Origin of the sequence: Aeromonas sp. 600724, from assembly GCF_049175135.1 — a bacterium.
GTDB lineage: Bacteria > Pseudomonadota > Gammaproteobacteria > Enterobacterales > Aeromonadaceae > Aeromonas > Aeromonas veronii_A.
In genome coordinates, this window is sequence record NZ_JAAKUM010000014.1 from 1 (window position 1) to 57671 (window position 57671).

Here is a 57671-nt window from a genome sequence, read left to right on the forward strand (position 1 = left end):
CGTGTTGGTCAGCAGCACCTGTACCGTGCCATCCGTTTCGGTCGCACCCGCATTCAGCGCCTCGACGTTGAAGTCGAGGTCACCTTGTGGCGTCACTATCAGCGTCAAGGTCGAAGTAACAACATCAGAACTATCGGTGACCAGATAACTCACTGTAGGAACTGCACCAGAATAGTCAGGAGCGGGGGTAAAGGTGAAAGAGCCATCACTGTTGATGATCAGCGTACCAATGCCAGTAAGGGTCGATGTAACACCTGCGGGAACATCAATATTACTACCCCAGCTATAGCTGATGATGGATTGAGCCAAGGGACCATCCGGGTTGGAGCTGTTGGCCAAAAGATCACCACTGACAGGGTTATCTTCATCCATCGAAGATACTTCACTCTCATCCAACAAGAGATTAGTTAGTGGCTCCGGTTCTAACAGTGGTTCAGCCGCTTGCTCAGTGTTGATAATGGGTTCAGCCTGATAATTGGTATCAAAACCGGCCTCGGCAATGGTCGCATCACCGGTTCTATCAATGGTGACAAAGCCACCATTGCCGCTTGCTCCTGCTACCCCGCCAATACCACCGCCACCACCGGCAGCAGGTGCACCACCTGCTGCTGAAGCCTCAAAGTTTTGCGTCGGGTCAACGCCTTGCAAAATTGACTCTTGCAATGCAGCAATGTCAGAAGGAGCGCCCTCCGTGCTGGCACCACCTTGCGGTTGTCCCGGTTCTGCTAATTCGGAACCGGTGGGTACATTCTGCGCTGGTGTATCGTCATAGGGGGAAAGAACAAGCTTGGCATCCTCCGCTATGGTCAATTTGGCACCGGGCTGGAGTATTTCCCCCTTTTGCAGGGGGCGACTGCTGCCATCAGCCAGCACAATCTCCACATTCCCTTCGATAGCTGAGACAACCACGGACTTGTCGATGATTTGGGTGCGCATATCCATTGCTCCAACGTGACAGATCTTGATGTCTACACCGTAGAGGGAGATAACGTGCTTTTCCGTTGCAATAATCTATAGGTTTGACTGCCCTCAAACCGATATAGAGAATAAAATCGAAAGGTTATTTTTTCTTCATCAAAATCATAACGATACAAATGGAACCAAATAGCACCCATATTAATTTGATAATAAAAAAATCAAAAAATATATTGTATTGATATAAAAAATGACCCCATTCGGGGCCATTTCTACAGTGCACATATCAATCAAGACAAGGGGAAAGCAGGATGCACAAATCCCTGATAACCATCGATATGCAACTTGGAAAGCAGTTCCACTTGATGTTGATCTTCGACGCGGGTTGCAATGGTGGTCACACCGGCATTGTGCGCAGCTCGGCACACTGCAGCCAAGAATGAGGTGTCAGCACCCGGCTCCATGACCTGACTGGTATAACCGTGATCCACCTTGACATAGGCAGGCGCTAACTCCTCCAGATAGCCCAGTGACTGGAAGTGACGGCCGTAGTGGTCAACCCCCCACTGGAAACCATGGACCTGCAATGCGCCTACCAAAGCGGTCACATGATCTTTGTGCTTCATAATGGCTGCCTCGGGTATCTCGAATAACAGCCGTTCTTTCAATTCGCCATGTTCGACCAGATAGTGCGTCAGCCAGGTCAAAAACTCATCCGAACAAAGCGAACCTGCCGTTATATTAATTGCCAGCACTAGATCCGCTTGTTTGTGCAGTAAGGGAACACATGCATCAAGTATTGCCTGATCAAAATCGCCCCCCAATTTGAACTGTTCGATGGCAGGCAAAAACTGACCGGCAAAATAGTCCGTGCCATCGCGAGAGATAGATGCAAACAACTCGGCATGCAACCTGGCCCCGTTATCAAATCGGCAAGCTGGCTGAGCCTTGAATCGCCAGAGGTGATGCGAAATAGCATCCTGAACCAAATCACGCCATGCCAAGCGCCCCATCAACCCCTGCTCGGCTCCCCCTTCCATGACAACAGCACCACGGCGTTCATTACGCGCCTTGCCGAGTGCATTATCCGCTTTAGTCAACAGGACTGAGAGATCATCATTACCATCACGGCCTGCAATACCAATGACGGAGAGAGGATTACCCTCCGCCATTGGGTTCACGACCAGATCAGCAATACGAGAATTGATAATTTCTGCCAACTCCTTAAGCTGACCCAAATCATCTGTCGGGCAGAGCAGAGCATATTCGGTCGCTGATATCCGCGCCACAGCTGCACCATCCCATCCCTTAAGCTGTTCGCGTAAGATTTGTGCTATAGATTTGACCATATTATCACGGGCAGCAAAACCTTCATCACGGTAGATATCATCGAGCATATCTACCGCAACCAACATGATGCCCCCTTGGCCAGATTCTGCAATCCAGGCATTAACCTGACCAACAAAATAGGCTCGATTACCCAAGCCAGAAACGGCATCCACATAAACTCGTTCACGCAGTTTCTCCGCCTCGTCGGCCTGCTCTTTGAATTGCACCGCCAACTTTCCGGATAAGATGTTGATCGCTTGTACAACCTGCTTCAATTCATAGGTCTTGGGCTCTGGAATGGTATGCCCAAAATGATGCAATTCAATCTCGACGGCCTGCTCACAAATCTGCTTGAGCGGTTTTAACAGGAAATTAAGTGCACGCATAAGCAAGATCGTGGTTACCAAAAATCCAATCACAAACCAGGTCGCCAGTTCGCTCATCCCTGCCCACAGTTCGTGATAGGCTTGTCCTGGGTGGCCCACCACCTTGAGCTTGCCAAGTTGCAGCCAGCCAGACGTCAGAATTGACTCATTGGATACTTCCGGAAACAAGCCAAGTTCAATAAACCAGTCAGGTACACCTTGAATACGGCTGCTGTTTTCTTCTTCAATCACATCTTTCGACGCAAGCAGGTCAAGACGAACCATACGGTAATAACCACCATCAAATATGGCCTTAATCACCGACTCAGCTCCCACCTTGTCGCCATTTTCAAGATAAGGGGTTAATGCCAGTCCCAGTGACGTAGCGGTGTTGATTACCGTTGTCTCCTGCTGTTGTGCCAGATAAGTTCGTGTCGAATTGAATTGCACCCAATAAGTAGCTGCAAACAATAGTCCAAACAACAGCAACATGGTGGCCAATAACTGTCTATAAAGCGTCATAGGTTAATCATCCAAATTCACCACAGGCCTAGCCAATCGCCCCGATGTCATGCGATTGCGTAAATCATTCCATAATCCCAAGCGAGATGATTGGCCAGCCAGCTCCCCTTGGCCTCGCGCCTTCATCAACCACAAGTGACTACCGTTAAAACTATAGATAGGTACCAAATCTCGCCGTTGGGTAGCGGGTCGAATAGAGCCTATCAAATTATCCAAAATAACCGGAACCGAAGAGGGTGTCTCATAATATGCCACCACCATGTGGAACTGGTTGTAATCAAGGGCCTTGACATAAACCATCCGCATTTTTTCATCCGGGATCCCCAATTCCAGTAGTGTGGAATATTTGGCAATACTGAAATCTTCGCAATCTCCTCCGGCAGCTCCCAGAAACTCGAGCGGGGTTGCCCAGTAATCTTTCTTGCGCCACAACTTGATGTCATCAACAAAGCGCATTTGATTAAAAAAGTTGTTCACTCTTTCGAGCTTTTTCGTCTCGCTCAGTGCCTTTCCCTTCGTTTCCATCACCAGCATGCGCCAACTGGTTACACGCTTGCCAGCTCTGGCGCCATAGGTCTGCTCCGCCCGCTTGATCAAGTTGAGGTCTTCCTGTGGCAGAGGCTGGCTGGCACAGAGCAAAAGTGAGAAGGGTAACAGCAGGATCCATAAGGAGTGGCGCAGAGTACGTAGAGATCGGTATCTCCATTTATTGAGGAGATCATACCATCTGCCTCCGGTACCACGCTGGAGTGTCACGTCATATGCCTGCTGCATGATTGCTTCTGCACTCCTCAAAAACCGCGCAACCACCTGCTTTAGCCAAACATGGTGACTGCCAGCTGCAGTCACCATGTTGGCGTTCATCATTATCCCGGCGGGATCATTGGCAAACGGTTATTGCCTGGGCTGCCATTCAGCGGGTTGCTTGACGCTAAATGCGTTGAGCAGACTTCCAGTCGCATTGAGGATGCGATAGTCCGCCAGCAATGCATCATACTCAGCAGTGATATAACTGCGACGCGCTTCGAACAATTCGTTTTCGGTGTTCAATACGTCCAGCAAGGTTCGCTGACCCAAGCCAAACTGCTTCTTGTATGCCTGAACGGTATCGTAGCTTGCATCCACATGCTCTTTAAGGAAGGTTTTCTGTTTGGCCAGCGACTCTTTCGCATTCCATGCCAAACGGGTTCCCTCTTCTACCTGACGAAATGCATTCAGATGAATGTCTTTCGCCTGAGAGTACAGTGCCGAAGTTGCATTGCTCTCGGCTACGTCAGAACCACCTCGGAACAGGTTGTAACGCATCCGCACCATAGCTGTCAGATCGTCATTGCGACCTTTAACGGCATCAATATCCTCATTCCAGTTTTGGTCCACTTCAAAAGTGACGTTAGGGTAGAAACCGGATTTAGCACCTTCATGCTGATACTTGGCCGCTTCAATATCTTGCAGGGATGAGAGCAGGGTCGGGTGAACTTCTGTCGCCGTTTTCAGGGCAGTATCGAGACTAGCCGGGACCAACTCGGCATTAGGTACCGGTTGAACGAGATCTTTTGGTACCTCGTTAACCACCCGAATAAACTCGCTTTCCGCATCACGGTAGTTGTTTTCAGCGGCGGCTTGGTTGGCGTAGGCCCTGGCAACACGACCATCAATCTGGGTCTGATCAGCAGTAGAACCAAGCCCTGAATCAGTCCGTTTCTGAATGTCGCTACGGATCTGTTCGTGGGTTTCCAGGTTCTGTTTGGAGAGTTCCAGGATCTCCTGCTGGCGCAGCATATTGAGGTAGACCTCAGCCACTCGCAGCGCGGTATTTTCAGCTTCGGAGATCATCGCCAGACGCTGGGCATTAGCTTCAGCTTCGGTTCTGGAGACGTTGTTGCTGACATCAAAGCCATCAAACAACATCTGCCGCAAACTGAGCCCAGCCTCTTTGCGAGTCATGGAGTCATCAATATTGCTGTTTGAACCAGCAGCCCGGGTAGAAGGGCTGTCAGTCTTTTCATAGCCTACGCCGCCACGCAGATCGATCGTTGGATAATAGCCACCCTTGGCGCCATCATGCTGATAGAGGCGTGCCTGGTAGAGATCAAACGCTTCCTTGATCTTGGGATGCGTAGCGAGTGTCTGTGCCACCGACTCTTCCAGAGTCTGGGCCTGACCCAAACTAGGGATCAGGGTGATGCCACTGACCAGCATGGCAACAATCGTTTTTTTCATGTTATCTCCAGTCATGTTTTGTTTTTAGATTGTTGGCTTATCGTTCTCTCAGTGCCGACTGCTTAGCCCGTAAAATCGGCTTAAGTAAATAGTCTAGGACACTTTTTTTACCAGTAATGATATCAGCACTGGCTAACATACCGGGGATGATGGGAAGTGCGTTAAGCTCATCGCCCAAGTAACTCTTCTCGGTACGCACCCGAACCAGATAAAAGGAGTTCCCCTCCTCATCCTGGATCGAGTCCGCACTTATCTGTTCAACCTTGCCATGCAATCCTCCATAGATTGTAAAGTCGTAGGCAGTGATCTTGACGATGGCATCCAGCCCCGGTCGCAGGAAGGCGATATCTTTCGGCGACACCTTGGCTTCAACCAACAAGGTGTCCTCCAGCGGCACTATCTCCATCAAATCCATGCCGGGCTGCACCACGCCGCCCAGGGTGTTGATCTTGAGTTTCTTGATGGTGCCCTTGAGCGGAGCAATCACGCTGGTCCGATCAACCCTATCTCGCAAGCCAACCTGCCCTTCTGACAACTGGCCAAGTCGCCCCTGCTTCTCATTCAGTTCCGTCTGGGAGTCAGCACGGAATTTCAGCGCTATGTCATTGCGCTTGGAAATAGTCTCACGCAACACCGAATTGAGTTTTGGTATCAGCAGACGGTTGCTCTCCAGCTCCCCCTGCATCTCGTTGACCTGCCGCTCCAGCTTAATTAGCTCCACTTGAGGCACTATACCCTCTTTTGCCAGTGGACGGCTAATATTGAGCTCTTGTCTGGCCAGATCCACACTGCGATTTACTGTGCGGATCTTGGCATTCAGTTCAATCAGTTCCTGCTCTTTCTGCTCGATCTGTTGACCAAGAATATAGAGCTGGTTCTTCAGGTTATTAAGGCGATCCCGTTGTACCGAGCGTTCACGGTTGGCATATTCGGGAAAGACGGTTTCATAGCCATCCGGGAACTGAATTGGCGCTTCTCCCACCACTACCTGTTCACGCCACCCCAGTGCGGGATCATTTTTAACCTCAACACTGGCCATTTCGGCCCGTAACCGTGCAATATCTCCTTTCAGAGTGACCAGCTCCTGCTCACGCTCTCGAAAATCGGAGCGGAAACGGGTGTCATCGATGCGCAGCAGCGGCTGTCCCTTCTCGACGATATCCCCCTCTTTGACGAAGATCTCTTTGACTATCCCCCCTTCCAGATTCTGGATCACCTGTAGTTGGCGGGATGGGATCACCTTGCCCTGACCCACGGTGACTTCATCCAGCTCGGCCCAGGCAGCCCAGACGATGGCACTCATGAAAAAGAGGAAACAGCACCATAACAGGATGCGGGCACCGGTTGGGGTAGTAAGCAACACAGCTGCCGCGCCGTCATCGACAAACTCCAGATGCTCGGGTGCCGGCAATACATCACCGGAAGGCGCATTTTTGCTGCGTTTTAACCAGTTCATGAGCCCCTTAACCATGGGACACCTCCTGCACGCGCACCTTGCCTTCCTTCAACTGCTGCAACACCACCTCTTTGGGACCATCTGCCACAATCTGTCCCTGCTCGATGACGATAACTCGCGAGGCCACATCCAGCATCGAGGTCTTGTGGGTGATGAGGATCAAGGTGGTTTCCGGGCCCAGTCTGGCGAGCTCCTGTTTGACCTGCATCTCGGACTGGTTGTCCATGTTGGAGGTAGGCTCATCCATCACCAGAATGGGGGGATCATTGAGCAGGGCGCGTGCCAGCAGGATCGACTGACGCTGGCCACCGGAAAGCTGACGGCCACCCTCACCTATCTGCCGATCCAATCCGTTGGGATCACGGTTGGTAAAATTGGTGACGCCCGCCCGCTTGGCAGCACGCAAGACTCTCACGTCATCCACCAGCGGATTACCCAGCATGATGTTGTCTCGCACCGAACCAAAAAAGAGAATGACATCTTGGGGAACACAACCGATATTGCGACGAATCACCGAGGGAGGCAACTGGTCTATTTCGAAACCATCGATCCGGACCGAACCGTCAGTCGGCCGATACAGCCCCATCAACAACTTCTCGAGGGTCGTTTTACCCGCCCCAATCCGGCCGATAATTGCCACCTTTTCACCCGGCTGAATACGCAAATTGATATGGTGCAGGGTGCTGGTTTCCATTCCTGGATATTTGAACGAAACATTTTCGAATTCAATTCGACCGGCAATCACCGGATGATGGATATATTGCTTGCCTTCCTCCTGCTCACCCGGGGTTTGCATGATTTTTTCCAGAATATCCAGTGCAGACTTGGCCTGGTTATAACGGGTCGACAACACTGAGAGTTGCACCATGGGCGCAATGGCACGGCTGGAGAGCATCACGGCAGCAATCATCCCCCCCATGGTGACTAAGCCTTCGGAGATCTGGTAAACACCGACAATCACCAGACCGACCGTCACCACCTGCTGGATATAACTGGCCAGTGACGACATGGAGTTGGTAATTCGCCGTGTTTGTACACCCCAGGTGGAAATATGGGAAACAGCCTGCTCCCAACGGTGCTGGAACAGACTCTCGGCGCCAAAGATTTTGACCGTTTCCAGCCCGGAAATACTTTCGATCAGGTTGGCATTTTTCTGAGAGGCCAGCCGGGAACCCTCTTCGATGGACTTTTTGAGCGGCTCTTGAATATAGAAGCTGTAGGCGATCAGGATCAGCATGGCGACGATGGGGACCACCACCATCACACCGGCAAACATCCAGATAATAAAAAGGAAGAAGACGGCAAAAGGCAGATCGATAAGAGTAGAAACCGTCGCGGAAGTGAAAAACTCCCGCACCGATTCAAATTCCTGCAGATGTTTGGCGAAAGCGCCGGTGGAAGCGGGACGAGACTCCATCCGCATGCCCATCACCTTGGCGAAAATCTTGGCGGACAGCAGCACATCAGACTTTTTGCCAGCGATATCGATAAAGTAACTGCGCAACTGCCGCATCACAAAATCGAAGGTAAAGACCACCATGGCCCCGACCGCCAGCACCCAGAGCGAATCAAATGCCAGATTGGGCACAATCTTGTCATAGACGTTCATGGTAAAGAGGGGGCTGGCGATGGCAAACAGGTTGATCAGAATGGAGGCGATCAGCACATCGCGATAGATTCCGCGAGATTCAAACAAAGTGCTCCAGAACCAGTGGCCATCACGGGTCTCCAGCACCTTGGGAGAGCGCTCGTCAAATTTGAACTGCTTCTTAACGTAAAAGAGGCGCCCCAAATACTCATCACCCAGCTGGGCAGCAGTCAGCCATTGGGCGGCATCACCTGCCTGCGGGAAAATCACTTTCCCCTGGCTGCGATCTTCGTTCCACTCCAGCAAAATGCAGGCACCACCACTGCGCATCTGCAATACGCAGGGCAGCAGCAAGGGAGAGATCTGATCAAGCGGCTGGATCACTTCACGGGCAGATAGCCCGCCCCGCTCGGCAGCACGACAAAAGAGTGCTGTCGTCAGTCGTCCGGAGACCAGTGGCAACCCGGTCGTCAGGGCATCCTGGCTGTTGGGCACACCATAAAAGCGGGTCAAGAAGACCAGACACTCCAATAACTCATCGATACGACTTGTTTCTGCTTGCATAGCATCCCGTCACTGCATTGATAAGGTCGATACGAGAGGGGTATCACTCATATTTTCCTGCAATAGCGACTCTAAAAACGAGCCCCCTCCCACAGATGAGCCTGATCAGGGAATAAACCTATCCGGATACATCGTGACACTCACCACCAATTTTCCTTGCATGATGATTGGTAAAACCAGCCTGTGAGCATCATGCCGACGCCTCCCTCAGGTAAATGGAGGTGTTAATTGATAATGGCATTTATTGTGGCGCATCACTATATCAACCTGCAGGTACCAAAACTATAGTTTATGGTATGAACTTTTTATATAACCCTATGTTTTACGTGAAAATAATAATTACGAACTCAATTATAGGTCAGGAAGTATGAAGGGTCTTCCCAGTGCATGACCCTGAGGGCCACTCAAGGAGAGTGCTCGTGCAATGTCCGCCATCGCCGTCCAGCGATTCTCGCACCAGGCGGGAGCAAGCAGGGTTGGGCGGCGCGCCGATGCCGAAATCCGGTGATACACCACCTCGGGTGGTGTGTGCTGGATCATGGCGACGGCCGCTTCCACATACTGCTCCAGCGTCAATACCTCAAGGCGCCCCGCTTGCCACGCTTTGCCAAGAGTACTGCCCTCTACCACATGAAGCGGATGCAGCTTGATCCCCTCAACACCGGTCCCAACGATACGATGCAGGGTATCGAGGCTGTCCATCGGCACTTCGCCCGGCAGGCCGACGATCAGATGAGCACATACCTTGATGCCGCGCTGATGGGCACGTCTTACCGCATCCTCATAGGCGGCATAACCGTGGCCGCGGTTGATCCGTTGCAGGGTCTTGTCATTGGCACTTTGCAGCCCGAGCTCCAGCCATACCTCGTAACCCCGAGCCTGATAGCCCGCCAGCAGATCCAGCACCGCATCCGGCACGCAATCGGGGCGAGTGCCCACGCAGAGCCCCACCATATCGCTCACTGACAGTGCCTCTTCATACATCCGCTGCAGATACTCGACCTCGGCATAGGTACTGGTATAGGCCTGAAAGTAGGCAAGATAGCGCTTGGCACGGGTGACTTCGTCTCGGCGAGCCAGCAGTTGTTGCACCACTGAGAGTTGCTGAGCCGATTCGTCAGCAAAAGAGGATACATTGCAGAAGGTGCAGCCACCGCGGCCCAGGGTGCCGTCCCGGTTTGGGCAAGTGAAGGCCCCGTGGATGGAGAGTTTGTGGATCTTCTGACCGTGACGTTGCTTGAGATCCTGACCGAATGTATTGACGAGTTCGTGTAACTGCATGACACCTCCGCTAAAGGAGCGCCATTGTACGAGCTTGCGCAAAACAGGGGCTGAGCTGGATCAAGCTAGCAGAGAGGGTAAAACATATAAATACCCGACCAATTTTGAATAAATATAGAGAAATAGCGCAAAAAACGGATTTTTACAGTTCTTTGACGATTCAAACAGTAAACATCCATATGAAAATGAGACCTGATAACCCACTGTTGAACAATGAAAAATTCAAAGAGACCCGACAGCACACAATTGCAAGCATGGGATATTGAAAATGTGATCCCTTCCGCTGTCGGCCACATCAGGTTGGTAAAATTACTACATTCGCCCATCGTCGCCGAGCGCACCATTGAGCCCGTCAATGACGATATATTTAACCAACAAAATCAAATTATACAGAATAAACACTCCATAACTGCGAGCCAATCCCCCTAACCCGACATTTTGTTATGCGAATGTAACCATGAAGCCAAACCTGACCTGCGATTGACCTCGCCAGAAAATCCCATTAGTTTGGAGATTCGCCACGTCAGGCAGACGGAACCACAAGAGCCAATCGCAATTTATGCAGTCAGGTGATGACTGTGCGATACAAGGCCGAGCAAGGGAGAAATGCAATGTCACTATATGATCCAAAGCTGGAGAGGGATAACTGTGGCTTCGGCCTGTTGGCCCACATGGAAGGGGAAGCCAGCCACAAGCTTGTCCGTCTCGCGATGTCAGCATTGGCTCGCATGCAGCACCGCGGCGGGATCTCCGCCGATGGCAAGACCGGCGATGGTTGCGGCTTGTTGCTGCAAAAACCGGACAGCTTCTTCAGAGCTGTCGCCGAGGAGAAGGGATGGCACCTTGGCCGCAACTATGCGGTCGGCATGCTGTTTCTCAACCCTGACCCCGTATTGGCCCAGCAGACCCGCGACATCATCGACGAAGAGCTGGAAAAAGAGACCCTGAGTCTGGTCGGCTGGCGCAAGGTGCCCGTCGATACCAACGTACTGGGTACCATCGCAAAAGCCTCCCTGCCCAGCATTGAACAGGTCTTTGTCAACGCCCCGCCCGGCTGGGTCGACAAGGATCTCGAGCGCCGCCTCTATATCGTGCGTCGCCGCATCGAAAAGCGCGTCAACGATGACTACTTCTATGTGGTCAGCCTCTCCAACCTGGTCACCGTCTATAAAGGGCTGTGCATGCCGGTGGACTTGCCGCGCTTCTATCTGGATCTCGCAGACATCCGTATGCAGGCGGCCATCTGCGTCTTCCACCAACGTTTCTCCACCAACACCAGCCCGCGCTGGCCGCTGGCCCAGCCGTTCCGCTATCTGGCCCACAACGGCGAGATCAACACCATCGCCGGCAACCGCCAGTGGGCCAAAGCGCGCAGCTACAAATTTGCGACGCCGCTCATTCCCGATTTGCAGGAAGCGGCTCCCTTCGTCAACACCACCGGCTCTGACTCCTCCAGCCTCGACAACATGCTGGATCTCTTCCTCGCCGGTGGTATGGACCTGTTCCGCGCCATGCGCCTGTTGATCCCGCCTGCATGGCAAAAGCACCCGAACATGGATGACGACCTGCGCGCCTTCTACGACTTCAACTCCATGCACATGGAGCCGTGGGATGGCCCCGCTGGTATCGTCATGACCGACGGTCGCTACGCCACCTGCGCACTTGATCGCAACGGTCTGCGTCCGGCCCGCTACGTCATCACCAAGGACAAGTTCATCACCCTCGCCTCCGAGGTCGGCACCTGGGACTACACCCCGGACGAAGTGCTGGAGAAGGGCCGGGTCGGCCCGGGCGAGCTGTTCGTGGTGGATACCAGCAACGGCAAGGTGTGGACCAGCTTCGAGATCGATGACGATCTCAAGACCCGCCACACCTACAAACAATGGATGGATAAACATTGCCGCCGACTGGTCCCCTTCGAGCAGATGGACGATAGCCAGACCGGTAGCCGCGAGTTCTCCGACGACCAGCTGAAAACCTATCAGAAGCTGTTTGGCTACTCCTTCGAGGAGCTGGATCAGATCATCCGGGTACTGGGTGAGAACGGTCAGGAAGCGGTCGGCTCCATGGGGGATGACACCCCGATGGCGGTGCTCTCCTCCGGTCCGCGCACCCTTTATGACTACTTCCGCCAGATGTTTGCCCAGGTGACCAACCCGCCCATCGACCCGCTGCGGGAGAACCACGTGATGTCGCTGGCCACCTGTATCGGTCGCGAGCAGAACGTCTTCAACGAGACCTTCGGCCACGCCCACCGGGTGCTGTTCCAGTCGCCGATCCTGCTCTACTCCGACTTCCACCAGCTGCTGGCACTGGAAGGTGAGTACTACCGTCATCAGGTGATCAGCCTCAACTTCAAGCCAGAAGAGGGGCTGGAAGCGGCCATCGTGCGCATCTGCGATGAGGCCAAAGCCGCAGCCAAGAGTGGCACCGTACTACTGGTGCTGTCGGATCGCGACATCAGCGCCGACACCCTGCCGATCCCGGCCGCCATGGCGGTGGGTGCAGTACAGCGTACCCTGGTGGACAACAACCTGCGCTGCGACGCCAACATTCTGGTGGAAACTGCAAGCTGCCGTGACCCGCACCACTTCTCGGTGCTGCTGGGCTTTGGCGCGACCGCCATCTACCCCTATCTCGCCTACGAAACCCTGGCCAAACAGGTTGAAGAGGGCGTGCTCACCATGTCCCTGCGCCAGGCGATGGTCAACTATCGCAACGGCATCAACAAGGGGCTCTACAAGGTGATGTCCAAGATGGGCATCAGCACGGTCGCCAGCTACCGCTGCTCCCAGCTGTTTGAAGCGGTCGGTCTGGCCAAGTCGGTGGTCGATACCTGCTTCCGCGGCGTATCGAGCCGTATTCAGGGTGCCGATTTTGCCGATATCCAGCAGGATCAGCACAATCTGGCCCGTCAGGCCTGGCTGACCCGCAAGCCCCTCCCCCACGGTGGTCTGCTCAAGTTCGTCCACGGCGGCGAGTACCACACCTACAACCCGGATGTGGTGCAGACCCTGCAAACCGCGGTGCGCTCCGGCAACTATGCCGATTACAAGGAGTACGCCCGTCTGGTGAACGAGCGCCCGGTTGCCACCCTGCGCGATCTGCTGGCGCTGAAGAAGGTCGACAATCCGGTCGCGCTGGATCAGGTTGAGCCAGCCGACAAGCTGTTCCCCCGCTTCGACTCCGCCGCCATGTCCATCGGCGCCCTCGGCCCTGAAGCCCACGAGGCACTGGCTGTCGCCATGAACCGCCTCGGTGGTCAGAGCAACTCCGGCGAAGGTGGCGAAGATCCCAAGCGTTTCGGTACCGAGAAGAACTCCCGCATCAAGCAGGTGGCTTCCGGCCGATTCGGTGTCACCCCCCACTACCTGATGAACGCCGATGTAGTGCAGATCAAGGTGGCTCAAGGCGCCAAGCCCGGTGAAGGGGGCCAGCTGCCCGGTGATAAGGTCACCGCCCAGATCGCCCAGCTGCGTTATTCCGTGCCCGGCGTGACCCTGATTTCACCGCCGCCGCACCACGACATCTACTCCATCGAGGATCTGGCCCAGCTCATCTTCGACATCAAGCAGATCAACCCGAGCTGTCTGGTGTCGGTGAAACTGGTCTCCGAACCCGGCGTTGGCACCATCGCCTGCGGCGTGGCGAAGGCCTATGCCGACTTCATCACCATCTCCGGTTATGACGGCGGTACCGGTGCCAGCCCCCTCACCTCGGTCAAATATGCCGGCTCCCCGTGGGAGCTGGGTCTGGCTGAAACCCAGCAGGCGCTGGTCGCCAACGGCCTGCGCCACAAGGTGCGACTGCAGGTGGATGGCGGCCTCAAGACCGGTCTGGACATCATCAAAGCGGCCATCCTCGGCGCCGAGAGCTTCGGTTTTGGCACCGGTCCCATGGTGGCGCTCGGTTGCAAATACCTGCGGATCTGCCACCTGAACAACTGCGCCACCGGCGTTGCCACTCAGGATGAGAAGCTGCGTCGCGAGCACTTCACCGGTCTGCCGGAGATGGTGATGAACTACTTCAAGTTCATCGCCGAGGAGACCCGCGAGCTGATGGCCCAGCTCGGCGTCACCCAGCTGACCGACCTGATTGGCCGCACCGATCTGCTGGAAGCCCTACCCGGCCTCACCGCTCGTCAGGCCAAGCTGGATCTCTCTGGCATTCTGGCCCGTCCGGTAGCACCAGCAGGCTCCAGCCTGTTCAGCCAGCAGCACAACCCCACCTTCGACAAGGGGCCGCTCAACCTCAAGATGGTGGAAGATCTGCTGGAAGCGGTGGAAACCTCAAGCGGTGGCGAGTTCCGCTACGACATTCGCAACACCGACCGCTCGGTGGGTGCGCGCCTCTCGGGCGAGATCGTCAAACGGCACGGCAATCAGGGGATGGCGGCCGATCCGGTCAAGGTGCACTTCAACGGTACCGCAGGCCAGAGCTTCGGCGTCTGGAACGCAGGTGGCCTCGAGATGATCCTCACCGGTGACGCCAACGACTACGTGGGCAAGGGGATGACCGGCGGCAAGCTGGTGATCAAGCCCCATGTCGGCGTGGCGTTCAAATCCCACGAAGCGGCCATCATCGGCAACACCTGCCTCTACGGCGCCACCGGCGGCAAACTCTACGCCGCAGGCACTGCCGGCGAGCGTTTCGCGGTGCGCAACTCCGGCGCCCTGGCGGTAGTCGAGGGGATTGGCGACAACGGTTGTGAATACATGACCGGCGGTATCGTCACCGTACTCGGTCAGACCGGCGTCAACTTCGCGGCGGGCATGACCGGCGGCTTTGCCTACGTGCTCGACGAGTGCGGCAACTTCGCCAAGCGCACCAATCCCGAGCTGGTGGAACTGCTGGACGTGGCGGATCTCGCCATCCATCAGGAGCACCTGCGCGGCATCATCACGGCGCACCTCAATGAGACCGGCAGCTCGCGCGCCGAGGAGATCCTGGCCAACTTCGACTCCTATGTGCCCAAGTTCAGGCTGATAAAACCCAAGTCCAGCGACGTGAAATCGCTGCTGGGTCACACCAGCCGTTCCAGTGCAGAACTCAGAATCCAGGCGCAATAAGGAGGGAACCCTATGAGCCAAAACGTATTTCAGTTTATCGATGTCCAGCGGGTCGACCCGCCCAAGAAGCCGCTCAAGATCCGCAAAATCCAGTTTGTGGAGATCTACGAGTCCTTCAATCAGCCGCAGGTACAGATGCAGGCGGATCGCTGCCTCGAGTGCGGCAACCCCTACTGCGAGTGGAAGTGTCCGGTCCACAACTACATCCCCAACTGGCTGAAGCTGGCCAAAGAGGGGCGCATTCTGGAGGCGGTGGAGCTCTCCCACCAGACCAACAGCCTGCCGGAAGTGTGTGGCCGGGTCTGCCCGCAGGATCGCCTCTGTGAGGGCTCCTGCACCCTCAACGATCGCTTCGGCGCGGTGACCATCGGCAACATCGAAAAGTACATCACCGACAAGGCGTTCGAGATGGGCTGGAAGCCCGATCTCTCGAACGTGGTCAAGACCGGCAAGCGGGTCGCCGTCATCGGCGCCGGCCCAGCGGGTCTCGCCTGTGCCGATGTGCTGGCACGCAATGGCGTCACCCCGGTGGTGTTTGACAAGTATCCGGAGATCGGTGGCCTGCTCACTTTCGGTATCCCCTCCTTCAAGCTGGAAAAAGAGGTGATGCAGCGTCGCCGCGAGATCTTCCAGGGAATGGGCGTGGAGTTTCGACTCGAGACCGAAGTGGGCAAGGACATCACCTTCGCCGACCTGCTCGGCGAGTTCGATGCGGTCTTCCTCGGGGTCGGCACCTACAAGTACATGAAGGGCGGCTTTGCCAACGAAGAGGCGCCGGGCGTCTATGACGCCCTGCCCTACCTCATCGCCAACGCCAACCGCTTGCTGGGGTTCGAGAAGGCGCAAGCCGACTACATCGACTTCGCCGGCAAGCAGGTGGTGGTGCTGGGCGGCGGCGATACCGCCATGGACTGTGTGCGGACCGCCATCCGTCAGGGGGCTGACAAGGTGATCTGCGCCTATCGCCGCGACGAGGAGAACATGCCGGGCTCCAAGCGGGAGGTGAAAAACGCCCGCGAAGAGGGGGTTGAATTCATGTTCAACCTGCAGCCGGTGGCGGTCGAGCTGGATGCCAACGGTCGCACCGTCGGCATCAAGGTGGTGAGCACCGAGCTGGGTGAACCCGATGCCAATGGTCGCCGCAATCCGGTGGTCATCGAGGGTTCAGAGCAGGTGCTGGCTGCCGATGCGGTAGTGATGGCGTTTGGCTTCCAACCCAACCCCCAGCCCTGGATGGCGGAGTTCGGCATCGAGCTCGACAACCGGGATCGCATCAAGGCCAGCGAGCAGGCGGAGTATGCCTTCCAGACCAGTAATCCCAAGGTGTTCGCCGGTGGCGATGCGGTACGCGGCTCCGATCTGGTGGTGACCGCCATCTACGAAGGACGCAAGGCGGCCGAAGGGATCATGGACTATCTGGCGGTCTAACCTGCACTTCCTCAGTCAACCCAAAACAGAGCCCCGCCAGTGCGGGGCTCTTCTTTTGAGGCTAGGAATTTAAGGCTCGGTGTTCTCGCTGGCGACTTATCACCTATCGCTCCCGTCCGGGGAGCGGCTAGATGCTCCAGCTCTCCGGCAACCGCTCGGTGAGGGTGGAGATGTACTCGAAGGTACGCGCCCGCTTGGGAGTGGTGAACATCTGGCGTGCACTGCCTGCTTCCACCACCTCACCCGCCTCCAGAAAGATCACCTGCTGCGCTATCTGGGCGGCCAGCCGCAGATCGTGGGTGGCGATTAGCATGGTGGTTCCCTCGCAGGCCAGCTGGCGCAGCACCGTCACCACCTCCTGGGCAAGCTCGGGATCCAGCGCCGAGGTGGGTTCATCACAGAGCAGTACCTTGGGCGATGGCGCCAGCGCCCTCGCAATGGCAACCCGCTGCTGCTGGCCACCGGAGAGGGTGGCAGGCACCGCCTCGGCCTTGTGCCTGAGCCCCACCTTGTCGAGCAGTTGCAAGCCGCGCACCTCCGCTTTCGCTCTTGGCCACTTCAACACGGTCACCAGCCCCTCAATCACGTTTTCCAGCACCGTCATGTGCGGGAACAGTTGGAAATTCTGGAATACCATGCCGGTCTGCTGGCGCAATGCCTGCACGCTCTGGCGAGGCAGATGGTGAGAAAAATCGAGTTCGCTCCCCCCCAACACCAAGTGCCCCGCATCCGGCCGCTCCAGCACATTGACACAGCGCAACAGGGTGCTCTTGCCACTGCCCGAGGGGCCAATCAGGGCGGTCACACTGCCCGCCACCATGGCAAGATCGATCCCCTTGAGCACCCGCTGCCCGCCAAACTGCTTCTCGATACCACGCAACCGGATCATAGGGCGACCTCCCGGGTCTCTTTGTGGGTCAACTTGCGCTCCAGCCGGTCTTGCAAGGTGGAGAGCACCGAGCTAAACAGCAGGTAGATGATGGCCGTCTCTATGTAAAGGATCAGCGGCTCATAGGTGACAGAGGCGAGCCGCTGGGCCGCCTGAAACAGCTCAGGCACGGTCACTGCCGCCGCCAACGAGGTGTCCTTCACCAGCGAAATAAAGGTGTTGGAAAGCGGTGGCACCGCAATGCGCGCCGCCTGCGGCAGGATCACCCGCCACATCACCTGGGGCCAGTTCATGCCAATCGAATAGGCCGCCTCCCACTGCCCTTTCGGGATCGCCGCCAGAGTGGCACGGATGATCTCAGAGCTGTAGGCGCCGATGTTGAGGGTGAACCCGATCACCGCGGCGGTGAAGGCATCCAGCACAATGCCAGCACTCGGCAAGCCATAGAAAATCAGAAAGAGCTGCACCAGCAGCGGCGTACCACGAATAAGCCAGACATAAAAACGAACCAGTGCCACCAATGGTGTCGGGCCATATAATCTGGCCAGCGCCACCAGCAAGCCGAGCAATATTCCCAAGACAAAGGTGATCAGGGTCAGTGGCACGGTAAAAATAAGCCCCGCTCTAAGCAGGGGCCAAAAAGAGTCGATCATTAACTGCAACCAGGCTGGCACGTTAATTACCTCGCTAGTTATTATTTTCCGGCAATATTATTGCGAGACATCAGTACCAAAATACTTAAGAGATATTTTCTGGTAGCTACCATCCTGTTTGGCAGTGCGCAGTGCCTGATTGATAGCGGCCAGCAATTCCGGCTGTCCCTTGGCGAGCAACACTGCCGATTGATCCCCCTTCGCCTCGGTCGCCGCCACCCTCAATTTGGCATCCGGTTTCTGTTTCTTGAAGTCGAGGAACGAGAGGCTGTCATTGATGGTGGCATCCACTCGCCCGGTCAGCACCAGCTGTAGTGACTGGTTGAAGCCCTCGGTGGCGACCACCTCGGCGCCCGAGGATTTCGCCAGCTGAGCAAAGTTGCTAGTCAGGGACTGGGATGATTTCTTACCCTTCAGATCCGCAAAGCTGTTGATGCTGTGATTATCGCTGTGCACCACGATCACCGCTTTGGAGGTGATGTAGGGATCTGAAAAATCATACTTTTTCAGCCGCTCCGGGGTGATGGCCACTTCGTTGAGCACCAGATCGTAGCGCTTGGCATCCACCCCGGCGATGAGACCATCCCACTTGCCTTCGACAAACTCCGGCTTCACCCCAAGGCCTTTTGCAATCAGCTCGCCAATCTCCACATCAAAGCCGACCAGCTTGCCGCTCTTGTCGTGATAGGTGAACGGAGGATAAGCCCCTTCGGTACCAATCTTGATCACGCCACTATGCTGAATCGCCGCAAGGGAGGATTGTGCCTCGGCAGAAGTCACCAAGGTCAACGGAAGGGATGCCAGTAAAAAGAGAGTGTGCCACTTGTTCATATTATTTACCTCGTTATATTTTTATTTCCCATGAGTCGCCAACGACAACCATATTAATGAAACCGTCTCTTGCATGGATGATGCAAATATCTAAAAACTCAGATGTATGCCTTGCAAATATCGAGCTGGCTTGGGCAAAACATATCGCGCCATATCCCATGTCCAAACCATGAAATATGGTGATATTTAGCGAAATAATGGATAACGAGGGTGGGATGGCTTGAACATGGCAAACACCGCCAGCCATCAGAGTGACCGGCGGCGCTCTTTTTAGACGAGTTCTGGCGTGCGGGTTAGCTTGCTCACCCAGGGACGGCGCCAGGCGGGGGCCTCATACTGTTCCGGCCAATATTCGGTCTGCTGCACAATGCGATCGCCCTCGACCCGATGAAAGGTGATGGCCCGGGCATGCACGACCCCATCGGTGATCTGCACTTCGCTCACCACCTCGTCTCCTTGTGCCAGCAGGCGGACTATGGTGAAACTCCACGGCCCGGCGGCCGGATAACGGCGATTGATCTCGACAAAGTTGCAGCGCCCGAGGATCCGCTCCCCCGATTGCGGCCAGTCACAGACAAACTCATCCCCCAGCCATCGCGCCGCTCTGGCAAAATCATTGCTCTGCATTGCCTGCCAGTAAGCTTCCACCACTGCCACCGGTTTCATCACTGCCACCTCCCTCTTCATGTTCAGGTTGCTCACACTCTCACCACCAGCCACTCCCCCTTGCCCACCGGCACCAGCGAGGTGACAAAACGGGGATCCTGCGCCACTTCAGCCATCCATTCCGCCAGCTCCTCCCGATGAGAGATGGCATTATCGACCACCAGCAAGCCGCGCGGGGGCAAGAGACGCTGCAACTGCGGCCACCACACCCGGTATTGCCGGCGATCGGAATCAAGAAAGATGAGCGGGAAGCCCGCCGATGGCAGGGTGGGCAACAGCGCTCCCGCCTCCCCGGCCAGCTGGGTGATCCGCCCGGCAAGACCGGCTTGTTCGAAATTGGCCTGCGCCAGTGCCCGCTTGCTCTCATCCCGTTCGATGGTCGTGACATGACCATCGAGCCGGGCCACCGCCTCGGCCAGCCAGAGGGTGGAGTAACCGTTGGAGGTGCCGATCTCGAGCACCGCCTGCGCCCCGCGGGTCTGCACCAAAACCGCCAGCAACTCGCCGGTATCGCGGGTAATGTTGAGCATCTTGTCGGCGCGATCCGTCTGCGCCAGGTCGTGCTGCTCGCCAAACTGCTCCAGCGCCTGCTTCAGACGCTCAAGGGGGGTATTGGCCCTCGCCGTCTGCAGTGGCAAACCGCGCTCGCACCCGGTCATCGCCCTCTCCTTTCATGACTATCAATAGCCACTATCCTTACGGCTGGCATTTTTGGAGTCAAATGGCGGCGACCAAAACCTTGCGCCGGTTAAAAAAACCGATAAAAAACTCTGGCCAATTGAGGCAGAATTTGCTGCGCCTATCTGTTACACTTCGCGCCCGCCATTTTCAGGCTGCGCTGATGCTTTATCAGGGTCGGCCACCAGTGGCAATCCGCGACCGTTCGCCCATGCCGGCTTGTCAAGCCGAACACAATCCAGTTGGATCACAGGAAACCGATATGAGATTTGAAGCATTCGATTTTGCCCCCGAGATTTTGCGCGCAGTCTCGGAGTGCGGTTATCAGGAGATGACCCCTGTGCAGCAACAGGCGATCCCGGCCATTCGCCGTGGCCGCGATGTGCTGGCCAGCGCCCAGACCGGTACCGGCAAGACCGCCGCCTTCGCCCTGCCCATCTTGCAGCGTCTGGTAGACAATCCGGCGCCGGTCCAGCCTTCCAACGCCCGGGTGCTGATCCTGACCCCGACCCGCGAGCTGGCGGCTCAGGTGGCGAGCAACATCAATGACTTCGCCAAGTATCTCGATATCACCACCATCACCATCGTCGGCGGTGGCAAGCAGGACGTGCAGGCCAAGAAGCTCAAAGCGGGCGCTCACATCATTGTGGCCACCCCGGGCCGTCTGCTGGAGCACCTCACCGCCTGCAACCTCAGCCTCTCCGGCGTCGAGTGTCTGGTGATGGATGAAGCGGATCGCATCCTCGACATGGGCTTCAGTGCCGATGTGCAGAAGATCCTGCAAGCGGTCAACAAGACCCGTCAAAACCTGCTCTTCTCCGCCACCTTCTCCGACGCGGTGAAGAAGCTGGCCAACCTGATGCTGGATCGCCCGCAGATCGTCAGCGTCAACAAGCAGAACTCCACCGCCGACACCGTCAGCCACACCGTCTATCCGGTCGAGCAGAAGCGCAAACGCGAGCTGCTCTCCGAGCTGATTGGCAAGCAGAACTGGCAGCAGGTGCTGGTGTTCGCCAGTACCCGCGAGAGCTGTGATGTGCTGGTCGAGGAGCTGAACCTCGACGGCATCAAGTCCGCCGTTGTCCATGGCGAGAAGGCCCAGGGCAACCGTCGCCGCGCCCTGCGCGAATTCATGGAAGGCAAGATACGGGTACTGGTCGCCACCGAGGTGGCAGCCCGTGGTCTGGACATTCCGGATCTGGAGTACGTGGTCAACTATGATCTGCCGTTCCTGGCGGAAGATTACGTGCACCGCATCGGCCGTACCGGTCGTGCCGGCAAGCGCGGCATGGCCATCTCCTTCGTCAGCCGTGAAGAGGAGCGTACCCTGCTGGAGATCGAGGCCCTGATCGGCCAGAAGATCCGTCGCATCATGGTACCGGGCTATGAGGTGAGCAGCCGTGACGAGCTGATCAAACAGCTGCAGGAGCGTCGCCGCTTCGGCAAGCGTCCGCAGCGTGAAGATAACGCCGTGGCCCAGGTGATGGCCGAAGCCAAGCTGCAGGGTCAGCGCCTCAAGCGTCTGGCCGCCGCCAAGAAGCCCCGCCAGCCGAAATAAGGCGGACAGTTGCTCTATTGAACCGCAAAGGCGCCACTGGCGCCTTTGCCATCTCTGTCATCGGTGTTGACCCCTGGTGGTCAACTCAAGGATTGCTTATGACCTCTCCGACCTACAATCAGGCCCTGCTCGAGATGGCCACCCAGAGCCTGGCCGAACTGGCCCGCACCGCCGAGCAAAAGGCGGGCAAGCGCACTCCGGCGCAAGAGAGCCACTTTCTCTGCACCTGGATGGCCGACTCCCTCAAGGAGAAGCGCTTCTCCCGTCTGGTGATGGAAGATTTGAAAGCTTGGGTGCAGCTTGGCCGCACGCTGGGTGCGGGCGCCGATCTCAAGGGATTGCTGGAGCGCATCGCCTTCCAATACCAGTGCGCCATGACCAATCCGCAGCAATTGGGAGCCAAGCTGGCGGCCCTGCTGGAGGATCTGACGGCGGCAGGCTGGTTGGTGCTGACCGAGAGCGAGGTGAACGCCAAGCTGCGCCTGCAATCGGGCGGTCAAGCGAGTCTGGTGGTAAGCCATAGCGAATATGAAGGCCATATCGAGGACGGTGAGCTTGTCAAACCCCTCACCCTCTATGTGCGCGGTGACGAGAAGGTGCTGGCCGAGGCGGCCTTCAAGCACGGCCTGCTGCTGAGCCAGGGCAACAAGAAAGCCACCCTGGTCAAACACCACAAAGCCTACCGGCTGATGCCGAACAACGCCCAACCGGCGCTGGCACTGCTGAGCGAGGCTCGCCAGAGCGCCTGATCCCGCCAGTGTGCAGCAATAAAAACGGCAGACCCTCATTTAAAGCAGGGCCTGCCGTTTTTTATTGTTCGATGTTTGGTGATGAGGTTGGGTAGTCGTTTAGCGGATCTTGATGCCAATCTGGCCCGCGTCACACCACTCGAACATCACCTCCTCGCTCTTGCCGCAGCAACTGCCACCACAGACCCGACTCTCGCGCTTGATAACCCGCCCCTTGCGCATCCAGACGCCGAGCATGGCCTCCACCGCATCTTCCGAGGTGTGGAAGTGGCGAGCCAGATCACGCCGGCTCACCTTCTGCTGCGCGGCGAGGTAATCCCCCAGCTCGCGCAGGATCATAAGCTCACCACCTTGCGGGCGACGATGTCACCGTGACGGCGACCGGCCCACCAGAACAGTACCAGAGAGAGGCCGTAGCTGACGATCCAGAACAGGCTCTGCTCCGGATGAGCGGCAAAGGTCGCGACCTGATAGAAGAGGGTCGCGCACATAAAGGCCATATAGTTGCACCAAGCGGCGGTAAAGAGCGCCCACTGACGACCGGTTTCCCGCACCAGCGCGCCCATGGCGGCGGCGCAAGGCATGTAGAGCAGCACGAACAATAGGTAGGCAAAGGCACCGGCCGCCCCGTCGAAGTGGGTCTGCATATTGCCGTAGGTGGAGACATCTACCTCCTGCGCCTCGGCGGCAGCTTTCTGGTCGTCGAGGTTGCCAACATCAAGCCCCATGGGGTCGCTCGGGTTGATCTCCGCCAGATTGGCCGCCACGGCATCGATCGCCTCGTGGAAGCTGGCCACCAGCGAGAACTCGCTCTCCTCCTCTGCATCGCCACCACCGGCGTAGAGGCTGTTGAGGGTACCGACCACCGCCTCTTTGGCAAATATACCGGTGACGATACCGACCGTAGCCTGCCAGTTGTCATCGCGCACACCGATGGGGTGCAGCACCGGGGTCACCGCCTGGCTGATCTTGCTCAGGACCGAGCTCTCCTGCTCCTGATGGCCAAAGCTGCCATCGGTACCCAGGGAGTTAAGCACGCTCAGCACGGCAACCACCAGCACGATGGTTTTACCGGCGCCAAAGACGAAGGATTTGAGCTTCTGCCAGGTCTTGATGGCAACGTTGACCGGACGCGGCCACTCGTAATCCGGCATCTCCATCACCATGGAGTCGCTCTTGCCCGGCAGCAGGGTATTGCGCAGCAGCAGGCCGGTGAGCACCGCCACCAGAATGCCGATGAGGTAGAGACCGAACACCAGGTTCTGGCCTGATTCAGGGAAGAAGGCCACCGCAAACAGGGCGTAAACCGGCAGACGGGCACCGCACGACATGAAGGGGGCCATGGCGGAGGTCATCAGCCGTTCCCGCTCGGAGTTGAGGGTACGGGTCGCCATCACCGAGGGGACGGTACAACCAAAGCCCATCAGCATAGGTACGAACGCCTTGCCCGGCAGGCCGAGGCGGCGCATCAGGGCATCCACCACGAAGGCGGCACGGGCCAGATAGCCGGAGCTCTCCAGCACCGCGAGGAAGAGATAGAGGCAGCCAATCACCGGAATAAAGGTGGCCACGGTCTGCAAACCAACCCCGAAGCCGTCAGCCAGAATGGCGCCCAACCATTCGGGGGCATTGATCAGCCCCAGCAGGTGGTGCACCCCATCGACAAACAGGGCGCCGCCCATGATGTCGAAAAAGTCGATAAAGGCGCTGCCCACCTTGATGGCGAACATGAACATCAGGTACATGACAAACAGGAAGAAGGGGATGCCAATCCAGCGATTGAGCAGCACCCGATCCAGCCACTCACTCTGGGCCTCGGTGAGCTTGCCCTTCTGCTGGCGAGCCTGTTGTACCCACTGGTGGATATGGCCGTAGCGGATATCTGCCAGTTGCAGGTCGATATCCTGCCCTTGATGAGCGCGAGCTACCACATTGGCGGCGGCCGCCTGCTGACCGGGCAGCAGAGTCTCCTGCATCACCGCATCCTCTTCCAGCAGGCGCAGGGCGCGGCCACGGGTAGTGAGGTGATGCGGGGCGAGCAGGGTCTCCAGCTCCACCAGATCGGTTTCAAGTTCGTGACCGTAATCGAGTTGCAAGGCGGCTTGCGGCTGACCGATAAACTGCCGGATCTGCTGCTTGAAGGCGGCAACCTGCTTGCTGTTGTGGGCAGAGAGGGCCACTACAGGGCAACCGAGGGATTTGCCGAGCTTGCTCTCGTCGATGACGATGCGGCGCTTTTGCAGGATATCCAGCTTGTTGAGCACCACCACCATGGGCAGGCCCAGTTCGCGCAGTTGCAGCGTGAGGTAGAGGGAGCGCTCCAGATTGGCGGCGTCGATGACGTTGAGCAGCAGGTCGGGTTGTTGGCCCTGGGCAAAGCGGCTGGCGATCTGCTCGTCCAGACTGCCATCCTGACCCGCCAGGCTATAGATGCCGGGCAGATCCATCAGCTTGAAGTGATGCTCACCCGCGCTGAACTCACCCATCTTCTTGTCGACGGTGACGCCACTCCAGTTGCCTACCTGCTGGCGGGCGCCGGTCAGGGCGTTGAACAGGGAGGTCTTGCCGCTATTGGGGTTACCTACCGTTACCAGGGAATAATTCATACCAGCTCTACCTCTATTTTCTTCTGAACCCGCCGCGTGCGAGTGGCAAGCTGCTTTGCAGGTTCGACTTCTTGTCTCTGAACCGCTCCCGGTGACTTTCTTGACCGAAGCGGCAGCCGAACAGGGGGTTATACCGGCTCGACTTCTATTTGCTGGGCCAGACTCTTTTGCATGGAGAGACAGATCCCCTGGCACTGGATCTGGAGCGGGTCCCCCAGGGGGGCGGAGCGCAGATAAATGACTTCAGTCTGGGGCAACAGGCCCATCACCATCAGTTTGCGGCGCAGCGGCCGGGCGAGCTGATTCATATTCTTGATGCGAGCACTCTGTCCCGGTGACAACTGCGTGAGTACCATGACTGACTCCTGAAGTTAAACAATAATAATTCTCTTTTACTTGGGGCATTATAAGCTGTGTCTTCAACTTTTATTTGAGTAAAATCAAACTCCGCTTAGCTAACCCATAAAGTAATGCCATGAATCACGACAACAACAGCCGCCTCGTTTACAGCACAGATGGCGGCATGATCAAGGAGCAGAGCGCTCCCCAATCCGCCTCCCCCTTCCCCACCGACGGCACCGTGCGCATTCGCCGCGAGACCAAAGGGCGCAAGGGCGCCGGGGTGATCACCATTCATGGCGTACCCGCCGATCAGCAAAAATCCCTGGCCACCCTGCTCAAGAAAAAGTGCGGCACCGGAGGCGGTATCAAGGAGGGAGTGATCGAGATCCAGGGGGATAAACGGGACCTGATCAAAACCGAGCTGGAGAAAGCTGGTTTCAGCGTCAAGCTGGTGGGTGGCTGATCCCCTTGTCACTCATGCGGTTTTTCCCTAGAATGCCCGCTCCCATCGAGGGGGAGTAGTCTCGCACGCCGGTGCCATCCATTGCATGAATACCGGTTTGCGGCCCTGATCAACATACTTGGTGCCAAATCACCATGGTCAGGGTGATCCATGCCAGCCATGGATTTGACAAGACCTTTGACGGGCCAGTGCCAATACCGGGGACGGATGGCGCAGGCTTGTCTTTGGTTTATAACAATTCCGTCCCCCGGTCATTTTTATGGAAGCCTTGTTAACCTCAACCCTCAGCGTCGCTATTGCCGAAATCGGCGATAAAACCCAGCTGTTGGCGTTGCTGCTCATCTGCCGTTTTCGCAAGCCCTGGCCCATCATCGCCGGCATGCTGGCGGCTACCCTGCTCAACCATGCGGGCGCGGCCTGGATTGGCGAGTTCATCAGCCGCTGGCTCGATCCCAAGATAATGACCTGGCTGGTCGCCATCGCCTTTATCGCCATGGCTATCTGGATTTTGGTGCCGGACAAGATGGATGACGAGGAGAGCTCGCTGGATAAATACGGCCCCTTTATGGCCACCTTCGTGCTCTTCTTCATCGCCGAGATTGGCGACAAGACCCAGATCGCCACCGTGCTGCTGGCCGCCAAATATGATTCGCTGGTACAGGTCATTACCGGCACCACCCTCGGCATGATGCTGGCCAACGTGCCGGTGGTGCTGATCGGCAAGCTGGGGGCAGACAAGCTGCCGCTCAAGGGGATCCGCATCGCCTGCGCCATCCTCTTCGTCGGCCTCGGGGTGAGCACCCTGATCTTTGCCTGATCGCCTTTTCCGCTGACCAAGCCCTCCACCTCGGAGGGCTTTTTTGTTTGCTGCTTTGTCTAGTGCGTAACCCGCTGTCGCAACCACCTGCCCTACAGCCAAGGGGCAGTGCACGGTTGCGGGGACCTCATGCCATAATGGGGCAAACCTCGTGGAGTCCCCCCATGCACAACGTATCAAGAGAGACGCTTCTCGAATGGGTCAAACAGGGACGGCTGGCGCCAGAGAAGCTGGCGGACGCCCTGACCCTCGCCGATCTTCCCCCCCATCCGGCGCGCTGGCAGTGGCTGTTTGACCGGCTGCTGCTCTGGCTCGGCGCCCTCTGCATCGGGGCTGGCCTCATCTTCTTCGTTGCCTTCAACTGGCAGGAGTTGGGCCGGGTCTCCCGCCTCGCCCTGCTGGAGGCGCCGCTGCTCGCCATGCTGCTTCTGCTGTGGCGCAAACCCCTTGGGGATACCCCCCGTCAGGCGCTGCTGCTCGCCATCGCCCTCAATATCGGTGCCCTGCTGGCGCTGGTGGGTCAGACCTACCAGACCGGCGCCGATCCCTGGCAACTGTTCGCCACCTGGGCGCTGATGCTGGTGCCGCTGGCGGCGTTTGGCCAAAGTCCCCTGCTCTGGACCTTAAGCTGGCTGCTCGGCCAGCTGGCGCTGGTGCTCTACTGGCGGCTCGGTTTGTTCACGTTCTTCTTTACCTTCGATGAAGAGGGATTGGGCTGGTGCCTTACCCTTCTCAACGCTGTCCTCTGGGCTCTGCTTCTGCTGGCGCCAAACCGCTGGCGCCTGATGCCAAGCTGGCTGGCGGGCCTTGCTGCCGGTCTGGGGGCCACCCTGCTCACCCTGCTGGCGCTGTTTGATGTCGCCTCCCCGCTGGTGTGGCCGCTCTGGCTTGGCTGGCTCGCTGCGGCCTATGCCCTGTGGCACCACAGATTTATCGCCGGACTCGCCATGGGGTGCCTCAGCCTGATTGCCGTCATCCTCGCGGCGCTGGGCAAGTGGATGGAGCCCGACATCAACGGCTTCTTGCTGCTGAGCCTGATTGCCATCGGCCTTTCTGTCACCGCCGCCCGCTGGCTGCAACAACAACGGAGGTCTCATGAGTGATCTGACCCTTTGGCAAGCACTGCAACAGGCCAATCTGGTGGAAGGGGATCAGCCCAGTGATACCCAGCCCCACTGGTCGAGCCGCTTTATGCTGGGGCTGGTGGGGTGGATTGCCGCCCTGTTCCTGCTCTTTTTCCTGTTTCTCACCTTCGAACAGCTGACCCGCGAGGCCAACAGCGCCCTGCTGCTCGGGGCCGTGCTGCTGGCGGGGGCCTACGCCCTCAATCGCAGCCAAAGCGGCGATCTCTGGGATCAGTTCGTGCTGGCCCTCACCCTAGCGGCCGATGCCTGGCTGCTCTATGGCCTGCTCGATCAGCTTGATCTCCATCATGCCCTGCTCTGGTTTGGGTTGTGCCTGCTGTCCCTTGCCATCGCCGTGCTGTTCGATCACTGGCTGGTGCGGCTGTTTCACAGCGTGGCGGCGGCCCTGCTGCTCACCCTTGGCCTCGCTTGCCTCGGGCTGCAACTGCTGGCGCTGCCGCTGGTGATGGCGGCCATCACCTTCTGCTGGCTGCGGGCAGATAGGGATCCCGCCCGTCACCAACTCTACCACTCCATCACGCTGGGGCTGGCCCTCTCCCTGCTGGTGCTGGGCCGCCTGCACCATCCGCTCTGGGATGGCGGCAGCAGCGTGCTGGACGAACTGGGGCTGTCCCGCCTGCCGCTCTGGCTCAATCCCCTGATCTGCGCCGCCCTGCTGCTGGCGGTGATGGTGAAACTCAAGCTCCCCCTGCTGTTTGGCCTGCCACTGGTGCTGATCAGTGCCATCATCCCCGGCATGGGGGCAGGCGCACTGGTGCTGATCCTCGGGTTTTATGCCGGCAGTCTGGGGCTGATGACCCTCTCGGCCCTGCTGCTGCTCGGTTATGGCTCCCTCTATTACTACGATCTGGGGCTCACCCTGATGACCAAATCCTGGCTGCTGCTGGGCTCCGGCATCCTGCTGCTGAGTGCCCGCCAGCTGCTCACCACCTTCGCGGCAAGGAGCGACTCATGAAACCTGTGACCCGACAACTCGCCCTGTTGCTGAGCGGCCTCGCCATCCTGGCAGGCATCAATGCCACCGTCTGGCGCTATGAGCACGCCATGAGCAGCGGCGAAGTGGTGCTGCTGCGACTCGCCCCAGTCGATCCCCGCTCTCTGATGCAGGGGGATTACATGCGGCTCAACTACGAAATTGCCCGCGAGCTGACCAGCCGCGACGCCCGTGCGACTCAAGACAAGGGCAGCGACACCCTGGTGATCCGCCTCGATGCCCATCAGGTGGCCACTCTGGTGGTCGATGGCAAACCGGATCGGCTCGCCAGCGATGAGCGGCTATTGCAAGTGCACCAGAGCGAGCGGCAGTGGCAGATCGGCCCCGATGCCTACTTCTTTGAAGAGGGCTCGGGGGAGCAGTACGAAGCGGCCCGCTACGGCGAGTTCCGCCTACAAGCGGATGGCAAGACCCTGCTGGTGGGGCTACGGGATGAGGCCTACCAACCCATCGGGCAGACACGCGCCCGCTGGTAACAGCAGTGAGTGGCTATTTACTCTGTTCATGGTCACACTCAAGAGAAGGTTGATCGCTAAGGATGTTCCCAATGAGGATATGGCTGATCTGTCATCTGTTGCTGCTCTGCTGGGCCTCGGCTGCCCGGGCTGATCTGGGCAAGCTCGAGTACCTCACCGAAGAGTACCCCCCCTACAACTTCAGCGATCCGCAAGGCCAGCCCACCGGCCTTGCGGTCGATCTGCTGCAGATGATCTGGCAACACAGCGGCGTGACACCCCAGCCGGTGCGTATCCTGCCCTGGGCGCGAGGTTATTACTTGCTAACCCAGAAGCCCAACGTGGTGCTCTTCTCCACCGCCCGCACCCAGGCGCGGGAGGATCTCTTCAAGTGGGTCTGCCCCATCGGCTACTCGGAGTACATACTGCTCGGCCGCAAAGCGCAGAACATCACCCTGACCGCCTTCGATCAGATGAGCCAATACAAGATCAGCGCGGTGCGCTCGGATGCCGCCGAACAGCTGCTGCTCAACAACGGCATGGATGACAACAACATCATCCCGGCCAACCGCCTGTCGCAGGGGTTGAAGATGCTGCTCTCCGGCCGCGCCGACCTGCTCGCCACCAGCAAGCTGGCGGGATATGACGCCATTCGCGAACTGAAGCTGAGCAGCGACGACTTCAACGTGGCCATGGTGCTGAGCGCCGAGCAGCTCTGCTACGCCTTCAGCCGTCAAGTACCAGACAGCGAGATCACCCTCTTTCAGCAGGGCCTGACCCGCGCCCTCGCCTCGGAGGAGTTTCGCAAATTGCAGGCCAAATACCTGCCGGTGCGCTGACTCTCGGCTGCGGCTGGAATGGCCCCCTCAGTCGCACTATGGTTGCCCGTCAAGGAGCTGGCTATTGCGAACTCGAGCCGTCACACTGTTTGGCATCGTCGATATAGTGAAGGATCTCTTCCATGCGGACATGGCATCTCTCCCACATCCTACTCCTTCTGTGGGCCAGCTTTGCCCGTGCAGATCTGGACAAGCTCGAATACTGCACCGAAATCTCCCCGCCTTTTAACTTCAGTGACGCAGAGGGTCAGCCCACCGGCCTTGCCGTCGAACTGCTGCAGATGATCTGGCAATATAGTGACCTTTCCCCCCAACCAATACGCATTCTGCCGTGGGCCCGCGGCTACAAAGAACTAAGCAGCAAGCACAATGTGGTGCTGTTTGCCACCGCACGGACACCCGAACGGGAAGCGCTTTTCAAGTGGGCCTGCCCCATCGACAACTCGGACTTTGTGCTGCTTGGCCGCGCAGCTGACAAGCTGACCCTTGTCTCTGCCGAACAAATGAAACAATACAAGATTGCGGTGGTGCGCTCGACCGTATCGAGTCAGCTGTTGCAGGAGCGGGGTCTGGATGAAAGCAACCTTGTCGAGGCAAACCGTCTCAGCCAGGCGGCCAAAATGCTCGCCTCGGGCCGTACCCATCTCTTTGCTACCAACAAGCTGGTCGGCTATCAAACCCTCAAGGACCTCAACATGGATCTGAATGACTTCAATGTGGCCTTTGTGCTCGACAGCAAGCCACTCTGCTATGCCTTTAGCCGTCAGGTGCCAGACAGGGATATAAGCCGCTTTCAACAAGCTCTGGATCGTGCCCGGGCCTCCCCTCAATTTTCGCAACTGCAAGCCAAATACCTGCCACTGCGCCAGTCTCTCTGACCCTCGCAACACAGCACAACATGCCGGCGGCCTCCTGCACTTTTTGCCAAACTGCAAACCCGCCTTGGCGAAATCATCCGGCTTGGTCACAATTGAGCATAGGTATTCCCTTGAGCAGGATAGAGAAATGAAACCATGGATCGGGTTGGCCACACTGCTTGTTACCTCCTTTGCCAACGCCAGCCCCGAGCTGGCCAAGCTTCACTACATTACCGAAGAGTACAAACCCTACAACTACGCCGATGCAAGTGGCGCCCCCACCGGCCTCGCGGTCGAACTGCTGCAACTGGTATGGAAAAAGACCAATACCCCAGCGCAGCCCATCACCATCATGCCTTGGGCGCGCGGTTACTACCTGCTGACCCAAAAACCCAATGCGGTACTCTTCTCCACCGCCCGCACCCAGGCGCGGGATCCTCTGTTCAAATGGGCCTGTCCCATTGGTTACGCCGAAATCGTGCTGGTAGGGTTGGCCGAGCGCAATATCACCATCACCAAGCTCGATGATGCCAAAGCATTCAATATCGGGGCGGTACGGGCTGATGTGGGAGAACAGTTGCTACTCAACAACGGCTTTGACGAGACCAAGCTGATGGCAGCCAATCGGCTGGCACAAGCGCTGAAGATGCTCACCTCAGGTCGGATCGATCTGGTCTCCACCAACAAAACCACCATGGAACAGCTGATCGTGGAGCAAAAACTCGACCCCGCCCGCTTCAAGGAGCAGTGGGTACTTAGCTCGGAGCAGTTCTGCTTCGCCTTCAGCCATCCGGTAAGCGACGAACTGGTCAAAGAGTTCCAGACCGGCTTGACCCAGGTGCTGGCGAGTAGTGAATACCCGCTGCTGCACAGCAAATACTTCCCTGCCCCCGCCGCCAAATAGCGGCGCAGCGAAAAGCGCCAACAACAAGGGGCCCGCTGCGGGCCCCTTCGCTTTTTACCATTTGCTCTCACCTGGCCACGTACCAGCACAGCAGCAGCCACCTTGTGAAGGGCGATAAGCTGTTCGATATCGAGCCCCACGACGGCGCCATTCACACCCGCCACTTGTCGCCCACCATCACCCGATCGGCCCGTTCGGCGCCACACAAGATCAGCGGCCTAACGTCGCAGTGCCGCCATGCAACCCAGCTGCTGGGAAGATCTGAAATATAGAAAATCAATTAGATAGCAACATGCCTCGCGGCATCCAGGCATCAATTGCTATCCGCATTCGGGTGTCTGTGCCGGGCATGAAAAAGGGGAGCCAGGCTCCCCTTGTGGCACTTGCGGCGTTAGAACTTGTAGAGCCAGGAGATAGCGGTGAAGTAACCGTTATAGTTCTGGTTAACATGACCCATGCTGTACTCCTCACCGGTGTAGAGGTAGTCCACATCGTGGTAGAACTCGTAGCGCATATCCCAGCGCAGTGACTGCTTCTCGTCGAGCTGATAGAGGGCATAGCCTTCCAGACGGTGTTGCTTGCTGGTCAGGTCGGGGTAGTCATAACCCTTGCTGGCATCTGTCTGGCCACGGCCATAGGAGAAGCTGTAATCCACCCCCAGTTCCAGCGCCAAATCAAACGCCTTCTTCTGGCTTAGACCCACTCCCAGAGTAGTGATTTGGTCACGAACCCGGGTCGAATAGGGATCCCAGTCCGGGGCACCGGTGTAAGCATGGTTCTGGCTTGAGGTGATCCACTGTACATTGCTGAATAGATGGCCACTGAGATTCTCATCAAACTGCTGGTTAAGGGTCAGATCGATACCATAGTCCTCCCCTTCACTGAGTCCGATGTCAGGCTCCGGATAGTTTGCCCGTGCCCACCACCCTTCCAGCGAGGAGCTTAACTGCTCGCTGAAGGCATACTGCAGATCGCCACGCAGCTCGAACCTGTCACGATTGGCCAGATAGAACTGACGCAAGGTCGGGCTGACATTGGTATTGTTATTCTTCCACTCAGAGCCATCCCGGGTGCTCCAGGAGAGTTTCCCCCCCAGTTGCAGATCACCCACCGGGCGATAGCGACTCTTGAGGAACAATGTCTGCTCATCCGTCTTGCGACGATCCGCGTACTCCCGTTCATCGGCACGATACTGGTAACCCCCGGTTACCTTGACCGATCGACTAAGGCGGTAATCCGCTTCCAGATTGGCTTTACTGTGAGAACGATCCCCCGGCTGCCGTTGTTTGCCAATAACAACCTGCTTGTCCGAGTTGTCCTGCCGATCCCGGTATTCGCCCCCGGCACGCAGAGTCAAATCCCGGCCAAAACGCCCCACCCATTTGGCATTGGTCTGGATGGTATCGATCTCGCCATGGAAATCACTCTGGGTGATCGGCACCTGCCGGAAGGCGGCTAGATTGCCATCCGACGTTGCTCGACTGCTGAGAATGCGACCGCTCAGACTCTGCCGGTTCCAGTTGTACTGGCCGGATAAACTGACCTGATGGAAGCTGTTGTCGGGTTCGTAAGCCCGCTCATTGGCATAGGGGTCGCTGGCCGAACCGAAAAAGAATGCGGTCTCCTCGTTGCGATAGAGTGAGCCGTTGTAGGCCAGATCAACCAGCCAGCCTTCACCCAGGTAGCTGATGCCACTCTTGACCAGGGTGGTACTGCTGCCATCGACCAGCTTGGGTACAAAGCCCGGCATGCTGCCTATCCCCGGGATGCTGGACTGATAAGTGGCCAGCGTTGCCTCTTTTTTCTCATAAGAGAAATCGGCATAAGGGCGCCATGGGCTCTTGGGGGTATAGGCAAGCCCCATAGTCAGCTTCTTGCGGACCACCTCCTTGTCAAATTCGGCCAGCGCACCAGCCGCCATAGGCGCATCGTCAGAGCGATAGACACTCTTGCCATGGCTGTTCCAGTAAAAGGGGGTTTCGGAGTAGCCAATTTTGGCGCGCGCGCCATCATAGAACCCTTGCTCCAGTGACATGCTGAAACGGCGCATTCCAAGATCCCTGGCCTCGAGTGCGCCATAACGGGATCCCTCTCCCCGATACTGCAGGTCAGCGTTAAAGATCCCCAGCATGCCGGTATCGTTGGCGGCGGGCACCCAGTTGCGAAAACGGGTCGCGCCATCATCGTTGATGTAGCCTGTCCCCAGCCCCACCTCACCAAACCAGCCACTCTCGCTTTCACAGGATGCGCAGCGCCAGCGCGCGGTTTTGGCCTCCCTGGCCGATTGCAGGGAGTAATCCTCGACAGCCAGCGGCTCCTCGGTGGCATGGGCCGAGAAGATGGTCAGCAAGGAGAGCCAAAGTGTTGAATGTTTCATGACTTCTCTCCTCAACGTCGCAGGGACTGCCCATTCGGATGGTTGGTCCCGTGGATCTGGTTATGACAGTTCAGGCAACTGCCGCCACGTACCTTGAGATCCCCCTCTGGGATGGACACGTTGGCATGGGGGGCGCTGTGACACTCCTGACACAACTGGGGAACGCGCTTGTTGAGCAGCGCCTGATTGATGGAGCCGTGGGGGCTGTGGCATAGAGAGCAATCCTCGGTCACCGGTTCGTGCTCCCACAGGAAGGGGCCCCGCTTCTCGGCATGGCACTCGTAACAGCTCTCGTTGACGGTTGGCTGTTTCAGGCTGGCCTCATTTTGTGACTGATGCGGGTTGTGGCAGCTGGAGCAGGGCATTTCGCCATTCAGGATGGGATGACTGGTGCGCTTGTGCAGATCCGATTTCTCTGCGGCATGGCAGCTGGTGCAGGTCTCGACCTGTTTCTTGCTGTCCATCACCGGATCCTTGGCCTGGTGCAATGTGTGGCAGCTGGTACAGGAGAGATCCTCGACCGCATGAACACTGGCATGCCAGCCCATCCGGTTGGTATCGGTATGACAGGAGAGACAGACACTGTTCTGCTTCTCGACCGGCACAGGTGAATCGGGACCAAAGGTGATCATCGGCTCCCGTTTCTCTCCTTTGCGAGGATTGCGCGTGTGGTTGCCTGCCGGACCATGACAAGCTTCACACTGCCGGTCGGCCATGGGGCCATTCTGGTTGCCCAGATTGCCGTGCACACTGTGGAATATGCCGGTCGCGGGTTTGCGTGAATCTGAATCGTGGCACTTGAGGCAGGTATCAGCTCCCTTCGGGGAGTATTTTCCCTGGTCAAATTTCTTGTCCAGAGCCGATTCAATCTGGAGTCGCGGATCTGCATCGCCAGCGGGTTGCGCGGCATCGCTCTTGGCCCAGGCTGACAGGCAGCTCAGGGCCAGCATGCCAGCCAATAACCACTGCGTGATGGTCTTTTTCATCTTGTTTCCTTCAACGGCGAAGGGCCAGGGGTTACCCCCTGACCGCAGGATTTCATCAACGGAAGTCGTAGACCTTGTGAACCTTGTCGACACCCTGCTCCTGCCCGACGGCATGGCAAGAGGCACACTGTTCAACACCGGTTGCGGCTTCGATCGTCTCTGCACCAAAGACGGCGCCGTTATTCTTCATGTGGGTAGCCCACTCATCCCCTGCCACCGGGCTATCCGGCTTGACCAACCCCAGCGGTGATTTGAGGTGGCAGCTGGAGCAGACCACCAGCACCGGGCTGAAGTATTTGGGCTGTTTGTTGTCAGCCGTGGTGGCGACCAGAGAGGGGCGCGCGTTCTGCTGGTTGGGCAGGTTGTATTGCCCCTGGGTATGACAGGACTCGCAGTTGCTGATATCGCCCGGGAAGGTAGCACTTCCCCCATGTTTGGCGCCCAGCGCGTGGAAGGAGTGGACGTGATATTTCAGGTCCCCCGGCACCCCCGCATAGAACGAGGTACGCGTCGCGTTGTGGCAACTGGTGCACTGGCTCATATCCTTGGCCGCATGATTGCTCATGTGGACTGCCAGATCCTTGTGACAACTGTTGCAGGAAGCGAGATCCGCACCGGCCTTGAGCAGATAGCTGCTGTCGATGCCCCCTTCGGCACGGAAGTAGGCGTTGACCGGATTGATGGCGATCAGGGAGAGTGCGCTGGCAGTGCTGCTGCAAGGCAGCAGATCCCCTGCGGCAAACGCCCCGTTGCGATCGGCTTTACGCGCCACACAGACTCTCAGATCGGCGATGGTCGCGGCCAGGGTGCCGTTGACCTCGTTGCCTGTCTCTTTGCTGCACAGGAAGCGACCTGTGCCCTGGCTGACACACTTGCTGAACTCGATCTTGTTGCCAGTGGCGAAAGTCTGCGGGTTGGTGGTGGCCAGCTCGAATCCCTGGCCCTGATCCCAATTGACCAGAATGGCCGGATTGCCATCTTTGACATATTTCAGCACGTCATTAACGCTCTCGGCCGGCGTACCGTCGACGGTGACGGTCAGTTCGATCTCGATATTGGGAGCGGCATAGCGAACGTCATCGAACGTGAACTGCAGCTTGTCGCGTCCAATCGCCTCGTTGGCCATGTAACCCAGGTGGACCATGTAGGGGGACTTGCTGCTGGCCGGATCAGCGCCATGGCACTGGGCGCAGACTGCGCCACTGTTTATCTTGCCAGTGATGTGAGCATCAAAACCTGTGGAGCTGGTTGAATCGGCATGACAGGCACCACACGCTTTTTCCTGGGCATGTTGCCAGTTACCGGCATTGAGGGTGGCTGGCGTGGCGTCCTTGTGACAGGTATCGCAGTTGCGCGAGTCTTGCGGGAAGTGGCTGACCGTCTTGGTATCCGTACTATCCAGATTGCCATGGTACTTGTGCACTATGGTCGTCAGAGAGCGGCGGGTAGCAATGGCCGGATTGCTCTCGTTGTGACAGGTGACACAGAGTTTGGGGTCAGCGCGATCCGCGTGTTTGATCGCTTGCTTCATGTGACAACTGTTACAACTGCTCTGATCCACGATATCCCGGGTCAAAGCGGCGCGCGTCCCAGCCGGCACCCAGTCCAGCACATAGTTGGTGACGGGGACATTGTTACTGCCACCAAAAAAGATACCCACACGATGAGTCGCCGTTTCATCCCAACTAATCACGCCATTGTTGCTCTGTGAATCAGCAGGATAGGGATCCGGCACTGTGGTGGGGTTAATAGCAAAGGTGTAGCGATATTGCCCATTGCCCAGTGACTCCAGCTTGCCGCTGTTTTCACTGGTGGCTTTGCCGGAACGGTAGATAAAACTCTTCCAGATGGCCGGGTCTTCACGTGTGGCATCGCGGCCGGGGATCACCTTGTTGAGGGTGAATGAGGGGATCGTAGCGCCCAGGTCGTAACCCGAGCCCTGTTTGTCCGTCACGTTGAACTGTACCGAGAGCTGACCATCCGGGGTGAGAACCGGTGTCGACGCCGAGATAATCAGAGATCCAGGGGTTCCTGGAGGAGGGGTGGGTGGCTCACTCTTGTCACTGCCATCCCCCCCGCCACCACAGGCCGAGAGGGTGAGCACCATTGCAGCTGCCACCAGCGCTTTCCAGTATTTCATCTTGTTTATCCTTTTTTATCGGATTTTTTATTTCATGTATGAGCTGTCTCAGAAAAGTCCCAAAAACATGCAACATTGAAGCCTTTTGAGCCCCACCTTGGTCAAAAACCATTTCCCCCCGAATTATAAGGTTTATGTGGCTCTCGACGTTGACAGAAGTCTCAAAAGCGGGACTAAGCCCACTTTTTCGAATAAAAAAACGGTATAAGCTGTCTTTTTCGATTTTTATGTCAAGAGGAGTGCAAAATGAAGCGAAGCATGAAATGGGAAGTGGTGGGGTTATCTCTGTTGATTGGTTCAATTGGGCCAGCCTTTGCCGGGGTCGACGAGATGGCCAAAACATGTAACGCATGTCACGGTAATCAGGGGATCAGCTCACATACAGATATTCCGACAATCGCCGGAATAGCAGAATCTAATCTTGCGGAGCAGATGCGAAGCTACCTAGATGGCCGCCCTGCTAAGACCGTTAATCATGTCACCGGTGACACCAGCAAACAGGGAAACATGACCGACATTGTTAAGGGTCTTAGCGACGATCAGATCGACGAATTGGCAGCTTACTATGCCGAACTGCCCTACCAGCCGATGAAGCAGCCGTTCGATGCCGCACTGGCCAAAGCAGGACAAAAACTGCATGAAGAGTCTGGTTGCAAGAAGTGTCACTCCGAAGGTGGCTCCGTTGCCGACGATGAAGCCTCCATCCTCTCCGGTCAGCCAAAAGGTTACATACTGATGGCCCTGCAAGAGTTCAAGGCCGGCAAGCGCAGCAATGACGAGAAGATGAATAACGCCATCATTGCCATGAGTGATGCCGATCTCCAGGCGTTGGCCGAGTACTACGCCAGCCAGCAATAACCAAAGCGGTCAGGTTTATCCATTGATCAAGCCCCCACTCTGTCGTGGGTGGGGGACTCTTGCCCGTTTCTGGCATTTTGGGAGGTATTTGTCGCTCTTTTTCTTGTCAGGGGGTGGATAACGCCGCTGAACCTCTTTGATCCGGAGTCCAGTATGAAAAAAATAATGCAGTGGGCCTTGCTTGCCACGATCTGTCTGGGTGCAAGCGAGTTTGCCCTCGCAGCGACCGCCGTCGAACCAGCGTCTGCTGCCGTCAGCACTGTGGCCGATAGCAGTGCCGCCGATGCACTGGCCGCACGCCAGGCCAAAGCCGCGAAGAAAGCCGCAGCCGAGAAAAAAGCGGCCGCCCGTTTCGCCAAGTGTGACAAGTGCCACGACGGAAACGAGGGGATGCATGGCAAGCATGCCAGCGTCACCAACCCCAATACCAATGAAGCGGTGACCTGTACCAACTGTCACGGCAACCCGTCAGCCCAGCACCGCAAACAGCGTGGCGGCATTGTCGACGTGATGCGCTTTGGCGACGATGCCTTCCCGCTCAGCCAGCAAAACGGCGTCTGCATGAGCTGCCATGAGCCCGATGATCTGCGCAAGGCGCTGTGGGCTCACGACGTGCATGCGACTCGCGTGACCTGCACCAGCTGCCATCAGTTGCACCCGGCCAAAGAGCCCATGGTCGGCATCCCCGAGAAGGCCCGCATCAAGCTGTGCGTCGACTGCCACAGCAAGCAGCATGAGGCCAGGCAGCAAGCCGCGGCCAAGGAGGGCGCATGAGCACGACCCGTCGCGAGTTTATGGTGGGGATGAGTGCCAGCGCCTTGATCCTGATGACGGGGTCGCCCCGCGCCCTGGCCAACAGCATGACCATCGGGGGGGTGCGCTACGGCATGATCCACGATGAGACAGCCTGCATCGGTTGTACCGCCTGCATGGATGCCTGCCGGGAAGTCAATCAGGTGCCACAAGGGGTAGCCCGCCTGCAGATCCTGCGCTCCGGCCCTGTGGGTGAATATCCGGATCAGGAGTACCGGTTTTTCCGCAAGTCCTGCCAGCACTGTGATAACGCCCCCTGTGTGCATGTCTGCCCGACGGGTGCATCCCATATCCGGGCCGAGGATGGCATCATCGACATTAACCCCGATCTCTGTGTCGGTTGCCGTTACTGTCTGGCAGCCTGTCCTTATCAGGTCCGCTTTATCAACCCGGTCACCCGCACTGCCGACAAGTGCGACTTTTGCCGCAAAACCAATCTGGCCAACGGCAAGCAACCCGCCTGTGTCGAAGCCTGCCCTACCAAGGCGCTGGTGTTCGGCAATCTGGATGATCCTCACAGCCCGATCGCCAGACGGCTGGTGCATGAAACCACCTATCGCTACAAACAGTTCCTCGGCACCTCGCCCAAGATGTATCGGGTACCGAAAGGGGAGGTAAAATCATGAGTCCTCATAACCCGCATCATGACGGTATCCCTCTGCAGATGGTGAGTAGCGAAACGGGAGGTATGTACCATGTGGCATAACGCATTTCACTTCGACTCACTGGTCTGGGATGGTCCCATCGCCATCTACCTCTTTCTGCTGGGGATCTCCGCCGGTTCAGTCACCCTCTCGGTGCTGTTGCGCCAGCGCGGGGCCGGCAGCGAGAGCGGCATCATCAGGGCGACCGCCATTCTGGCCCCGCTCAGCGTGATACTGGGGCTGCTGATCCTCATCTTCCACCTGGCTCGTCCCTGGACCTTCTGGAAGCTGATGTTCCACTATCAGTTCGATTCCGTGATGTCGATGGGGGTCATGCTGTTTCAGGTCTATATGACGGTGTTGTTTGCCTGGCTGGCGGTGGTCTTCAGAGCCGAGATCGAGGGGTTGCGGCGGCACCTGCTGGCGGACAGGTTCGCCTTCATCGATACCCTGATAGGCAAGATGGCACAGATCGAGCGACTGCTTACTCCCCTGTTGTTGTTGCTGGCCGTACTGCTGGGGGCCTATACCGGCTTCCTGCTCTCGGCGCTCAAGACCTACCCCATGCTCAATAACCCGATCCTGCCGGCGCTGTTTCTGGTATCCGGTATCAGCTCAGGGGTCGCCTCCACCATCTTGCTGGCGGTGACTCTGTTCAAGGAGAGCAGCCATAGCAAGGGGGTGAGCTTTGTGCACCGCTTCGAGCGTCCCATGGTGGCTATCGAGATCTTCTTGCTGGTCTGCTTCTTCACCGGCCTCTACTTCGGTGGCGGCCAGCGGGAGGCAGCGATGTGGGCGGCCATAGGCGGCGGCTTCTGGTCGCAGGTCTTCTGGTTTGGCGTGATTGGCATCGGCATCCTGCTTCCCCAACTGTTGGGGCTGTTCAGCTCGCCAGCTCGCCAGCACCAGCGCTCCCACCTGGTGCTGGTCTGCAGCCTGAGCCTGGTGGGGATCTTGCTGCTGCGCTACTTCATCCTCTATGCCGGTCAGATGACGGTGCTGTAACATTGCTGCGTGGATGGGCCAGAGATGTGTTTAGTCCTTACACAGGCTTACACATTTTCGGCTCGTTCTTCTCCACGCAGACTCCCCAACCTTCTCGGCATCCACCATGGGGCCAAAGGCCGGATAAACAACAAGCGCCCAGCCGGGCGCTTGTCGTAGTTATCGTGATGACCGGATTCAGGGTGTTGGGCAGGCGCTTGGCGAGCCGCTGTTGCGGGGCCAGAGGGTGGATCCGTCGCTTTCAGAGAGCGGCAGGAATGTGACGCCTTCGCTCATGTTGGCAGGGGGCAGGTCATCCTCCAGCACATACATCCCCATCGGCAGGCTGCCATAACGCTGGTTGGCCTGCACCTGAGCGACCGCGAGGCTTGAGTAACGCAGGCCGAGCAGATCGAAATGATTGCGCCAGTCCCAACCGGTGAGCCGACTGAGTGCAACCAGCATAAAGTCATTGCCCGGTATGTCGCGCACCCGTTTGCCGCCATAGACCGCATGCCCCGAGTAGGGGAACAGGCTAAAGCCGAGCCTATCCTTGTTGGCATTCCACTGCGCTTCACTGTCGGCTGCCGCGCCGAAGATCCGTGAATGCTGATAGAGCAGGGTGAAGAGAGTGAAGCCATCGTTCAGCCGGGTGCCATCAGTCAGGAGCATACGGTGGGCGCGTAATGCCATCTGGATATAAAACGCCATGCGATAGCCGTTGTGGACGGCGTAGGCATTGCTCTTCCAGGGGGCTTCGTAGCGACTCTCGCCGGTATCGAGCACCTTGCAGTTGGCCCCGAGCACGACGCGGTTGCCACTCCTGTCCCGTACCTGCGCCGCATCAGACATGAACACATAGAAGAGATCCTTGTGATTCATGTGTCCATCCTTGATGGGCGCCGTGTTGCCATCTCTCAGATAATGGGCGCGCCACTTCACCACATAAGGGAAGATGTTGTTGGAGTTTTCCCCCGCCCGGCTGCCGTAGCCACTCCAGTTGTCGGCATCGTCTGCCGCAGCGTACTGCACGTTCAACCGGTTGGTCTGTAGGTTGTGGCCCAGTTCGTGATTGTCGAGCCAGCCGGTCGGGCTGATGCTGCCGGAAGAGTCCCACGGGTTGCCACTGCAACCACTGCCGCAATGGGCATTCTGGTCATAGTTGGCATGCTGGATGATGGTGCGGGTATGAATCGACTCATCGAGACACCCCTCCCCCAACAGTGCCACGCAGGCGTTTTTAACATCCGCAGGCAGCGACTCATCGAGCCCCTTGCCCTGAATTTTCAGGCCCGCCAGGGTGTAGACACCATTGATGTGATCCCGGGCGATGCTGTCGAGCAGGGCATTGGTGTCGGGGATGACGCCACCCACCGCCTTGGTGAAGCGATCCCGGCGCAGATGCTGTTCTGCGCCATCGGCCCGCAGATCGATATGGGGCAGCTCGGTTTGTTCCAGCCGCTCGTTGAACTCGCGGATCTGCTGCTCATCACTGAAATCCATGATGGCCGGATGACGGGTGACGCCCGTGGCGCTCACCTGGACGGCCAGCGATGCTGCCCCCCCTTCCAGATAGAGATAGATAGGGCCGCCATAGGGCGAGGTGAAGGTGACGCTGCCCCCCTTGGCCAAGATCAGTCGTCCGGTGGTCAGCTCCAGCGGGGCTCGATAGATCTTCTGCTCATAGGCGCGATTGGTGTTGGGCCTGTGGTAGTTGAGTCGGACGGTAGCGGACACATCGGCGTTATCGGTGCGTCTCAGGGTGATGGTTTGTCCCGGCAGGGCATACCAGCCGGTGGTGGTCCACTGCCCGCTGTAGGGAACCGCAATGCGCCGACTGTCGGTGAGCGTTGCGGGATAGGCATAGTGAGTCGCTTGTCCCTTCACTACCTTGCTGCGATCGGTGACGTACTCCCCCAGATCGGGTTGGGCCGGGGTACGAGTGCGGGCATAGCTCACCAGCCAGTCGGCAAACATCGCCTGCTGCCAGGATTGATGCTCATCCCAGGCGATGGGGTAGTCGATGGCGGCACGGTATTTGTCGGCCAGCAGCAGGGTGGCGGGCAGCAGTGTCGCGCCCTCACGGGCAAAGGGGCTGATCCCGGCCTTGTCGAGGGTGATGGCCCCATTTCTCAGCCAGTCGGCACCCAGCTTGAACTGCTGGTTGAAGCTCTCCGAGCCACCGCAATTGATAAAGTTGCCGCCGCAGCTATCGAGCCACTGGGTCGTGAAGTTGCGATCCTGAAGGTTGCCAAGCAGGGTATCGACCGCCATCAGCTGGGCGTCGGGTGCCATGATGGTGTTCACTGCCAGATCGCTGGCTCTGAGTTTTGACCAGTAGTTGCCCCAGGTGACCAGCCCCATATCGAGATAGAGGGGGCTTAGCAGCGGGCTGGCATCGCGCCGATAGTTGGAGAGCAGCAGCGGGATCCCGGCCGCTTTGGCCTTGGCGATCCCCTGTGCGATCCCCTGATACCCCAGCCCCTGGCGGTCGATATCGCTGATCACGATAAGCTCCGGCGCCATGGTGTCGATACAGTCGCTCAGCGCCTGATAATCGCAGGTATTGGCCGGGTTGATGCTGTGCTTGTCGGGATAGATCGCCTTGAGCCAGTCACGCACGCCTTCGTTGTGGGGAAAATAGACGCTATCGGCGCGGCTTGGCATCTGGGCGGTGAGGATGCGCAGGCCATCGCTATCCTTGCCCCGGGTCAGCCAGCCAATCAGCCCCTTGAGCAGCGCCTCGCTCTGCGCTGTGCGGTCAACGGAAAACAGGTTCGCCCCCATGGCGGCCTGACGGTAATCGGCTTGCTCGGAGACCATCACCAGCCCCCGGATCTCGCTCTCCCCCTTGCCATTGATGTTGGAGGGGAGCAGGGTCACCGTGCTCTCCGGCTGGAAGCTGGAAAAGGTGATGGAGTCGTGGCTCGGGTTCCAGCTGATCTGTGCCATTCCCTGATAGAGGCTGCGAACCAGCTCGGTGCGGTGAGCCTCACTGTCGGCAATCGCCGCACGGGCATGGGCGATCAGGGATTGCTCGCTGGCAAGGGTATGATCTTCCCGGGCAATGGCATTGGCGGCATCGCTGATAAAGCGGGCCGAGATCTGACAATCGGCGCGCATGGGTGCTGTGGTGTAGGTGTTGCCCGTCAGTGTTCCCTCACATCCTGCGATCTGTGTCAGTACGAAGCCACTTTCGGGCTGCACGGTGAAACGGCCCTGCTCATCGGCGTTCAGACGCAGGGCGTCGGGGCTTAGCGCGCCCCCCTGAGAAGCTTGAGTGGTGGCGTTGAAATAGACGGCTGCACTCTCCTGCGTGAAGCTGGCCGAGATCTGGCAATCGCTGCGCATGGGGCCAGTGGTATAGGTGAGGCCGTCCAGGGTGCCATCACAGCCGCTTATCCCGGTCAGGAGGTAACCGCTGTCAGCCTGTACCGAGAAGCGCCCCTGTTCACCCGCCGCCAACCGCAGGCTGGTGGGGTTCAACTGTCCGCCCGCGCTGCTCTGGCTGGATGCCTCGAAATAGTTGGGGGTGACAGGGGGGCGGATAGGGGTCTCTTCCTGTTCGCCATCACCGCCGCCACAGCCTGTGATCAACAGCGCCAGTAAGGGGGTGAGAACCGTCTTTTTCATTGTTTGATACGTTCCTTGTGTTACGACGGGTGGGAGGAGTCGGTAGTCTAATGAGCGGTTTCGTTTATTTCAACGCTGACTGAATGGTTAATTATCTTTATTTTCAGCATGTTGGATGTGTTTTTTGGCCGGCGTTTGCCGTATTTGGTGTTGCTGGCGCAGCAGAACCGATAGGGATGGGGCGAGCACCCCATCAGCACAGGCCATACCAGCCTGAGCTCACCGTAATGAGTCGCTTCACCGGGTTAACAGGGGATGCCGGGCCGCAGGTTTTGCCTGCAACCCTCGCAGGGGGGATGTCAGACGGATGGGTGAGCGGCGGGGCCGATCATTGCCAGCGCCCGCATTTCCAGCCGCTGCTCGCCGGGGCGGCAGACCAGCACCGAGCCTTGCTCGAACCAGTCTCCCAGCACGATGCGGCGGGCATGCTGGCCGTCCAGGGTGAAGTCGTGGATGGCGGGTCTGTGGGTGTGGCCGTGGATCATCATCCGGCAGTCGTGGGCGCGCAGGGTGTCGTCCACCGCCGCGGGCGTCACATCCATGATGATCTGGCTCTTGTGGGCATTCTCCATCTGGCTTTGGCCGCGCATCTTGCAGGCGATGGCCTGACGGCGGGCAAGCGGCAGTCGCAAAAAGAGCCAGCGCAGCCACTTGAGCTGGGTGATACGACGAAACTTCTGATACCCCAGATCCAGGGTGCAGAGCAGATCGCCGTGGCTCAGCACCACCCGCTCCCCATAGAGGTCGATCACGCAGGGATCCCCCAGCAGGGTCATCCCCGCGCGCTTGGCAAACTGCTGGCCCAGCAGAAAGTCACGGTTGCCGTGGATAAAGTAGATGGGCACGTTCTGCTGGCTCAGGGCCAAAAAGGCATCGGCCATCTGTTGATGGAGCGGATTGGGGTCATCATCGCCAATCCAGAATTCGAAGAGATCCCCCAGCACATAGAGGGCATCGGCGCCGGGGGCGTCGTGCTCGAGAAAGCGCACCAGTGCCGCGGTCATATCGGGCCGCTGGGCAGAGAGGTGAATGTCACTGATAAAGAGGGTGCTCATGATGTGGGGATCGGGCTCTCGGTCGAAACAGGGCAAACAGGGCAAACAGGGGTGGCAGAGATAGTAGACACAACAGGGGACGGATCGTGTGCTGCGGGCGCCATCGCGCCAGTTAAGGTATGGATATCGTCACGGGATGGCGGCTGCCATGACAGCTCGGCCAGATTGCATCCCTCCAGCGTCAGCAGCGCTTCATAAGGATCGCCCGCCAGACCCAGCAACTGGCACATGGCCGCTTCCCCTTTCACTCCCTCTTCAAGGCGCAGGCGCAATACCTCCTGATAGAAAGCATCGCCAAAGCGTTGTAGCAAAGCTGCCATCAGGGTGAGGTGGCGCCAGCCATTCAGCGTCTCGATGGGGGCGGCGGTGACGTAGAGCTCCAGCGGCCAGCTGGCCTCGCTCTTGTCAGAACCGCTATTAGCAAAGTGCTGGTCGAGGCAGGAAAAGGTGCGCTCCAGCAGCCAGACATTGTCGCCCTTGTGGCTCGCCTGCCAGCCTTGCTCTGCAAAAGTAGCGGCAAACGCCGCCGGATCAGCATGCTGGCAGAGAATATCAAGATCGCTGCCCGGCCGATCCAGGCCGATGGCGAGCGTGCTCACCAGTGCCATATCGGCGCACTGCGCGGCCAGCTCATCCCACACACCGGCGGTGAGCAGGGCATGGGCCGAGCGCTGGCGCGGGTTTCCGTGGGCCAGATAGTCGAGGCGGCGCCAGTTTGGGCTGGCAGTGGGGGAGGCAGATGGAAAAACTGCGGCCGGGGCCGCAGTTTTGTCAGTGCCGAGTCGGCAGAGATCAGTCAGCAAGGGTCACCTTGGTGATCACCACGTCTTCGGTCGGCACGTCCTGATGGATACGGCCGTAGTTGCCGGTCTTGACGCCCTTGATCTTGTTGACCACGTCCATGCCGGCGGTCACTTCACCGAATACGCAGTAGCCGAAGCCCTGGGTGGTGGCGGATTTGAAGTCGAGGAAGTCGTTGTTGTTCACGTTGATGAAGAACTGGGCGCTGGCAGAGTGCGGCTCCATGGTGCGGGCCATGGCGATGGTGCCGATCTTGTTGGAGAGACCGTTGGCCGCTTCGTTCTTGATGGGAGCGCGGGTGTCTTTCTCTTCAAAGCCCGGGGCATAGCCGCCGCCCTGGATCATGAAGCCGTCGATGACGCGGTGGAAGATGGTGTTGTCGTAGTGACCGTCACGGCAGTATTGCAGGAAGTTGGCCACGGTTTCCGGGGCTTTTTCAGCATTCAGGGTGAGGGTGATGTCGCCGTGATTGGTGTGCAGAGTGACCATGATATGTCCTTTCATTTGATGCGGACGACGAAGTGCCCGCAGGTGTATGGCATAAAGTGGTGGCAATTCTAGCCCATCAGGGGCTGGCGGCATAGTCTCTCAGGCGCCGTAACCGTGCTGGCAGGCGGGATTGGCCACGTTTTCTGCCTCGTTTTCTGCCCCTGAACGGGGTATTATGACCAACCATTTTACTCACAGGCAGTGGTTAGAAGATGCTGAAGATATACAACACACTCACTCGTCAAAAAGAAGAATTCAAACCTATCCACCCGGGCAAGGTGGGCATGTATGTGTGTGGTGTCACCATCTACGATCACTGTCATATCGGCCACGGCCGCACCTTCGTCGCCTTTGATGTGGTCGCTCGCTACCTGCGTTACGCCGGTTATGACCTCACCTACGTGCGCAACATCACCGACGTGGATGACAAGATCATCAAGCGTGCCGCTGAAACCCGCGTCACCTGCGACGAGCTGACCGAGCGTCTGATTGGCGACATGCACGCCGACTTCGACGCCCTCGGCATGGTGCGCCCGGATATCGAACCGCGTGCCACCCAGCACATCGAAGAGATCATCGAGCTGGTGCAATCCCTGCTGGATAAAGAGCACGCCTACGTGGCGGATAACGGCGATGTGATGTTTATCGTCGAATCCTACGCCGACTACGGCAAGCTCTCCGGTCAGGATCTGGAGCAACTGCAAGCCGGTGCCCGCGTTGACGTGGTCGATGCCAAGCGCAACCCGCTCGACTTCGTGCTGTGGAAGATGTCCAAGCCCGGCGAGCCGACCTGGGAAAGCCCCTGGGGCCCGGGCCGTCCTGGCTGGCACATCGAGTGCTCCGCCATGAACTCCAAGCACCTTGGCAACCACTTCGACATCCACGGCGGCGGCTCCGATCTGCAGTTCCCGCACCATGAGAACGAGATCGCCCAGTCCTGCTGCGCCCACGGTGGCGACTACGTCAACACCTGGATGCACAGCGGCATGGTGATGGTGGATAAAGAGAAGATGTCCAAATCTCTTGGCAACTTCTTCACCATCCGTGACGTGCTGGCCCACTACGACGCCGAAACCGTCCGTTACTTCCTGATGTCTGGCCACTACCGCAGCCAGCTCAACTACTCGGAAGATAACCTCAAGCAAGCCCGCGCCGCGCTGGAGCGCATGTACACCGCCCTGCGCGATCTGCCGGTAGCTGCCGCTGCCGGTGGCGACGAGCAGGTAGCGCGCTTCAAGGAAGCGATGGACGACGACTTCAACACCCCGGAAGCCTACTCCGCCCTGTTCGATCTGGTGCGCGAGATCAACCGCCAGAAGGGTGAAGATATGGCCGTAGCCGCCGCGCTGGGCGCCCGTCTGCGCGAACTGGGCGCCGTGCTCGGCATCCTGCAGCAAGACCCCGAAGCTTTCTTGAAGGGTGATGAAGCGGATGAAGAAGTTGCCGAAATCGATCGCCTGATCGCCGAGCGCAATCAGGCCCGTGCCGACAAGAACTGGGCCGCGGCGGATGCCGCCCGCAACCGTCTCACCGAGATGGGTATCGTGCTGGAAGACAGCGCCGGTAAGACCAGCTGGCGCCGTGCCTAAGGCCTGCCGGTTGACGACCTGACGCAGAGCGCAGCCTTTGGGCTGCGCTCTTTTTTTCAGGGCCCGGCGCTTGGTTCAAGGCGCGGCCCATGCAAGCGAACATAAGGAAGATGGCACCATGAAGATATCCAGCTGGCCCGTGCTGGCACTGGCCCTCTCTGCAGCGGCCCTGATCGTCCCGGCCCATGCGGGCACCACCACCAGCGGTAAACTCGATCCGACCGCCAGTGCCCGTGCCAAGGCCAAGGTGGCCCAGTTTCTCGACTGGGAGCGCCAAATCAAACCGAGCGGCCTCTATCAGAGCGATCTTGGCGGCGCGCTGCCCACTATCGTCTCCCCCGAGCTGCTCTGCCTGCTCAATGCCGCCTCCAGGGCGCGCGAAATAGCCACTCGCGAGGCCCCCGACGAGAAGCCCCCCTTTGTCGAGGGCAACCCCTTCCTACCCAACGCCTGGGATAACCTGCTGGGCTCGGAGATCCTCTCGTCTCACGCCATCGCTGGCAGCCGGGATCGCAGCGAGGTCAAGGTGCGCTTCACCTTTGGCGAGCCGGGCACCCCGCTTGACGCCCCCAGCGGCACCTACCGTTTTGTCAGCACCTATCTGGTACAGGACGGGCCGCAAGGCGCCCGCATCACCGATATCGACGCCGGCGGCAGCTGCGACTTCTGCCAATCCGGCAGCCTGCGCGCCGCCCTCTATGAGACGCTCACCGCCTATCCCGCCGCAGGGGGAGAGCAGTGCAAGGGGTTGGGGAAATAGTTTTTTAGTTGGGATAGAAGTGTGTTTGGGGAATAGAAATAAAAACCGCAGCTCAAGGCTGCGGTTTTTCATCTTCAAAATAACGTAAGATCATATTGACGTCAAAAATCCAAAATAATATGAATGACAGTTCACTTCTTTAGTGTAGTTTTTCTCAGCAGTCTTCTGAGCATGATCTTTATTTCTTTCAATTCATTTCCTAACAAGTCTATTTTTTGATCTAATGATAGAGTGAGCGTATCATCTGATGTATCTGGAAGATAGGTACCCGCGTCAAGATCAAACCATTGTGAGCTTGCAAGATATATGTCTTTTATTTTTCTCTTTGACAGTTCTCCACCTTCAATTAATTTGTTTTTTAGTCCAGCCTTACTATCATCTGAACCGTGATTAATGAATATTGTTACAGGGTTGCAATTGGATTGTTCAGTGTTTTGAGTGTTCAAAACGAAATCAACTAGACCAGACTGATCAGCATGGGCAGAGTAATAACTGGAGAAGTCAAAAATAGATGCTTTACTATTTTTCATTCTTTGAGTTAGCGTGGAGCTACCATTGGCTTCTTTGGCCTGATAACCAGTAATTATAATCGCATTGTTGGAATTATCAGATAATAAATCAAGATAATCGACAACAGGCCCTGCATTGCACATTCCTGAGCTTGCAATAATTATTTTGTGTCTTTTTCGGATAACATCTTCTGGTGTCTTGATTGAGGATTTTTGATTGGTACCAATCTTTCTTAAAATTTGACGTTCGGACACATTATTATCTTTTTCAAAAAGGTCTTTTAATTTTGAATAGTCATCAAACCCCAGTGTTTGCAATAATGACTCATTTATGTACATGCCTTTTCCAGTCGATGTTTTATCAAATAGTCTATCGCTATAAATAGTTGATATTTTATTACCAAGAGGCGAGTGGACACACCATGGAAATCTCTTTGGCTTGTTATTTTCATCATAAGTTGGTGGCATGTTTTTTTCAATTGCAGCCCAGATGTCACATATTAACTCCTGAGTTCTATGCAATGAAAATGCAGGAACTAACAGTGTGCCGTCATTATTTATACAAACGTTGTTAATAACTTTCCACAGTTCAGCGATACGGTTATCTTTTGATTTAACTGTTGGTTCTCTGTTTCTAGAACCATATGTTGACTCTATGACCATATAGTCAGTTTGCGGAAAAGGGTAATGTTCAGATTTGAGTAACGGTAAATATTCAGCACCATCTACATTAACACCGATATCGCCACTAAACAAAATAGTTTTCCATTTGCTGTCAGGACTATTTGGGGTTTTCCAAGATAATGAAATGTGAGCAGCTCCAAGAATATGGCTACTTCGTAAATATGTAAACTTTAGTCCATCTGATAGAGATATTGTTTGCCCCCATTTAAATGGTTGTTCATCAATCAAAAACCATGATATTTCTTTTAAAAGACATTGGTCCATTCCGCTTATTTTTAATGAGTCCAACAACATTACCTCTACAATTTCTTTAGTAGCTTTAGTGGCATAGACTTTTCCAGTGAAACCATACTCAATTAATGTAGGAATTAAACCGCAATGATCTAGGTGGGCATGGGTAAGTAAAATAAAGCTAATTTGCTCTGCATCGAATGGAAAATCCTCAAACTTTTCTACTCTTTGCGGCTCATCACCACCTTGATAAGCACCACAATCGACAAGAAATTGAATGTCCGAGTCAGTGTGATGTAACCAAGAACAAGAGCCACTGACGCCATTAACAGCGCCAACAAAGTTCACTTTTAGCATAAAACCTCCTTGTTTTTTCAATAAAAAATTTAATTGATTCTGATGCCTTTTAGGTGGCTAGTTAGTTTTCATATTGCTGTGCTAAAGAAAAATATTTTTGGATTTCGTAGAATCAAGCATTAGATCATCGTTTAGAAGGCCGTAGGTTCGATTGACGAAGCATAATCAGAGGTTCGAGAAATAAGTCGTTATTACGGTGAAATACTTACTATCGGGCCTTCAATATAAAACCGCTTCCCGAAAGGGATGGGTGCCGCTTGCCGTTATACTCACCATGATTTTTCACCTATGCAACCATGGCGATGACACCTGTTGCATAGGAGTGACAATCTGCTCTCGCCATAGGGTGGTCGAGGGGCTGGCTGCGAGCTAACAACCCGCCCAATCTGTGCCCCGAATAGGCAGGGGACGGTTACCTTGGTGCAATGCGCTGCGCTTGGTGCACCCTACGCCTGTTAACCGGCCTCGGCGTTGCGGGTTGGGTGTTGCCCCTTGTTGTTCGCCGGGGTGATCCCGTTTGTCCCATACCGTAGGGTGCAATGAACGAAGTGAATTGCACCTCTATTCGACGCGGGTTTGCTTGCGGCAACAGGCTTGGCGGATTGCGCCATGGGCTTCACCTGTAAGGGGAGCGGTTACCGCGGACGATTACGCTTCGCTAATCGACCCTACCGACCCTGCTGGCGAAGTTATGCCAACGGGGTTGGCGACCCCTCACCCTAACCCTCTCCCGCAGGAGGAGAGGGGACGGTTGCCTTGGCGCAGGGGCGGGAGACCGGCTGGTCTCCGTGAAAGACGCTACCGCCCCTGACTGTCGCTGCCACATTGCGCCGTTGACCTTGGTTTGGGAAAAGGGGCCAACAGGCGCCGCCAAATATCTTACGGATTCATTGAGCGCTTAACTATGGCGGCCATCACGCAACTATCAGAAACCAGAGGTTTTTTTGCGCTGGCACAAGCTTTTGTTAATCACTGATTGATTAATTGCGGGGTAAACCTTGTGTGGATGGTCGCCTTGGGTAATCCGTCGCTATCACCTTGATTCAAAACGGCGATCACAGACTTTTTGCGCCGTATGTCTAGACTGGGTTGGCCGCGGTCGCTGACCGCCGCCTCTGGATCAGCAGACAGGGTATAACTGAGCTGGCTCACCCCTATGTGTCACTGATGGAGGAGTCGGCCATGTCCGCTACCCGTATCTGGATTAAAAACCCCCTTGCCACCTTTACCCCCGAAACGGTCGATGGCCGCGGCGGGCTGGTGATTGAAAACGGTCTGATAAGCGAGGTGCTGGCGGCAGGCCAACAGCCTGCCCGACCGTGCGAACAGCTGTTCGATGCTCGCGACCATGTGGTGCTGCCGGGCCTTATCAATACCCACCACCACTTCTACCAGACCCTGACCCGCGCCTGGGGGCCGGTGGTCAATCAGCCGCTCTTCCCTTGGCTCAAGACTCTCTATCCGGTCTGGGCCAGATTGACGCCGGATGCGCTGGCGCTGGCGAGCAAGGTGGCGATGGCGGAGCTGCTGCTCTCGGGTTGCACCACGGCGGCCGATCACCACTACCTCTTCCCGCGCGGGATGGAGGAGTCCATCGATATTCAGGTGGCGGCGGTGCGTGAGCTGGGGATGCGCGCCATGCTGACCCGTGGCTCCATGAGCCTTGGCGAAGATGAGGGGGGCTTGCCGCCGCGCCACACGGTGCAGGGGCAGCAGCAGATCCTCGATGACAGTCTGCGGCTGGTGCGCCAGTATCACGAGCGCGGCGCCGGGGCGCAGATCCAGATTGCGCTGGCCCCTTGCTCCCCCTTCTCGGTGACCGAGGAGATCATGGTGGAAAGCGCCAGACTCGCGGCCGAGCTCGATGTGCGGCTGCACACCCATCTGGCGGAGACGCTGGATGAGGAGGCGTTCTGCCTTGCACGCTTTGGCCTGCGCACCGTCGATTATCTCGAAAAGGTGGGCTGGCTTGGCGATCGCACCTGGCTGGCCCACGGCATCCACTTCAATCCGGACGAGATTGCACGGCTGGGGGCGGCGGGCACCGGGGTGTGCCACTGTCCGGTCTCCAATATGCGGCTCGCCTCCGGCATCTGCCCGACCCTGGATCTGGAGGCGGCCGGTGCGCCGGTGGGGCTAGGGGTGGATGGCTCGGCCTCTAACGATGCCTCGAACCTGATGCAGGAGGCCCGTCAGGCGCTCTATCTGCAGCGGCTGCGCTACGGCGCCGAGCGCATCACTCCGCGCAAGGTGCTGGAGTGGGCGACCGTAGGTTCGGCCCGGCTGCTCGGGCGCGGCGATCTCGGTGAGCTGCTGCCCGGCAAGCAGGCAGATCTGGCGCTGTTCAAGCTCGACGACCTGCGCTTTAGCGGCAGTCACGACCCCATCGCGGCCCTGATCTTGTGCGGCGCCGAGCGGGCCGATCGGGTGATGGTGGGTGGCAAGTGGCGGGTGGTGGATGGTGCCATCGAGGGGCTGGATATCGAGCAGCTTATTGCCCGTCACAAGGTGGCCGCCGCCGCGCTGGTGCATGGCTAGCCGACTCTGGTGCCACTCCCTGGCTGTATGGAGTTGGTATTACCTGACAGTTGTCCACAAAAGGGAGTGGTCATATGGCTTCAAACCGGATAACAAAACAGAGCCCCCTACTGTGTTATCTGGAGTCACCGTAGACCTGCAACGAGAAAAACTCAGCCTGCCAGAGCTCGCCAAAGAGCTCAATGACGAGTAACTTCGCCTGTTCGAGCGTCTCAGCCCAGAGTTTCGAGAACGTCAGATTGAGGTCCACTACACCGGAGAACTGGTGGCTGTCGGCACCTTCTTCGTCGGCGCGATCCAAGGGGTTGGCAGGTGTATCTGCAAACCGTGCTGGACTGCTACAGCCGCCACGCCTGGGGACGGCTCTACACCAGCAAGCTGCCGGTGACCTCGGTCTATGTGCTCAATGAAACGGTACAGTCGTTTTTCGAGGCCCACGAGGCACGGGTCTATACCATCCTGTCGGATAACGGGCGCGAGTTCTGTGGGCGCCCAGACCATCATCCCTACGAGCTGTTCCTGCAACTGGAGGGGATTGAGCACCGGACAACCAAGGTACGCAGGCCGCAGAGCAACGGCTTTATCGAACGGCTGCATCGCACACTGCTGGATGAACACTTCCGTATCAAGGGGAGGACGACCTGGTATGAGTCGGTAGAGCAGATGCAGACAGACCTGGGTAGCTACCTGGCGCACTACAACACCCAGCGGCCGCATCAGGGCAGGATGATGGAGGGACTGACGCCCTACAGCATGTTCAAGAAGGGTCTGAAATTGATACCGAAGGAAGTGCGCTCTAAAGTAGCGTAAACAAGACACCGGCTTGAGGCCGGTGTCAGGTGATAACTAGATCTGTACAGCAGCTTAATAGACTTAATTTAAATGACTAACGGCCACTTCATTATTAACTCTACAGTCATTTTTTTTGATAATAAAGTAGCCAGCCAATTTTTTACCAACTCGTTGGGATGGCTTTTCCACTAGCTTATGTAAAACCCAAGATAAAAATATGCACCCACCAGTCACAATCAACAGTGAAACCCAAGCTTTCATGCCAAGATCGAGTAAGATTCTAAGCGCTACATAGCCAGCGACACCATGTATCACATAAAGTGGGTAGCTTATATCTGCCAGGAAATCGAAGAACTTGTTTGACCTGAAAAAATCCTGATACGTAAATGCAAAAATGAAGGTCAGCAATGCAAATGCATAGCTCCATGCTACCGTTATTCCGGCAGCTGCGGGGCCAATATACCATTGCAAACAGAAAAGGCAAAAAATCACTCCAATTAAAAGATATGCTTTGTCTCTTTCAATACGACCACGTTGGACATAGTGAAACACCACCCCAATGAACATATATATAATATATTGCGACACTGTCATAAAGGTCATTGCCAATTGCCACAACCTTGCATCCGTATTACCCCAACCGGGAATATACTTATTAATAACAATCGATGCTATGAAGATAAATGTCGGGGCTAAAAAAACCATGGTTGATTGCTTTCGAAATAGCACAATCAATAACGCACAGACAAAATAAAACTTCATTTCTATCTCTAGCGTCCACACTATTCCATCAATACCTCTTGACCATAAGACATCTCTAATACCAGGTATGTAATGAATCAATACCTCTTGAGTAGTGAATGGCCACTCCCTTGAAAAATAATGCGAGCTAATTAAAATGGCAACCAACGTAATACTAAAACCTACAATATATGTTGGCACAATTCGCAGCATTCGATTGATAGTAAAACCAAACCAACTTGTTTTTTGCAAAGAAAATGGAATTACGAAGCCACTAATGATAAAAAATAATGCTACACCATATGCCCCCCAATTAAATAATGAAAATGCGTTTAATAATGAAACATAAATAGGAATTGCATGCGTTTCAAAGGGAAGCATTGGCGCATTTGTTAACACCTCTACAGCTGCACGGCTTGACCAAAAAACGCCATAGTAATGTGAAATAACTACAGCTAATGCAGCAAAGCCTCTTAGAGTGTTTGCGAAATCAATCCTATTGCTTTTCTGGTTTTGCATATGGTTGACGTAGATAGTGAAAGATTGACAAATTGTAACATGAACTCAAGCACAGTCTGTAGTGGTCAACTAAATCCGGACTCTTGATTAGGCGGATCCTCGGCTTTTGCTGGCGTGACCCCGTAATTGTGTTGATGTGGATGCCGCCAGTTGTAGTAATCGGCGTTGTTGCCCAAATCCCCCAGCAAGTCATGACTTCCCCAGCCCCTGGTGACCGCAACACTCGGGGTTTTCTGACAGGTAGACCCAGGGTATTGAGTTTGTTTATGGCGCTTACATACGCCATGACTTCTCCCACTTGGCCGTTTAGTTACGCAGACTGATTTTCCCCGCCAACAACTGCTTGAACCGATACATCACCGTCTCGGCCAGCGAGCGACGGTGATACCCCGATATCTTCTTCCAGTCCGCTAGCCCTTCCTTGCGCATCACAACACAGCATCATTTCTCGGGTGTCCCTTTTCCATAACGCCGTGCTTTCGCTAGTCAGGATACAGGCTGTCGCCCCCTGTGCGCTAGATAAGCTGATGGCTGGCTTTACTGTCGTCGGCGCCATCCGCATAAACATGTCCCAGCGAGACTTCCGCCGCCACGATATCGTGGCTCACCGGATCTACCGCCAGATGCAACTTGCGCCACACTCGCCGTTTTTCGGCGCAGTGTTTGCTGACCTTTCACTCACCTTCACCAAACACCTTCAGCCCGGTTGAGTCGATAACCAAGTCGGTAACGCGTCCCCTTGGGGGGAGCGATAAGCCACTTTCACCATACGGGCTCGCTTGCAGACACAGCTATAGTCCGGTGCGCACAACGCCAGATTCCTCAACTCGAGCAGGGAGTCGAGTAGTCCCCGAGTGGCCCGCGGGGTGAAGTTGAAAATTCCCTTGAGCATCAGGAAGGTACAGATGGTCTGGTTGGTGTAGAACTGGCTGCGGCCTTGCCGTCCGTGATAGTCGTGGTGAAACCAGTTGCTCATGGCCTCGGCATCAACCCAGAAAGTGGGTGAACCACGGTGAATCAAAGACTTGTTGTATTTAGGCCAGTTGGTGATGGGGTGCAGCGAAATGCCCATGATGCAAACTTGAAGAGGATGGTGATGAGCAGATCACCGAGTCCTCAGCTAGTTCCATTCAAGCTGCATCGATTTGGGCAACAACGCCTAGCAATCCATCAGGTAATAGCTGATATCCAGCTTCGCTTCCCGCAGGTTCAGGTATCCCGTTGCTGGGAGCCACTGTGACTTCAAGCTTCTGAACAGCAACTCCATCGGGACGTTATCCCAGCAGTTACCACCATGATTCATGCTCCAGGCCATGCGATAGCGCCACTGTCGTTGCCGAAATGCCCGACTGCCCTATTGGCTGCCCTGGTCGGAGTGAAACAGCACACCCTGATTGACAAGCCCGCTGCTGATAGGGCATCTCCAGAGCTTTGATGGCCAGATCTACATCAGGCTTACCAGAGATCGTCCAGCCCACAACTCGCTGGGTATGCAGGTCGAGCATCACAACCAGATAATGCCAACTAGCCCCTGCCCAAACCTAGGTGATATAGCCACACCTGATTGAGTTGCTGGACATCAAATTTGCGGGCCAGCAGATCGGGAATATCCGGTCGTGCAGACCGGGCACCTTATAACGGTGTGCGCCCGGCTGTTTGGATGCCAACCCGGATTCCTTCATCAGGTTACGGACTTTGAATCGGCCAATCTGATACCCCAGCGTTCGCATCATCGACATCAAGGCGCGACTGCCTGCGGAATCCCGGCTCTCTTTGAACAAACGGCGCAACTAACGGCACTGTTGCATGCACTCACGGTTAATTACTCTCCTACGAACCAGATAATCATAAAAACAGAACGAGGGAGCATCGCAAGCGCAGCAGACCAAAGTGATGAGGGCTTTCCTCCAAGTCCTGTCAGGGATATCTAACGGGCTAAATGATCTGAGAGTAGTAACCAAAGCGAAAACAGGGACCGTAGAGCAGGA

At 56.8% G+C, this 57671-nt stretch carries 43 protein-coding genes and 3 pseudogenes; 20 read left to right on the plus strand and 26 right to left on the minus strand.

Annotated elements, in window-relative coordinates; translation table 11 throughout:
• The 7 genes from G5168_RS13790 to G5168_RS13820 all read right to left on the minus strand — a co-directional run.
• A partial coding sequence (locus G5168_RS13790; protein WP_421252346.1) for a retention module-containing protein occupies window positions 1-936 on the minus strand: 936 nt, incomplete at its 3' end.
• A 269-nt stretch (window positions 937-1205) separates the two neighbouring features.
• Window positions 1206-3131 (minus strand): EAL domain-containing protein, encoded by a 1926-nt coding sequence (locus tag G5168_RS13795; protein ID WP_421252347.1) that lies wholly within the window; start codon window positions 3129-3131, stop codon window positions 1206-1208.
• Window positions 3132-3134: 3 nt separating this feature from the next.
• Window positions 3135-3887 (minus strand): transglutaminase-like cysteine peptidase, encoded by a 753-nt coding sequence (locus G5168_RS13800; protein ID WP_254204305.1) that lies wholly within the window; start codon window positions 3885-3887, stop codon window positions 3135-3137.
• 138 nt (window positions 3888-4025) lie between these two features.
• Window positions 4026-5351 carry a TolC family outer membrane protein gene (locus G5168_RS13805; RefSeq protein ID WP_216953335.1) on the minus strand — a complete coding sequence of 442 codons (1326 nt, stop codon included), beginning with the start codon at window positions 5349-5351 and terminating at the stop codon, window positions 4026-4028.
• Between the two features lie 37 nt (window positions 5352-5388).
• Window positions 5389-6822 (minus strand): HlyD family type I secretion periplasmic adaptor subunit, encoded by a 1434-nt coding sequence (locus G5168_RS13810; RefSeq protein ID WP_266135587.1) that lies wholly within the window; start codon window positions 6820-6822, stop codon window positions 5389-5391.
• Complete coding sequence (locus G5168_RS13815) at window positions 6815-8959, minus strand: type I secretion system permease/ATPase (RefSeq protein ID WP_421252348.1); 2145 nt, start codon at window positions 8957-8959, stop codon at window positions 6815-6817. The genes G5168_RS13810 and G5168_RS13815 overlap by 8 nt, the downstream gene beginning before the upstream one ends.
• A gap of 351 nt (window positions 8960-9310) precedes the next feature.
• On the minus strand, window positions 9311-10240 hold the full coding sequence (locus G5168_RS13820; protein ID WP_421252349.1) for a TIGR01212 family radical SAM protein: 930 nt from the start codon (window positions 10238-10240) through the stop codon (window positions 9311-9313).
• Between the two features lie 611 nt (window positions 10241-10851).
• On the opposite strand from G5168_RS13820, the gene gltB reads away from it, so the two are divergent.
• Window positions 10852-15309: a glutamate synthase large subunit gene (gltB, locus tag G5168_RS13825; protein ID WP_421231214.1), complete on the plus strand. Its 4458-nt coding sequence runs from the start codon at window positions 10852-10854 to the stop codon at window positions 15307-15309.
• A 12-nt stretch (window positions 15310-15321) separates the two neighbouring features.
• The gene (locus G5168_RS13830) at window positions 15322-16737 is read left to right on the plus strand and encodes an FAD-dependent oxidoreductase (protein ID WP_005350977.1); all 1416 of its coding nucleotides are present in this window, start codon (window positions 15322-15324) and stop codon (window positions 16735-16737) included.
• 127 nt (window positions 16738-16864) lie between these two features.
• Here the strand turns inward: G5168_RS13830 and G5168_RS13835 are convergent, their stop codons facing one another.
• The 5 genes from G5168_RS13835 to G5168_RS13855 form a co-directional block, all read right to left on the minus strand.
• Window positions 16865-17626: an amino acid ABC transporter ATP-binding protein gene (locus G5168_RS13835; RefSeq protein ID WP_421231215.1), complete on the minus strand. Its 762-nt coding sequence runs from the start codon at window positions 17624-17626 to the stop codon at window positions 16865-16867.
• Window positions 17623-18279 carry an amino acid ABC transporter permease gene (locus tag G5168_RS13840; RefSeq protein ID WP_421231216.1) on the minus strand — a complete coding sequence of 219 codons (657 nt, stop codon included), beginning with the start codon at window positions 18277-18279 and terminating at the stop codon, window positions 17623-17625. Before G5168_RS13840 ends, G5168_RS13835 begins: the two co-directional genes overlap by 4 nt.
• 57 nt (window positions 18280-18336) lie before the next feature.
• Window positions 18337-19110 carry an amino acid ABC transporter substrate-binding protein gene (locus G5168_RS13845; protein ID WP_263084026.1) on the minus strand — a complete coding sequence of 258 codons (774 nt, stop codon included), beginning with the start codon at window positions 19108-19110 and terminating at the stop codon, window positions 18337-18339.
• A 270-nt stretch (window positions 19111-19380) separates the two neighbouring features.
• Entirely contained in the window at window positions 19381-19776 is a 396-nt protein-coding gene (locus G5168_RS13850; protein WP_041208475.1) for a nuclear transport factor 2 family protein, read from the minus strand.
• Between the two features lie 32 nt (window positions 19777-19808).
• Window positions 19809-20435 (minus strand): O-methyltransferase, encoded by a 627-nt coding sequence (locus G5168_RS13855; protein WP_323071141.1) that lies wholly within the window; start codon window positions 20433-20435, stop codon window positions 19809-19811.
• 281 nt (window positions 20436-20716) lie between these two features.
• Between G5168_RS13855 and G5168_RS13860 the strand changes: the two genes are divergently transcribed.
• Together G5168_RS13860 and G5168_RS13865 are read left to right on the plus strand one after the other, a co-directional pair.
• Window positions 20717-22012 carry a DEAD/DEAH box helicase gene (locus G5168_RS13860; RefSeq protein WP_421252350.1) on the plus strand — a complete coding sequence of 432 codons (1296 nt, stop codon included), beginning with the start codon at window positions 20717-20719 and terminating at the stop codon, window positions 22010-22012.
• Window positions 22013-22110: 98 nt separating this feature from the next.
• Window positions 22111-22761, plus strand: a complete 651-nt coding sequence (locus G5168_RS13865; protein WP_421252351.1) for a DUF2913 family protein — start codon at window positions 22111-22113, stop codon at window positions 22759-22761.
• A 99-nt stretch (window positions 22762-22860) separates the two neighbouring features.
• Here the strand turns inward: G5168_RS13865 and G5168_RS13870 are convergent, their stop codons facing one another.
• The 3 genes from G5168_RS13870 to G5168_RS13880 form a co-directional block, all read right to left on the minus strand.
• On the minus strand, window positions 22861-23100 hold the full coding sequence (locus tag G5168_RS13870; protein WP_005350974.1) for a FeoC-like transcriptional regulator: 240 nt from the start codon (window positions 23098-23100) through the stop codon (window positions 22861-22863).
• Window positions 23097-25367, minus strand: coding sequence for a Fe(2+) transporter permease subunit FeoB (gene feoB, locus G5168_RS13875; protein WP_421252352.1), 2271 nt, complete (start codon window positions 25365-25367; stop codon window positions 23097-23099). Before feoB ends, G5168_RS13870 begins: the two co-directional genes overlap by 4 nt.
• A 128-nt stretch (window positions 25368-25495) precedes the next feature.
• Complete coding sequence (locus G5168_RS13880; RefSeq protein WP_005337384.1) at window positions 25496-25723, minus strand: FeoA family protein; 228 nt, start codon at window positions 25721-25723, stop codon at window positions 25496-25498.
• A gap of 119 nt (window positions 25724-25842) precedes the next feature.
• On the opposite strand from G5168_RS13880, the gene G5168_RS13885 reads away from it, so the two are divergent.
• From G5168_RS13885 to G5168_RS13920, 8 genes are all read left to right on the plus strand, one after another.
• On the plus strand, window positions 25843-26172 hold the full coding sequence (locus G5168_RS13885) for a translation initiation factor (protein ID WP_139428489.1): 330 nt from the start codon (window positions 25843-25845) through the stop codon (window positions 26170-26172).
• 259 nt (window positions 26173-26431) lie between these two features.
• Complete coding sequence (locus G5168_RS13890; protein WP_005337386.1) at window positions 26432-26989, plus strand: TMEM165/GDT1 family protein; 558 nt, start codon at window positions 26432-26434, stop codon at window positions 26987-26989.
• 164 nt (window positions 26990-27153) lie between these two features.
• Window positions 27154-28092: a DUF2157 domain-containing protein gene (locus G5168_RS13895; RefSeq protein ID WP_421171943.1), complete on the plus strand. Its 939-nt coding sequence runs from the start codon at window positions 27154-27156 to the stop codon at window positions 28090-28092.
• Window positions 28085-29089: a DUF4401 domain-containing protein gene (locus G5168_RS13900; RefSeq protein ID WP_421252353.1), complete on the plus strand. Its 1005-nt coding sequence runs from the start codon at window positions 28085-28087 to the stop codon at window positions 29087-29089. Before G5168_RS13895 ends, G5168_RS13900 begins: the two co-directional genes overlap by 8 nt.
• The gene (locus G5168_RS13905; RefSeq protein ID WP_421171941.1) at window positions 29086-29604 is read left to right on the plus strand and encodes a GDYXXLXY domain-containing protein; all 519 of its coding nucleotides are present in this window, start codon (window positions 29086-29088) and stop codon (window positions 29602-29604) included. Before G5168_RS13900 ends, G5168_RS13905 begins: the two co-directional genes overlap by 4 nt.
• Window positions 29605-29675: 71 nt before the next feature.
• The gene (locus G5168_RS13910) at window positions 29676-30422 is read left to right on the plus strand and encodes a substrate-binding periplasmic protein (protein ID WP_139400970.1); all 747 of its coding nucleotides are present in this window, start codon (window positions 29676-29678) and stop codon (window positions 30420-30422) included.
• A 122-nt stretch (window positions 30423-30544) separates the two neighbouring features.
• On the plus strand, window positions 30545-31300 hold the full coding sequence (locus G5168_RS13915) for a substrate-binding periplasmic protein (RefSeq protein WP_421252354.1): 756 nt from the start codon (window positions 30545-30547) through the stop codon (window positions 31298-31300).
• A 127-nt stretch (window positions 31301-31427) separates the two neighbouring features.
• The gene (locus G5168_RS13920) at window positions 31428-32183 is read left to right on the plus strand and encodes a substrate-binding periplasmic protein (RefSeq protein ID WP_216953321.1); all 756 of its coding nucleotides are present in this window, start codon (window positions 31428-31430) and stop codon (window positions 32181-32183) included.
• 391 nt (window positions 32184-32574) lie between these two features.
• On the opposite strand, the gene G5168_RS13925 is transcribed toward G5168_RS13920, so the two are convergent.
• The 3 genes from G5168_RS13925 to G5168_RS13935 are packed head-to-tail and all read right to left on the minus strand — an operon-like array spanning window position 32575 to window position 37686.
• Window positions 32575-34560 carry an MtrB/PioB family decaheme-associated outer membrane protein gene (locus tag G5168_RS13925; protein WP_216953320.1) on the minus strand — a complete coding sequence of 662 codons (1986 nt, stop codon included), beginning with the start codon at window positions 34558-34560 and terminating at the stop codon, window positions 32575-32577.
• Window positions 34561-34571: 11 nt separating this feature from the next.
• The gene (locus G5168_RS13930) at window positions 34572-35546 is read right to left on the minus strand and encodes a DmsE family decaheme c-type cytochrome (protein ID WP_227342431.1); all 975 of its coding nucleotides are present in this window, start codon (window positions 35544-35546) and stop codon (window positions 34572-34574) included.
• A 55-nt stretch (window positions 35547-35601) separates the two neighbouring features.
• The gene (locus tag G5168_RS13935) at window positions 35602-37686 is read right to left on the minus strand and encodes an OmcA/MtrC family decaheme c-type cytochrome (protein ID WP_421252355.1); all 2085 of its coding nucleotides are present in this window, start codon (window positions 37684-37686) and stop codon (window positions 35602-35604) included.
• A gap of 246 nt (window positions 37687-37932) precedes the next feature.
• Here G5168_RS13935 and pdsA point away from each other — a divergent pair, with 246 nt between their 5' ends.
• The 4 genes from pdsA (at window position 37933) to nrfD (ending at window position 41006) form a co-directional block, all read left to right on the plus strand.
• Window positions 37933-38544 carry a periplasmic diheme shuttle PdsA gene (gene pdsA, locus G5168_RS13940; RefSeq protein ID WP_216953317.1) on the plus strand — a complete coding sequence of 204 codons (612 nt, stop codon included), beginning with the start codon at window positions 37933-37935 and terminating at the stop codon, window positions 38542-38544.
• A gap of 153 nt (window positions 38545-38697) precedes the next feature.
• Complete coding sequence (nrfB, locus tag G5168_RS13945; RefSeq protein ID WP_005346804.1) at window positions 38698-39318, plus strand: cytochrome c nitrite reductase pentaheme subunit; 621 nt, start codon at window positions 38698-38700, stop codon at window positions 39316-39318.
• Window positions 39315-39983 carry an Nrf-like electron transfer protein NetC gene (netC, locus tag G5168_RS13950; RefSeq protein WP_421252356.1) on the plus strand — a complete coding sequence of 223 codons (669 nt, stop codon included), beginning with the start codon at window positions 39315-39317 and terminating at the stop codon, window positions 39981-39983. The genes nrfB and netC overlap by 4 nt, the downstream gene beginning before the upstream one ends.
• Window positions 39984-40052: 69 nt before the next feature.
• Window positions 40053-41006: a cytochrome c nitrite reductase subunit NrfD gene (gene nrfD, locus G5168_RS13955; RefSeq protein WP_421206415.1), complete on the plus strand. Its 954-nt coding sequence runs from the start codon at window positions 40053-40055 to the stop codon at window positions 41004-41006.
• A 177-nt stretch (window positions 41007-41183) separates the two neighbouring features.
• Here the strand turns inward: nrfD and G5168_RS13960 are convergent, their stop codons facing one another.
• The 4 genes from G5168_RS13960 to G5168_RS13975 form a co-directional block, all read right to left on the minus strand.
• Window positions 41184-44618, minus strand: a complete 3435-nt coding sequence (locus G5168_RS13960; RefSeq protein WP_421252357.1) for an ImpA family metalloprotease — start codon at window positions 44616-44618, stop codon at window positions 41184-41186.
• A 299-nt stretch (window positions 44619-44917) separates the two neighbouring features.
• Window positions 44918-45673, minus strand: coding sequence for a UDP-2,3-diacylglucosamine diphosphatase (gene lpxH, locus G5168_RS13965; protein ID WP_421252358.1), 756 nt, complete (start codon window positions 45671-45673; stop codon window positions 44918-44920).
• Complete coding sequence (locus G5168_RS13970) at window positions 45670-46476, minus strand: DUF4269 domain-containing protein (RefSeq protein ID WP_421252359.1); 807 nt, start codon at window positions 46474-46476, stop codon at window positions 45670-45672. Before G5168_RS13970 ends, lpxH begins: the two co-directional genes overlap by 4 nt.
• Window positions 46466-46963: a peptidylprolyl isomerase gene (locus G5168_RS13975; RefSeq protein WP_033115878.1), complete on the minus strand. Its 498-nt coding sequence runs from the start codon at window positions 46961-46963 to the stop codon at window positions 46466-46468. The genes G5168_RS13970 and G5168_RS13975 overlap by 11 nt, the downstream gene beginning before the upstream one ends.
• A 212-nt stretch (window positions 46964-47175) precedes the next feature.
• On the opposite strand from G5168_RS13975, the gene cysS reads away from it, so the two are divergent.
• Together cysS and G5168_RS13985 are read left to right on the plus strand one after the other, a co-directional pair.
• The gene (cysS, locus tag G5168_RS13980) at window positions 47176-48552 is read left to right on the plus strand and encodes a cysteine--tRNA ligase (RefSeq protein ID WP_421252360.1); all 1377 of its coding nucleotides are present in this window, start codon (window positions 47176-47178) and stop codon (window positions 48550-48552) included.
• A 118-nt stretch (window positions 48553-48670) separates the two neighbouring features.
• Window positions 48671-49312, plus strand: coding sequence for a hypothetical protein (locus G5168_RS13985; RefSeq protein ID WP_421252361.1), 642 nt, complete (start codon window positions 48671-48673; stop codon window positions 49310-49312).
• 131 nt (window positions 49313-49443) lie between these two features.
• Here G5168_RS13985 and G5168_RS13990 read toward each other — a convergent pair whose 3' ends face one another.
• Complete coding sequence (locus G5168_RS13990; RefSeq protein WP_421252362.1) at window positions 49444-51093, minus strand: MBL fold metallo-hydrolase; 1650 nt, start codon at window positions 51091-51093, stop codon at window positions 49444-49446.
• 1182 nt (window positions 51094-52275) lie between these two features.
• Between G5168_RS13990 and G5168_RS13995 the strand changes: the two genes are divergently transcribed.
• Window positions 52276-53631, plus strand: coding sequence for an 8-oxoguanine deaminase (locus G5168_RS13995; RefSeq protein WP_421171932.1), 1356 nt, complete (start codon window positions 52276-52278; stop codon window positions 53629-53631).
• A gap of 175 nt (window positions 53632-53806) precedes the next feature.
• Window positions 53807-54441: pseudogene (locus G5168_RS14000) on the plus strand (integrase core domain-containing protein); the annotation flags it as partial.
• 63 nt (window positions 54442-54504) lie between these two features.
• On the opposite strand, the gene G5168_RS14005 reads toward G5168_RS14000, so the two are convergent.
• The 3 genes and pseudogenes from G5168_RS14005 to G5168_RS14015 form a co-directional block, all read right to left on the minus strand.
• Window positions 54505-55683: an acyltransferase family protein gene (locus G5168_RS14005; RefSeq protein ID WP_421252363.1), complete on the minus strand. Its 1179-nt coding sequence runs from the start codon at window positions 55681-55683 to the stop codon at window positions 54505-54507.
• 220 nt (window positions 55684-55903) lie between these two features.
• Window positions 55904-56755 (minus strand): annotated as a pseudogene (locus G5168_RS14010) (IS5 family transposase); the annotation flags it as partial.
• A gap of 93 nt (window positions 56756-56848) precedes the next feature.
• Window positions 56849-57584 (minus strand): annotated as a pseudogene (locus tag G5168_RS14015) (IS3 family transposase); the annotation flags it as partial.
• Window positions 57585-57671: the final 87 nt, after the last annotated feature.

What these genes read in the sequence shown, in the direction of transcription:
- G5168_RS13890 (WP_005337386.1), top strand. Translation starts at nt 26,432, where the DNA reads ATGGAAGCCTTGTTAACCTCAACCCTCAGCGTCGCTATTGCCGAAATC.
- G5168_RS13910 (WP_139400970.1), top strand. Translation starts at nt 29,676, where the DNA reads ATGAGGATATGGCTGATCTGTCATCTGTTGCTGCTCTGCTGGGCCTCG.
- G5168_RS13820 (WP_421252349.1), bottom strand. Translation starts at nt 10,240, where the DNA reads ATGCAGTTACACGAACTCGTCAATACATTCGGTCAGGATCTCAAGCAA.
- netC (WP_421252356.1), top strand. Translation starts at nt 39,315, where the DNA reads ATGAGCACGACCCGTCGCGAGTTTATGGTGGGGATGAGTGCCAGCGCC.
- G5168_RS13850 (WP_041208475.1), bottom strand. Translation starts at nt 19,776, where the DNA reads ATGAAACCGGTGGCAGTGGTGGAAGCTTACTGGCAGGCAATGCAGAGC.
- G5168_RS13805 (WP_216953335.1), bottom strand. Translation starts at nt 5,351, where the DNA reads ATGAAAAAAACGATTGTTGCCATGCTGGTCAGTGGCATCACCCTGATC.
- G5168_RS13915 (WP_421252354.1), top strand. Translation starts at nt 30,545, where the DNA reads ATGCGGACATGGCATCTCTCCCACATCCTACTCCTTCTGTGGGCCAGC.
- G5168_RS13925 (WP_216953320.1), bottom strand. Translation starts at nt 34,560, where the DNA reads ATGAAACATTCAACACTTTGGCTCTCCTTGCTGACCATCTTCTCGGCC.
- G5168_RS13845 (WP_263084026.1), bottom strand. Translation starts at nt 19,110, where the DNA reads ATGAACAAGTGGCACACTCTCTTTTTACTGGCATCCCTTCCGTTGACC.
- cysS (WP_421252360.1), top strand. Translation starts at nt 47,176, where the DNA reads ATGCTGAAGATATACAACACACTCACTCGTCAAAAAGAAGAATTCAAA.
- G5168_RS13985 (WP_421252361.1), top strand. Translation starts at nt 48,671, where the DNA reads ATGAAGATATCCAGCTGGCCCGTGCTGGCACTGGCCCTCTCTGCAGCG.
- G5168_RS13905 (WP_421171941.1), top strand. Translation starts at nt 29,086, where the DNA reads ATGAAACCTGTGACCCGACAACTCGCCCTGTTGCTGAGCGGCCTCGCC.
- nrfD (WP_421206415.1), top strand. Translation starts at nt 40,053, where the DNA reads ATGTGGCATAACGCATTTCACTTCGACTCACTGGTCTGGGATGGTCCC.
- gltB (WP_421231214.1), top strand. Translation starts at nt 10,852, where the DNA reads ATGTCACTATATGATCCAAAGCTGGAGAGGGATAACTGTGGCTTCGGC.
- G5168_RS13855 (WP_323071141.1), bottom strand. Translation starts at nt 20,435, where the DNA reads ATGACCGGGTGCGAGCGCGGTTTGCCACTGCAGACGGCGAGGGCCAAT.
- pdsA (WP_216953317.1), top strand. Translation starts at nt 37,933, where the DNA reads ATGAAGCGAAGCATGAAATGGGAAGTGGTGGGGTTATCTCTGTTGATT.
- feoB (WP_421252352.1), bottom strand. Translation starts at nt 25,367, where the DNA reads ATGAATTATTCCCTGGTAACGGTAGGTAACCCCAATAGCGGCAAGACC.
- G5168_RS13960 (WP_421252357.1), bottom strand. Translation starts at nt 44,618, where the DNA reads ATGAAAAAGACGGTTCTCACCCCCTTACTGGCGCTGTTGATCACAGGC.
- G5168_RS13795 (WP_421252347.1), bottom strand. Translation starts at nt 3,131, where the DNA reads ATGACGCTTTATAGACAGTTATTGGCCACCATGTTGCTGTTGTTTGGA.
- G5168_RS13990 (WP_421252362.1), bottom strand. Translation starts at nt 51,093, where the DNA reads ATGCTAAAAGTGAACTTTGTTGGCGCTGTTAATGGCGTCAGTGGCTCT.
- G5168_RS14005 (WP_421252363.1), bottom strand. Translation starts at nt 55,683, where the DNA reads ATGCAAAACCAGAAAAGCAATAGGATTGATTTCGCAAACACTCTAAGA.
- G5168_RS13870 (WP_005350974.1), bottom strand. Translation starts at nt 23,100, where the DNA reads ATGATCCTGCGCGAGCTGGGGGATTACCTCGCCGCGCAGCAGAAGGTG.
- G5168_RS13840 (WP_421231216.1), bottom strand. Translation starts at nt 18,279, where the DNA reads ATGATCGACTCTTTTTGGCCCCTGCTTAGAGCGGGGCTTATTTTTACC.
- G5168_RS13975 (WP_033115878.1), bottom strand. Translation starts at nt 46,963, where the DNA reads ATGGTCACTCTGCACACCAATCACGGCGACATCACCCTCACCCTGAAT.
- G5168_RS13920 (WP_216953321.1), top strand. Translation starts at nt 31,428, where the DNA reads ATGAAACCATGGATCGGGTTGGCCACACTGCTTGTTACCTCCTTTGCC.
- G5168_RS13835 (WP_421231215.1), bottom strand. Translation starts at nt 17,626, where the DNA reads ATGATCCGGTTGCGTGGTATCGAGAAGCAGTTTGGCGGGCAGCGGGTG.
- G5168_RS13900 (WP_421252353.1), top strand. Translation starts at nt 28,085, where the DNA reads ATGAGTGATCTGACCCTTTGGCAAGCACTGCAACAGGCCAATCTGGTG.
- G5168_RS13860 (WP_421252350.1), top strand. Translation starts at nt 20,717, where the DNA reads ATGAGATTTGAAGCATTCGATTTTGCCCCCGAGATTTTGCGCGCAGTC.
- G5168_RS13815 (WP_421252348.1), bottom strand. Translation starts at nt 8,959, where the DNA reads ATGCAAGCAGAAACAAGTCGTATCGATGAGTTATTGGAGTGTCTGGTC.
- G5168_RS13865 (WP_421252351.1), top strand. Translation starts at nt 22,111, where the DNA reads ATGACCTCTCCGACCTACAATCAGGCCCTGCTCGAGATGGCCACCCAG.
- G5168_RS13935 (WP_421252355.1), bottom strand. Translation starts at nt 37,686, where the DNA reads ATGAAATACTGGAAAGCGCTGGTGGCAGCTGCAATGGTGCTCACCCTC.
- G5168_RS13885 (WP_139428489.1), top strand. Translation starts at nt 25,843, where the DNA reads ATGAATCACGACAACAACAGCCGCCTCGTTTACAGCACAGATGGCGGC.
- G5168_RS13930 (WP_227342431.1), bottom strand. Translation starts at nt 35,546, where the DNA reads ATGAAAAAGACCATCACGCAGTGGTTATTGGCTGGCATGCTGGCCCTG.
- G5168_RS13995 (WP_421171932.1), top strand. Translation starts at nt 52,276, where the DNA reads ATGTCCGCTACCCGTATCTGGATTAAAAACCCCCTTGCCACCTTTACC.
- G5168_RS13830 (WP_005350977.1), top strand. Translation starts at nt 15,322, where the DNA reads ATGAGCCAAAACGTATTTCAGTTTATCGATGTCCAGCGGGTCGACCCG.
- G5168_RS13895 (WP_421171943.1), top strand. Translation starts at nt 27,154, where the DNA reads ATGCACAACGTATCAAGAGAGACGCTTCTCGAATGGGTCAAACAGGGA.
- lpxH (WP_421252358.1), bottom strand. Translation starts at nt 45,673, where the DNA reads ATGAGCACCCTCTTTATCAGTGACATTCACCTCTCTGCCCAGCGGCCC.
- G5168_RS13810 (WP_266135587.1), bottom strand. Translation starts at nt 6,822, where the DNA reads ATGGTTAAGGGGCTCATGAACTGGTTAAAACGCAGCAAAAATGCGCCT.
- nrfB (WP_005346804.1), top strand. Translation starts at nt 38,698, where the DNA reads ATGAAAAAAATAATGCAGTGGGCCTTGCTTGCCACGATCTGTCTGGGT.
- G5168_RS13880 (WP_005337384.1), bottom strand. Translation starts at nt 25,723, where the DNA reads ATGGTACTCACGCAGTTGTCACCGGGACAGAGTGCTCGCATCAAGAAT.